The following is a 56901-nucleotide window of genomic DNA, read 5'->3' as shown; positions in this document are numbered from 1 at the left end:
CAGGCACAGGCCGTAGTCGGCGGCGAATGCCCACGTGCTCCAGGTCTTGGCGCCGTTGATGATCCATCGCCCGTCGCGGCGTTCGGCGCGGGTGATGACGCCCGCCAGATCCGATCCCCCGCTGGGTTCCGAGAGCAGCTGCACCAGCACCTCCTCGCCGCGTAGCGCGGCCGGGATGTGGGTGCGCTTTTGCTCCTCACTGCCCATATCGAGAATCGTGGCGCAGCAGATGGCGAAGGACGGGACGTTGAGCAGCAACGGGGTCTCGTAGCCGAGCGACTCGGCGTCAAAAGCCTTCTTGTATTCGTAGCCCAGCCCGAGGCCGCCATACTCGCGCGGGAAACAGATGCCGGCGAATCCGCCCTCCCACAGGAGCTTCTGCAACTCGCGGGCCCGGCGCCACGACGGCAGCTGATCTCGCTCCAGCGACGCCGCCTTGGCCGGATCGAGTCGTGGCATGTTCGCGGCGAGCCAGGCCCTGGCCCGGCTCCGGAATTCCTCGACCGACTCGGAAGTCACCGGTTGGCCTCTCATTCGACCATCGTCCTTGTGCTGGGCGACTGTACAGCAACGGATACGCGGGTGTACAGGCGCGCTAAGGGTGTCAGACCCCGTGTCCGGCGCCGGGTCGCCCGCAAGTAGTCTGCCGTCGACTCGTGCCCGAGGCGTGCGGTGAATTGTTCGGCTGGTCGTCGGCGCTCAACGGCCTGGCGATCAAGGAACCAACATGCCCAACGCACATCCCCTCGACGAGGCGGTCCGCCTCGACACGATCAGCGCGGACGTCAGGCGCGGTCGCACGCACGCGGAGTGGGCCAACATGGTCGGGCCGTTCGGCGGGATCACCGCCGCCGTCATGCTGGCCGCCGTCGAAGGACACCCCGACCGCATCGGGGAACCGCTTGCCCTGACCGTCAACTTCGCCGCACCGATCGCCGACGGCGACTTCGACATCGGGCTTCGGGCCGCGCGCACCAACCGCACGAACCAGCATTGGATCATCGAGCTCAGCCAGGACGGGGTGGTCAGGACCACGGCGACCGCGATCTTTGCGATCCGGCGCGAGAGCTGGGCCGACACGGAAGCGCAGCCGCCGAGCGCGCCGGCCCCTGAGCAGTTGTCCGCGGTCGATCCGGGCCTCGTTCGATGGACCGGCCTCTACGACACGCGGTACGTCGAGGGTGTGATGCCCGGCAAAGGCGAGGATCCCAGCCCCTCCTCGACCTCCACGCTGTGGGTGCGCGACGGCGCGCAACGCCCGGTCGACTACCCGGCCCTCGCGGCGCTGTGCGACATCTTCTACCCGCGGGTGTTCCTGCGTCGCGGCGGCTTCCTCCCGTCCGGGACGATCTCATTGACCACGTATTTTCACGCCGATCAGCAGCAACTCGCGGCCGTCGCGGGCGATTTCGTGCTGGCTACCGCCCACGCCAACCGCTTCGCAAACGGCTACTTCGACCAGAGCGCACAGGTGTGGACCCGGGCGGGCGGCCTGCTGGCCACCACACATCAGATCGTCTACTTCAAAGGCTGACAGGTTTACACTTCGCCAGGGAAACGTCACGCCAGGACGCTTACGGACAGAATCGAGCCGCAATGACAGAGAGCGCGGAAAGCCTGGTCGCCGACACACTGCCGGCGATCGAATCCATCAAGCAGCTCAAAGCCCGCTACTGCCGCTACCTGGACACCAAGGACTGGGCGGCCTGGCGAACGATCTTCGCCGACGACTTCGTCAGTGATACCTCCGAAGCGGGCGGCAAGGTGATCGCCGGCGCCGACGACTTCGTGGCCTTCACCCGCGGGGCCCTGGGCCGCCCCACGCAGGCCACCGCGCACCAGGTACACACCCCCGAAATCGAGCTCACGTCGGCAACGACGGCGCGTGGGATATGGGCGCTGCAAGACGTCGTGCGTTTCGGCCCCGGGGTTACCTTGGTCGGCTACGGCCACTACCACGAGACCTACGAAAACGTCGCCGGCCGATGGCTTATCAAGAGCTCCAAGCTCACTCGACTCCGCGAGGACATCGTGACGCCCCTGTTCTCGATCTACGTGTCCCCCCGAATCCGCACGGCGATCGGCAAAATCGCCGGCCGGCTGATGGATCGGTGACGCGTCGTGGCTGTCGACACCGTGCTGGTCACCGGCGCGTTCGGACAGGTCGGTAGGCGCTGCACGCAGCTCCTGCTCGAGCGGGGGCGCACCGTCGTGGCGATGGATCTGCGCAACGACAACACCGTGGCCGTCGAGAAAGCACTGTCCGCCGGAAATCACCCTGGGACGCTGATTCCCGCCTACACCGACCTACTGGACGCCGACGCGGTGCGCGATCTGGTCGGCGCCCACCGGCCCGGCGCGATCGTTCATCTGGCCGCCATCGTCTCCCCACCTTCGTATCGCAATCCCGGATTGGCCCGGCGCGTCAACGTCGGTGGCACCGAGCATCTCTTGGCGGCCTGCGCCGCACTCCCCCGCCCACCGTTGTTCCTCATGGCGTCCAGCGCCGCGGTGTACGGATCGCGAAACCCCTTCCGCCAGCCCGAGCGGATCACCCCGGACACCCCGGTGAACCCCGTCGATCAATACGGACAGGACAAAGTGCTTGCCGAGGCGGCGATCCGCGCCAGCGGCCTGCCCTACGCGCTCTACCGGCTCGCCGGCGTCATCTCGCCGGACACCCAGGCCAGCATCAATGGTGACTACCTCATCCTGATGCGGTCGATGCCGAGCGATAACCGCATCCATGCGGTGGATGCGCGTGACGTGGCACTGGCGTTCGCCAACGGTGTCGACCGCGAAGCCACCATTTCCGGCAAGGTGTTGCTCATCGGCGGCAACGACACGTACGTGCTCCATCAGCACGTCCTGCAGGACGACCTCATGACCGCGGCAGGCCTGGGCCCGCTCGGCCCCTCGGCCGGCCTGCCAGGCGACCCGGGCGACGACCGCGGCTGGAGTTTCACCGGTTGGTACGACACCACCGAAGCGCAGGCGCTGCTCGAGTTTCAGGAGCACGACTGGCAGCAGACCGTGGCCTGGCTCGCCGAGTCGCAGGGCCCCATGCGGAACGTGTTGCGGCTGCTTGGCCCGGTGTTGCGTCCGATCCTGCGCGCCGTCTTCATGGTGCAGCGCCGGCTGGAGGGACGCGGCCCGTACGCCGACCCATGGGGATTGATCGAAAAGAAGTACGGCACAGCGGCGTTGGCCAGCATCGACTAGCGCGAGGCAAACCAGACGGCGGCTTTGCGGATCGAGTCCTCGACGGGTTCGGGCGTCCAGCCCAGTTCGCAGGTGGCCTTGGAGTGGTCGAGCGGCGACATCAATTCGGCCATCCGGATTCCCGCGTAGGCGAACGGTAAGTCGCGGCCCAGCAGCCTTGCCGCCGCGTCGTTGACCCGCGCCCCGGCACGCAGCACCGACATCGGGATGCCGACGCGCGGTGCTCGTCTGCCGACGGCGGTGGCGGCGATTGCGTGCAGCTCCCGGACGCTCATGTACCTGTCGGAGACGATGTAGCGTTCGCCGTTGCGTCCGTGCTCGGCCGCGAGAAGCATTGCCCTGGCGGCGTCTTCGATGCCCACCACTTCGGCCGAATAATCGAAATAGAACGGAAAGCGACCCTTGGCGACCAAAGCAATCAGCGAACCGTGCGGGGTCGGTCCCCAATCCCCCGGTCCGTAGGTGGTGGAGATACACATCGCCACACCCGGCAGGCCTTTATCCCGTGCGTACGACAGCAGCAGATCTTCGCCTGCCACCCGCGCCTCGATGTATGCGCCGCCCTGGTCCCAGTTGTGCGGGTCCTGTTCGGTGACCGGTTTGTCGTCGCTGATCGCCAAAGCGCCTGTGGTGCTGGTGTATACGAACTTCTTCAGGTCGGCGCCCAGGGCCGCTTCCAGAACGTGGCGCAAGCCCTCGACGTTGGTGCGGAACAGCGGCGCCGGATCACGCAGCCACATGCGGGCGTCGACGACGCAGTAATAAACGACGTCGCAGCCCGCCATCGCGGCGCGGAGCGCGGCGTCGTCGAACACGTCGCCGTAGCAGCGCTCGACATCGAGATCATCGATACCGGCCGTGGAGCTGGTGCGGCGCAACATGACTCGCACGTCTTCGCCGGCCGCCACCAGCTGTCGGGTGACGTGTGATCCCAGGAATCCGCTGGCGCCGATTACCAGCTTCTTGTTGGCCACTAGCGGTCGATCCATGCCATTTGCGCCTCCGCATGGTGCCCTCCCACGGGTGGGGTGAGAAAATCGAGCCGCGCCAGTTGGTCCGGGGCCAGCTCTATCGCGTCGGCCCCCACATTTTCTTCCAGGCGGGCGACGCGTTTGGTGCCCGGGATCGGCACGATATCGGGGCCTTTGGCCAGCAGCCACGCCAACGCGACCTGGGCCGCCGTGGCGCCGATGTCAGCGCCGATGTCGCGCACTTCGTCCGCGCACCGTAGGTTGTGCTGGAAGTTCTCGTCGAAGAACCGCGGATTTGTCTTGCGATAGTCGGTGTCGGGAAGCTCGCGGGTGGAACGGACGGTACCGGTGAGGAAGCCGCGGCCCAGCGGCGAGTAGGCGACAAACCCGATCCCCAGCTCGCGCAGCAACGGCAGTATCTCCTGTTCCTGGTCGCGCGTCCACAGCGAATACTCCGATTGGACGGCCGTGAGGGGATGCACCGCGTGCGCGCGGCGGATGGTGTTTACGCCGACTTCGGAAAGACCGACGTGCCGGATCTTCCCGGCGGCGACCAGTTCGGCCAGTGCGGACATCGTGTCTTCGATCGGGGTCCGGCGGTCGAGGCGATGCTGGTAGTACAGATCGATGTGGTCGGTCCCCAGCCGCCGCAGCGAACCGTCCACGGCCAGACGGACATTGGCGGGGCTGCTGTCGAGCCCGTCACGGCCGGTATGCGAGATGAGACCGAATTTGGTCGCCACCACCACCTGATCACGGCGGCCCTTCAGGGCACGCGCCAGAAGTTCCTCGTTGACGTAGGGGCCGTAAACCTCGGCGGTGTCGATCAGGGTGACACCCAGGTCGATGGCGCGATGGACGGTGCGGATCGATTCGGCGTCGTCGCTGCCGGCGCCGGCATAGGCCACCGACATTCCCATCGCGCCCAGTCCAAGGCGGCCGACTTGCAGGTTGGCGAGGCGCGCTTGTTTCATGGAGTCATTGTGCGCCCAGCGGCTTCACGCGATGGGACGGGTACCGTGGCGCTGTGTCCCGCGTCGAGCTTCCCCCGATCTGATGGGCCGCGCAAACAGCCAGCGGCCGGCCCGCGATCTGGCAGTCGACTATTTCCGCGTATCCGGAGTGGTGTTGATCGTGCTGGGACACTGGCTGGCCGGGTCGGTGACCTACCACGAGGGGCAGTTCGGCCGGCAGAACCCGCTCGTCGACATGCCCTGGACCCAGTGGCTGACCTGGCCCTTCCAAGCGGTGCCGACGTTCTTCCTGGTCGCGGGTTACGCCGGTGCGGTGTCGTGGACGCATCGGCGCGAAACCGATGGAGTCTCGCGCCAGACCTGGTTGCAGCATCGGCTGGCCCGGGTGCTCGGGCCGACCGCGGCATACACGGCGTTGGTGTCGGTAGTCGTTGTTGCGTTGAGCTTTTGCGGCGTTGGCGGTTCGGTCCTCGAGTACGCCGGCTGGGCGGTAGCGATGCACCTGTGGTTCCTGGCCGTGTATCTGGTGGTGGTGTCGTTGACGCCGGTTGCGATTGCCGCACACCGCCGTTGGGGGCTGTGGGCGCCGGCGTCGCTCGTGTTCGCGGTTGCGGTCATCGATGCCGCCAGGCTCGGCGCTCACGTGCACTATCTCGACTGGGTGAACTACCTGTTGGGCTGGGGCGCGTTGTATCAGCTCGGGATCGCTTGGCGCGGTGGGCTGTTGACCGGCCGCAGACCCTGGCTGCTGGCCGCCGTCTCGGCGGCGGGGCTGGCGGTGTTGATTTGGCTGCGGGTCTATCCGATCAGCATGATCGGCGTCCCGGGCCAGACCATCGACAACACGACACCACCCACGGTGGCGCTGTTGGCCTTTGGCGGCGCGCAAGCGGGCATTGTGATGGCGCTTGCACCCACCCTCAACCGCGCGCTGCGCGCCGTCCGTGTCGAGCGGGCGCTGTCCATCGCCAACAACAACATCATGGCCCTCTACCTGTGGCACATGATTCCCGTCGTGATCGTGGCGATCATCGGGTATCCCACCGGACTCTTGCCGCAGCCCCCCGAAGGGAGCGCCGCCTGGTGGCTGGCCCGCCTGGAATGGGTGGCGATACTCAGCGTCGTGACCGCGGTCGAGATCGCGCTGTTGTGGTGGGCGCGAAGGGTTTTCGCGGCTCCCCTGCCACTGCTCGGTGTCCCACTCACTGAGCGTTGGGCCGAGCCGGTGATGCTCACCGGCGCCGCGATGGCGGCCTACGCCCTGGCCGTCGTCGCCGCAGCGGGCTTCGCTCCCGATGGGCGTTTCCCGTGGCTGATCGCGGTGGTTTTCGCCGCCGGGGCGCTCTGCGCGGCGTTGCGTCCCACGGCCCGCCCAGTGAACACGCTATGAAGAAGCCACCGGCCGAGCGACGATCACCGGCACCCGGGCCGAATGCAGCACCGCGTTGCTGACGGACCCCAACAGCATTCTGGTCAGCCCACCTCGTCCGTGACTGCCAACCACGACGAGCTGTGCACTTTCTGATTTGTCGATGAGGTGCCGCGCCGCCCGATCGCGGGCGATGAACCGGTGCACGGTGACGTCGGGATAGCGTTCTTGCCAGCCCGCCAGACTCTCCGACAGGCTGCGTTGCGCTTCACCTTCCACGACCGGCCAGTCGATTTCAAATACTTCGTCGATGGCGGCGTCGCTCCATGCGTGGATTGCCACCAGGTCGACCCCGCGACGCGACGCTTCATCGAACGCGATCTCCGTTGCCAGTTCGGAAGCCCGTGAGCCGTCGGTTCCCAGGACGACCGGAGCGTCCGGCGAATCCGGTAGCCCTTCGTCGCGGATAACCGCGACTGGACAATTCGCGTGACGGACGACGGTCGAGCTGACGGACCCGAGCAGACCCCGGGCCAGCAATCCGCGCCCGGAGCCGCCGATGACGATCATCTCCGCAGTATCGGACATCGTGAGCAGCGCCGATGCGGGCGTCGAGTACACCAGCTTTCTTCCGATGGGCACCGTGCGATCCGCCGGCATCGCCTCCTCGGCGACCTTCACCGCGTGCATGATCGCCTGTTTGCCTTCGTCTTCGAGATTGGTGACGAGGGATTCGGGGTACGGGACCGGCGGGAATGTCGCCGCGGGGGTGGACACCGCGTGGACGACGGTCAGCGAGATGCCCCTCATCGCCGCTTCCCGGGCCGCCCAGCGCGCGGCGACCGTTGATGCCGACGAGCCGTCGACCGCCACGACGACACCGAGTTGTTTGACGGGTCCGGGCATTTCGTTCTCCCTCACTCATCAACAACGCTACCCGAGGACGACCCGCCTGTCGTGAGGCTTAGGTTTCTCGATCGCCGGGCCGCAGTGCCGTCGCCGGCGCTTAGATCTGGCGGCGCTGCAGCCGCGCGATGATCCAGAACGGCAGCGCCACGAAGACCGTGCCGCCGATGAGGTTGCCGACGGTGGTGATGCCGATGTTGGTGAGCAACCCGTGCGCACCAAACCCCCAGCTGATCGCGCCTCGCGGTGCGGACGGGTGGAAGAGGTTGAGCAGCAAGGGAAGACCGAGAAAACCGACATTGGCTATCACGTGTTGGGTGCCGCCGATCACGAATGCGAACGGGCCGTAGAACGCGAATGTCATCCGGGCGACGTCGCTGCGGGCCTTGAAGAACATGCACATCGAGGTCTGCAGGAACCACGTGCACACCACGGCGAGCAGAAGGGCGGTCCAGAAGGGTTGGCCCGCCTTCAGCGTGCCGACGGTCGCCGCGCGGTCGGCAAAAGCGCCCAGGTAGGGGCCGCCGGCCGCGGCGCAGATGGTGACGAATACCAGTGCACCGACGATGTTGCCGATCAGTCCGACGGTCACCAGCAATGCGTAGTTGCCAACGCTCAGCGTGCGTTTGAGCACGGCAAGGAAGCCGGCGGCCATGTCCGCGGTGATCAGCGACATCCCCGACACCAGGATGAGGACGAAGGACATGCCGAACGCCAGGCCCATCAACAGGCTTGCCACCCCAGGGGTTTTGACGCCGGTACTGACCACCAGGGCCAGCAGCGCCCCGAACGCCACCATTACGCCGCCGACCAAGGAGCGCATCAAAAATGCCCACGGATGCGCGGCCTTCTCCACCGCCATGGCCGCTACCCGATCCACCATGGCGCCTACGGCCAGCGGCTCGAAGGGGTCCTCGCGGGCACCGTCGAGGGCGCCGCCGGTAGGCACCGCGGTCACCGGGTCCGCCACCGTTACCGAGTTCGGCAGCAGCTGCGCTTGAGCGTTGAGCGTCATCCGTGTTCGCCCTTCCGTAAGGTGTTGACCGCGTTGAGGACTCCAGAGATGTGGTCCTCGCCGAGCTCTTCGTCGTCGAAGACGTGGCCGAGCAGGATCTTGAGGTCGAGCATCTGTTGCAGATAGATCAGGCACGGGGGGCATTCGTCGAGGTGCTTGGCGACGATCGGGCCCCACTGCCGCGGGTCGGAGTCGACGAGGTCGTCGACCAGGCGGACGAAGTCGACGCAATCGATAGCAGGGACGGTGTTGTCGTGAACGGTCATCGTCGATACCGCTTTTCCAGTTCGTTTCGGAGTTTTCCCCGGGCGCGGTAAAGCAGTGCGCGCTGCGCCTCGTTGGACAGTTCGAGAAGCTCGGCCGCCTCGTCGGCCGATATGCCGACGATGTCGCGCAGGATGACCAGTTGGCGTTGCCGCTCGGGCAAGGCATCCAGCGCCGCCCGGACGTAGCTGACGAGTTCGCTTTGGACGGTGTGATCTTCCGGCAGAAAGCGGCGGGACGGCGGCACGCGCCAGTGTCCGGCATCGGGGTGGCCCTCGGGATGCATGCGGCCCGACAGCGGGTCTTCATCGGCGGCGGCCAGCACCTCGTGATGGCGGATTCGTGATTCGCGGCGCCGGTGCCGTGCGGTGGTGTGCTTGACAATCCCGAACAACCAGGTGCTCACCGAGGAGCGCCCCTGGAACGAATCCGACGATTGTAGCACTTGCACCCACGCCTCCTGCACGGCTTCTTCGGCCACCGCCGGCGAATCCACCATGGTCCGCGCGAAATTCACCATCGGGCGGTGATAGTCGCGCACCAGGCTGGCCAGCGGAACCCCGCCGACCAGGAGTTGCGATTGGGTGCCCTCCGGCGGCACCGCCACCGGAGTCACCATCGTCGACCCGTGCTCACGCGCATCGGGCCAACTCCCAGCGCAGTTGGCCTTCGGACGGCGACTGGACGGGGATGAACGCCGCCTCCCGGTAGCGCCGACTCACCGGCGTTCGGCTCGCATACCCCTTGCCGCCGGCGGTTCGGATCTCCAAATCAGCGCTGGCGCTGGCCAGTTCGGCCGCGGCGAGCCGCAGCGACAGCAGCTCCTTCTTGGTGGGCGTCCGGGGACCCCCGACGGCGGCGGCGACATGCGCCAGCGTCGCCTCGGCCTCGGTCAGCTTGTCCGCGACGCGGTCGACGTCGGCACCGAAGACCGAGTTGACGCCGCCGAGGCCCAGCCTTGCCTGCTCGAGCGCCGTCCTGGCCAGCCCCAGACACATCGCCGACTGCAGGACAAGGAAAGTCGGGCGGACCGCCTGCAGGAAGCCCTCGAAATCCCGCGACAGCACCTGACCGTCGGGGACGACTGCGCGGTCCAGGTTCAGATACGACGACGCCGTGCTCCCCATGGCCAGCAGATCGAAGTGCTCACCCAGGAGAACCCCGGGTGTGTCCAATGGCAAGGCGACGATCAATCTCTCGCCGGCATCGGTACGCACCGCCGTCACCATGGTCGAGTCCGGGTACAGGTTGCTGGCCCACCTGATCGGACCGGACACCCGATAGCCGCCGGCCACCGGTGTGGCGGTCAATTCCACGCTGCCGCAACCCGCTGCCTCCTTGAACGCCGCGGCCATGCCGGTGACTCCCAGCACGTTTCCCGACAGCAATGGACCGACGGCGGTCGCGCTGAACGGGGTTGCGGCGGTGAGTAAATACTCGACCGTCATGCGATGGGCCCACAGCGAGAACCCGGTGCTCATGCAGGTCCCGGAGATCAACCGGATCACCTCGGCCATCGTCGGGAGCCGGCCGTCGGCGTTGCCCGGGGCGCCCAGCCCGAGCAGGCCCGCCTCCCCCAACCCGGTGAAGCTGCGACGGGAATGGCCCTCGCCGCCGTCCAGCGCCGCGGCGTGGGCCCGAATGTCGTCCAACAGGCCGACATCCAGCCGGCCGGCCGCGGGATCCAGGGTCGCCGTCATTGCGCTACCTCCTGAGGCTGCTCGGCGGAGTGTTGCCACGCGTAATCGAGGAACTTGCCGTCGAATGTGACGACCACTCGGTCGCCCTGCGGGTGCGGACGGCGCCGCACGCTGAGCTGAAAGTTGATCGCGCTCATGATGCCGTCCCCGAATTCTTCATGGATGAGTTCTTTGATCGCCGGACCGTAGACGGCCAGCGCCTCGTGGAACCGGTAGATGGTGGGGTCTTTCGCTATGGTCGCATCGAATCCCCGGTGCGGCATCATTTGCAGTACGGCCACGGCCTCCTCGTCGAGGCCGAGGAGCGACGCCACTGCCCGGGCGTCGCCGGCCGAGAGCGGATGCTGCCCAAGCAGCGCCGCGACGGTCCACACCGGGTCCTTGCCGATGGTTTCGGCGATCTTTGCCCAGCTGAGTCCTTGTCTGGCGCGGGCCAGCCTGATGGCCGCGGCGAGGTCGGATTTGGTCAATGTATTTGCCATGCTTCGGGTTTGAGACACAATGCTTATCCGGTGCGCAGGGACGATTCGACGCTCACCGGGTTGCGAAACGTGTTCACGACCGGCGACCACGCGATGGCGTTGTCGTGGATCTCCTTGAGCGTGGCTTCGTCGGCATCGCCGGCCAGGCTCACTGTGCAGCGGACCGCGCTGAACCCGAGGCGCTTTCGTTGCGGGGTGTCCCCCACGCCCCACACCGCGGAGATGTCGATGTCGCCTTCCATCTCGACCTCGATTTTGGTGAGGGTCACACCACGGTGTGTGGCGTTGGCCAACAGTCCCACGGACACACATGAGCCCAGCGCGGCCAGGGCGGTCTCGGAGGGATTGGGCGCCGAGTCATCACCCAGCAGCGCGGGCGGCTCCCCCACCAGCATCGGCGCCAGGTCGCGGACATAGGTCATGTTGCGAAACCCCGTCTCACACACCGTCTTGGCTTTGAGCGTCTTCTTGCCGGTCTCGGGGTTGGCCTTGGCGTTACACGACAGCCGGTCAAGGCCTTCGGCGTCGATGACGAGCGCGTCGGTCATGTGTGTTTCTCCGTTTCTCGCTGATTCTGCGGTGTCACGGAGTTAGTGCGCGGCGGGCATCGATGTGTGACGGCGGGTGAGATTGCTTTACCGGCCCGTCACGAAACATCACATGGACGAAACGCGGCGCCGCTCAGCGGCCCCCGACGGGGCGACGATGTTTGCTCAGCCGAACAGGCCTTGGCCGATGTAGTGGCCCTCAGCGGGCGCGGGAGGGACGGCGAAGATTGCTGATCCGATGTGACGGATGTATTCGTTGAGCAGATCGTGGGCACCCAGGCGGTTCTGCAAGCGGATAAAATCTTGCGGATCGTTTTGATACGAGATGAACAGCAGGCCGGCATTGAGTTGGCCGTTGGCGTCGAGACCGTCGGTGTAGTTGTAGGACCGCCGGCGGATCATGATGCCGTCGTTGTTTTCGCGGGCGGCCAGCCCGACGTGCGACATCGGATCGATGAGCGGGTTGCCGTCGGCGCCTTTGGCGGCGAAGTCGGGCGTATCGAATTCGGCCTTTCCGCTCAGCGGCGCCCCTTCGTCCTTGGTGCGGCCGAAGATCCTCTGCTGATTGCCGATCCGGTCGACATCCCATGTCTCCAGCAGCATCCGGATCTTGCGGACCACCTGGTAGGTCCCGCCGTTCATCCAGGGCTGGTCGCTGTTGTCGACCCAGACGAATTTGTCGTACTCCGCGCCTGTGGCGATATTGCGGGTTCCGTCCTTGAATCCCAACAGGTTTCGCGGTGTGTGCTGGCCCGGCCCGGCTGAGGCGCGGCCGAATCCCAGCACCGCCCAGAACGGGGAGACGATGTTGCGGCCGAGCCGGGCCAAGTTGCGCACGGCGTGGTAGCAGACCTGGGGGTCGTCGGCGCACGCCTGCACGGACAGGTCGCCGCCGTGCAGGCGGGGATCGAGGTTGTCCCCGTTGAGCGGCGGCAAATCGGTGAACCCGGCGGGCCGGCGGGCGGCCAGACCGAACCGGTCGCCGAACAGCGCCGGCCCCAATCCGATGGTGACGGTGAGGCCGGCGGGGCTCAGCCCGTAGGCCTCTCCCGTGTCGGCGGGCGGCTGCACGTCGACCTGCGGCTGCACGGTGCCGACCGGCTTGCCCTGCTGCAGGATCGCGGCCGCGGCCGACCATCGCGCCAACAGGGTCTGCAGCTCGGTGCGGCCGGCGCCGGCGGCCAGGGAGAAGGACATGAACATGGCGTAACGCTGCGGCGGGGTGTCGATTCCGCCCTGATGCGCCTGACCGTAGAAGGGGTAACTGCGACGCAGGTCGACGGTGTCGTCGTCGTCGTCGCCGCGCTGTCCGGCCGCCATCGCGTGCCCGGCGAGGCCGCCCCCGACGGCACCGATGGCGGCGCCGCTGAGCCCGGCCAGCATGGCGCCACCGATCGCGCGCCGGCGCGATACCGCGGCCGAGTCCGGCTGCGCGCCAACGTTGTCCGGGCCGTTGCCGGCGAAGCCGGTCCTGTCGTCGGTCACGATCAGCCGCCCGCGACGACTTTTTGGGCGACGGTGGACATGCTCTGATGAAGCGGCTGGATGACCGCGGTCAGCTTCGGCGCGTCGCTGGCCTGCAACGCGGGGGTGTAGGTCCGGTAGCCACCCAGCGCGGTGGGGTCCCGGTACCCGTCCAGGACGGCGAGGACGCTCTGGAACTGCTGGTCGATCAGCTTGACGAGGTTGGCGTCGATCCGTTCCAGACCCGGCCGTAGCGACGCGTACGCCTGCTGGGCGCCTTCGACGTTGCCTGAAAAGTCCACCAGGTCAATGTGACTGAAGGCCTCTTCCTCGCCGGTGATCTTGGTGTTTTGGATCTCTTCGATCAGGTCGCTGGCACCGTTGGCCAAGTCCTCGGGCTTGTACGCCAGGGTGGTGAGGATGCCGTTCAATTTGCCGACATTGTTGACCAATTCGGTGCTGGACGCCTTGGTTGCCGGGGTGATCGCGCCGCCCTGCCAGAGATCACGCTCGATGGCGTGGAAGCCCTTCCACCCGACCTTGGCGTCGACCGGGGTGGACTCCCGCATATCGATCAGATAGTCGAGGTTGCCGGCATTGTCACCGACCGCGAAGCCCGGCAGCACGAAGCCCTCCACGGTGGATTCCGAACGCTCCCAGAACAACCGGGCTTTGGCGTAGGACACCTTCGCGGCGTCGAGGTTGCCCGACTGCACCGCGGCATCGAGGGACTTCACGCCGTCGTTGAGTTGCGCGATCTGGTTGACGATGTAGGCCGCGTAGTCCTTGGTGCCCTGGCTGAGGATGCTGGCCACGGTGCCCGTCGGTGTCGCCGGCGCGGTACCCGTCACCGTCAGGGTCTGGTATTCGGTGCTCGCCCCGGGGCAGTACAGCTGGTAGGCGCCGCCGTCTAGCGTGACGGTGAACGACACCGGGTCCAGGCCGGGTGCGAGGTTCTCCTTCTCGCCGACGATCCGCTGGTCCCTGAGCAATTCGACTTCGTTGATCCCGGGCGCATTCGTGTTGGCCACCGTGAAGGTCACCGGCCCGGCGGGCACGGCGTTGGTGTCCAGCGCGCAGCCGTCCTTGCCGCCGGTATTGGTCATGGTGACCTTGACCGCGTTGGTGCCGCCCGGCCTCGGTTGCGCCGCGGGAGCCGAGTTGGCACTCCGGTGGCTGCACCCGGTCGTAGCCAATAGCATGGCCGCGATCAAAGCCGTTGCGGCCAAACACGTCTCAGAGGACCGCCACCCGGGCCGCGCGGTGCGCTTCACCATCAATCGTTGTCCTCTCTCGGGTGGCCGGCGTGCCGTTGCCGCATCGAGGCTATAGCGCCGAGACCGCAGACCAGGGCGAAACCGCCAAGCACCAGTGGAAGCCAAACATTCCAGAGCTGGCGGTCCCCGCGATTGCGGCCGCGCGCGACGATCTCGGCCGCCGTCGAGTGGTCTTCGGCGCCGGAGGTGGACCAGTCCGTCGCCAGCCCGCCAAGACTGACGGTCTTGGCCCCGGCCAGCCCGCCGCCGGTCAAAATCGCCGTGCGGTTGCTCGTCGCTTGCGCACTCACCACGAAATCGCCCCGCGCGAGCACCGTATACACCGTGGTCGTTGACCATTGACCCTGAAACGGCCCCGGAGTGCGGCCCACCCCGAGTCCCACGGGCAGCCGGCCGCCCGTCATGCTCAGCAACTGCTCCAGCGTGACTTCCGGCGCACCGTCGGCCCCCGCGGCCTCGGAAGCCTGCCATACCTGTACGGGTAAGCCGTCCACGGTTTGATCGTCCGCCGGGACAAGCAGGATGTGTCGGACGGTCGAGGTACCCCGGGGAACCACGGTCAGCTCGCGGCCGTGCGGCCCGGTCGCCATCGACACCGCAGCGGTGTGGCCCGAGCGGTCGGTGACGGTGCGCGCCGGTACGTTCGGCGACGCGCGACCGGCGGGCGTCATGATCGCCAACCCGGCCGCGACGATGAGCAGCAGCGCCGAGGCGGCCGCCAGCAGCCGGCCCCGGGCGCGCGGCGCGGCGGCGAGCCGGGCCGGCCACAGGAACACGATGAGCACCGGCACGGCATACAGCAGCCAGCCCAGCACTTCGATCAGCCGCGGGTCGGCGGGGATGCCGAACACGCCCGCCGTCACCGCGCCCAGGACGGAGTTGCTCGGGATCCACCCGGACAGGTCGAGCACCTGCTGCTGGCCGATGCTCACCCAGCCCGCCTCGTGCGCGGTGCGCAACGCGCCCACCACCAGCCCGGCGGCGATCAGCACCAAAAACACCCCGGTCACCCGGAAGAACCGGCCGAGGTTGAGTCGCACACCACCGAAGTACAGGCCCACGCCGAGCCCGATCGCCGCCGCGATGCCCACGGCGCCGCCGAGCAGGGCGAACCACCGGTTGCCGTGCGACGTCTCGGCGGCGGCCAGCAAGAACACCGACGTCTCGAAGCCCTCTTTGAGGACGGCGAGAAACGCCATGGCGGCCAGGGCCAGCGCGCCGCCACGATTGATCGCCTGCCGGGCCCCGCGCTCGAGTTCGCCCTTGAGCTGCGCGGCGTTGCCGTTCATCCAGATGATCATCGACGTCACGAACACCACGGCGATGGCGTTGATGACGGTCTCCATCATCTCCTGCTGGACCTGCGGCAGGCTCGCGGCGAACAGGTCGAGACCGACACCCATCGCGACGCTGAGCAACACGGCCAGGGCCACGCCGGCGAACATCGGGCGGATCGTCTGGCCGTTGCGCTTGAGGAAGGCGCCGACGATGCTCACGATGAGCGAAGCCTCGAGGCCTTCGCGGAGGCCGATGAGGAACGTGCCTATGAATACGCCGAATACGCCCTGCATGCGCCCTATTTCTGTCCCGCCGATCGGGATTTCGGCTTAGCGTAGCCGACCTAGCGGTGCACCAATGGGCTGGTTGCTCTCTAGAATCACCCGGTGCGCTGCAGCAGGTAACAGTGCACTGCGAATCGGTTGCGGATCAACGCGATCGGTGTGTATCGGTGGGCAGACCTGTTGACAAATGCCATCTTTTCTTCTGCCGTCGACAGCAGCGTCCACTCGGGCGTGAACCTGCGCTGGATCTCCAGCTGATCGAGCCCGAGAAATCTGACCGGGCCACCGGGCGGGGCGGCGACAATCAACAGTCGCGCCCCGGGGGCAGCCGCCGCCGTGACCTCCTGGACGTAAAGATCGCGGTCGCTATCACTCATCCCGTGCAAACACCCGTTGTCCACAATCAACTGGAATTTCGCGTCGATCCCGGCTCGACTCAGGTGCGTGACGTCAGCCTGGACGAAATCGACCGCCACGCCAGCAGCACGAGCCTTGGCGCGGGCCCTTCCGAGTGCCTTCGGCACGAAGTCAACTCCGGTGACCCGCCATCCATGCTGGGCAAGGTAGATCGACGAGTCTCCGGTGCCGCATCCGACATCCAGTGCCCCTCCCGGTGGCGACGCGGGTAGGTCCGCGGTTCCCTCGATCAGCTCCCGTAGGCCGTTCGCCTCGGCATGACCGTCCCAAGGGGTAAAGCCGAGCCGATAAAAGACCCGAAACAAGGTGTGTCGAGAAGCCATACCCCACGGTATGCCTCGATCGACGCCGATCAAATGCGGCGCTCGACGCAGATCTCGACCTGACGTGAAGCGGCAACGGGCAAGAGCTTAACTACGTCGGCAGGCTCAGCACACCGGCTGCGTCACGAAGTCGATGAGTTCCTCGACCCGGCTGATCAGCGCCGGCTCCAGGTCGTTCCAGTCGCGCACCCGCGAACGGATATGCCGCCAGGCCCTGGCGATGTCGGCCTGATCGGCGTGGGGCAAGCGAAGCGCCTGGCACGCGCCGTGTTTCCAGTCCACCTGCCGCGGCACGTCCGGCCAGGCGGTCAGCCCCAGCCGCTGCGGCTTCACGGCCTGCCAGATGTCGACGTAGGGGTGACCGACGACGAGGGTGTCGGTACCGCCCGGGCCACGTCGCACCGCGTCGGCGATGCGGGCCTCCTTGGAACCGGTGACGAGGTGGTCGACGAGCACTCCGAGGCGTCGCCCCGGGCCGGGCGCGAACTCGGCGACGATGTCCACCAAATCGTCGACGCCGCCGAGTTGCTCGACGACGACACCTTCGATCTTCAAGTCCTCGCCCCACACCTGTGCGATGAGTTCGGCGTCGTGGCGGCCCTCGACATAGATTCGGCTGGCGCGGGCGACTCGCGCGCGGGCCCCCGGTACTGCGACCGAGCCCGACGCCGTCCTGGTCGGGGCCGCTGGCGACGCCCGCCGCGGGGCGGTGAGGATGACGGGTCGTCCTTCGAGCAAATACCCAGGGCCCAAAGGAAAGCCGCGCACGTGACCGCGCCGGTCTTCCAGGTCCACCCGGCCGTATTCGACTCGCACCACCGCGCCGACGTAGCCGGTTTCGACGTCCTCGACGACCAGGCCCAATTCGGCCGGGTGTTCGGTCGAGCGGGGCTTGCGCCGTCCCGCGGCCAGCACATCGGTTCCATAGCGATCCACCACGCGGCAATAGTAGAAAGCCTTGTGGCCAAACAGTGTTACGGCACGCCAGGATGGGGCGATGGTCGGCAAGATCACTCTCGGCGGCAGCGCGGGCGAACCGCAAAAAGCTGCGTTTAACTGTGTGGCGTTACCTGGCTGATGACATCGCCGATGGTACGTTGCTAGCCAAGGCAAGCACTGCCGCTCATGTGCAACTTGCGGCGGTTAGCGAGGTGGACGTATGGACTTGTCGCATTGGGTGACAAGCATTGTGGCGTTTGTGCGGGCCGGTTACCCCACCGGCATGCCGGCTCCCGGTCACGTGCCGCTGGTGGCGTTGACGCGCCGACGACTCTGCAGCCACGACATCACCGCCATTGCAAGCGATCTCATCGCGCGTCGCGTCTGGCCGATCAACCCCGTTGATATCGGGGTGGAGATCACCCGGATCACCAACCAATTGCCGACGCCGGATGACGTCGAGCGTGTCCGGCGTCGCGTCCATGTGATTCGCTGCTCGCGCGGGTAGCTGCGGCCGGCTTCGGCGCCGTCACGGTGATTTTGGCACCGGGCCGCCGCACGCGGCGAGATAGTCCGCGTAGTTCCAGGTCCGCAGAAACTGTTGGCCCGCTTGCAATCCTCGTTGGTAGAGGGCTTCACGCTGCTGCACGGTGATGTCGAAGTCGATCGGGCTGACTTCGTCGGCGGACACGAAGATGGTGCGCCGGACGGTGCAGGGATCGTCGATGTAGGCGTTGTCCTGGTTGCTCACCAGCGTCTCTATCGCGGCGAGCCCCAACGACACCGGACCGTGGACGGGATGCGTGGGCGGGATGCCCGGACGCGCGGACAGCCGGATACCGAATGTGGGCCACCGTGGTTGGGCATCAGGCCGGTCGAACAACTGGACCGGAAAGTCCGATAGCAATCCGCCGTCCACCCACGTCGCGCCGGCGACCCGAACGGGCTCGAACACGTATGGAATGGCCGACGACGCGTGCACCGCGCGCGCCACCGAAAAATCATCGGGGTCGATGCCATACGTGCTGAGGTCCCACGGGATCCGCACCAGCCGGCGCCGCGACAGGTCGCTGGCCGTCACCACGAGGGACCACGCGAACTGGTCGGGCTGTTCCCCCGTGCGCAGATCGCCGAACGTCCGGACGCCCAGATCACCGAGCAGCCCGGCGAGCAACTGTTCGAGGTAGGCGCCCCGATACACACCGTCCGACGTCAGCAAGGACAGCGCCCCGCCGATCAGCGGAACTCGTCCGATCAGATTGCGGTCGAGGAACTTCCGGTAATCGATGGCGCGCATGATGTCGGCCAACCGGCTGATCGGCTCACCGGCGACCTGCAGGGCGGCCACCAGTGAGGCGACGATGGCGCCCGCGCTGCTTCCCGCGACGCGGGGAAACCGGTACCCGGCCTGGTCGAGCGCATCCACCGCTCCCACCAGTCCGATCCCCCGGACACCGCCGCCTTCGCACACCAGGTCGGCACGCACGTCACTCACTACCACCACCCTAACCGCACGGAGCCGGGCTGTGCCTGCACGGCACGCCGAAACCCGGGAGCATGATCAACACAGTCGGCGACCGTCCGCGCCGAAGAAGTGCACGTGTCCCGGCTGCGGATGCAGGCGCACCCTGCTGCCTCTCGCCGGTGGATTGCGTCCGTCGGCGCGCGCCACGATCGGCGCCTCGATTACCTTGCCGGAGCCGGTGATTCGCCCGTACAGGTAGGCGTCCGCACCCAGCTCCTCCACCACGTCGACCTCCATCTCGACACCGAGGTCACCCAGCCCGAAATGTTCGGGACGGACCCCGACGACGACCTCGCCTGCGGCACTGGCGATCTCCCGTGGCACCGTGATGGGCCAATCACCCAGCGACACGGTGGAATCCACGATGGGCAGGGTGAACAGATTCATCGCCGGCGACCCGATGAAACCCGCCACGAAGACGTTGTCCGGGTTTCGGTAAAGCTCGCGGGGCGGGGCGAATTGCTGCAGCACGCCGTCGCACAGCACGGCGACGCGGTCACCCATCGTCATCGCCTCGACCTGATCGTGGGTGACATAGACGGTGGTCGTGCTGAGCCGCCGTTGCAATGCGGCGATCTGGTTGCGGGTTTGCACCCGCAGTTTGGCGTCCAGATTGGACAGCGGTTCGTCCATCAGGAACACCTGCGGCCGGCGCACGATCGCGCGGCCCATCGCCACTCGCTGGCGCTGTCCGCCGGACAGGTCTTTCGGCTTGCGATCGAGATACGGTTGCAGATCAAGCAATTTCGCCGCGTCCAACACCCGTTCACGGATCTGCGCCTTCGGGGTTTTGGCGATCTTCATGGCGAAGCCCATATTCTCGGCCACCGTCATGTGCGGGTAGAGCGCATAGTTCTGAAAGACCATTGCGACGTCCCGGTTCTTGGGATCGACCTTGGTGACGTCCCTGTCGCCGATCCGGATGCGCCCGGAGTCCACGGTTTCCAGCCCGGCCACCATCCGCAGCGAGGTGGTCTTGCCGCATCCGGAGGGCCCCACCAGCACGACGAACTCGCCGTCGCCGACAACGAGATCCAGGTTGTCCAGGGCCGGGCGATCCGCTCCGGGATAGTGCCGCGTCGCCTGCTCGAAGCTCACCGAGGCCATGATCACCCACCCATTCCCGTGACCGCGATGCCGCGGACGAACGAACGTTGCGCGAACGCGTAGATCACGACCAACGGCAACATGATGAGCAGCGAGGTTGCCATCAACACCGGCCACCGGGAAACGTACTCACCCTTCATTCGCACCAGCCCCAACGTCAGCGTGGCCAGGCTGTTGCGCTGAATCATCAACAGCGGCCACAGAAAATCGTTCCAGACGTTGACCCAGGTGAGCACCGCGAGCACCATCACCGCCGGCCTGGCGTGCGGCAGCAGGATGCGCCAATAGACCTGCCACGGCGAACAACCGTCGAGTATCGCCGCTTCCTCCAGGTCGGTGGGGAGGGTCCGGAAGAATTGCCGCATCAGGTACGTGCCGAACGCGCTACCGAAGAAGCCGGGCACGATCATCGCCCACGGGGTGTCGACCCATCCCAGGGTCCGCATGACGAGGAACTGCGGGATCACCGTCACCGTTAGCGGCACCATCAACGTCCCCAAATAAACCACGAACAGCGCATCGCGGCCGCGAAAGTCCAGTCGCGCGAAGGCGTATCCGGCCAGTGAGCAAAAGAAAACATGCCCCGCGGTGACACACCCCGCATACAGCACGGTGTTGAAGAACATCCGCCAGAACGGCAGCAACGCAAACACTTCGGTGTAGTTGGACCACTGCGGATGCGCCGGCAGCAGTGTGGGTTCGCTGACCTCGCCCTCGGTCTTGAGCGAACCCGACAGTGCCCACGCTATCGGGAACAGCGCGCACCAGGCGATGCCGAGCAGGGCCGCATAGACCATGCCGCCCCGCAATGCGGTGCGCCTGATGACACCCTCACTTAAGCCCACGCGAAGTCTCCAAAGAACGTCGATGGCTCACTTTCAACTGCACGACGGTCAGCACCAGCAGGACGGCGAACATCACCCACGCCAGCGCGGATGCGTACCCGAACTCGAGAAACGAAAACGCGTGCTGGAACAGCATGATGCCCAGGACGTAGGTCGCCGATTCGGGCCCGCCATTGGCACCGGTGAGGACGTAGACCAGGTCGAACGCCTGAAAGGCGTGGATGACCGAGATGATGACCACAAACGAGATCGACCCCCGGATCAGCGGCACCGTGATCGAGATGAATTGCCTTGTCTCGCTTGCTCCGTCGATGGTGGCGGCCTCGTACACCGTCCCCGGGACGCCCTGCATCGCGGCCAGCAAGACGACGGTGGCAAACGGCACGCTGCGCCATACGCTGACAATGCACAGCGAGACCATGGCCCAGTGGGGCTCGACCAACCATGGGACGGGACCGAGCCCAACCCAGCCGAGCATGATGTTCAGCAAGCCATTGTCGGTATTGAAAACGAACTGCCACACCACCGCCATGACCACCGATGAGATGGCCAATGGGAGGAAGACGATGGTCCGGAAAATACCGATGCCCCTGACTCTCTGGTTCAGCACACCGGCGACGGCCAGACTGATGACAACCGTGGGCACCACCGTCCCAAGGGTGAAGATCACCGTGTTGCGGATCGCGATGACGAACAGCGGATCCGAGGTGAAGAGCTCCCCGAAGTTCTTCAGCCCCACGAACTTCGGCGGTGTGAACACGTCCCAGCGCTGAAAGCTCATGTACAGCGAGAAGCCCAGCGGAAAGAGCATGAACACGGCGACCGCCACCAAGTTTGGGGCGACGAACAGCCGGCCGGCCCAGGCGTGCCGGCGCCACGGGCTCGGGTTTTCCGGGACCCTTCCGCTCGCCTTCCGCGCCGGGGCGGCCGCGCCACCTGAATGCGTCGCGGTCATGGACTGCGCAGCACTTCGTCGACGGAGCGGGACAGGCCGGCCAAGGACGTCGCCGGTTGGCGACCGCGCAGGATCGGGCCAAAGTTGCGGTCCATCAACGCGTTGACCTTCTCCCACACCGGAGTGATCGGCAGTCCTTCCGAGAACGCAGGGCCCTCGGTGAGCACACTGAGATTGCCGATCCGTCGATGGGCATTGGCGAATCCTTCCGATGTCAGAGCCGACCGCAGCACGGGAACGAACAGACAGGATTCACCGATCAACGCCTGCCCGACCGGGCCGGCCGCGAATTTCACGAATTCCCAGGCCTGTTCCTTGCGTGGACTGGTCGACGAGATGCCCAGCCCGGTGGCGCCGATGTCGGAACACGCCGCGCGTCGGTTTGCGCGCGCCGGGCCGACCGGCAACGGCGCGACATCGAAATCGAGGTCCTCGGCGCGGAGGTAGGTCTGGTAGCGCCAGTGCCCGCCCAGCGCGATCGCCGCCCGCCCCACCGCGAACAGGTTGGGGGTGGACATCGACTGCGTCTCCGAATCGTTCGGCGCGACCCTGTGCTCGTTGGCCAGGTCGGCGTAGAACTGCACCGCCTGCTGAAAGGCGTGGTCGTCGAAATTGAGGTGCGTCGGATTCACCCGCGGGTTGGACCACGGGACGCCGTTGTTCATCGCGAACAGCCCCGCCGAGTAGGTCGACACCCAGGTGTTGACGAACCCGTACTGCGCGGCCCGCCCGGATGCGTCGCGCTTGGTCAGCGCCCGTGCGGTGTCCAGGAATTCGGTGAAATCCCAAGGGCGTTGCCATGCGGTGGGCGGGGGCGGCACCCCGGCCTCGGCAAACAGCCGCTTGTTGTAGAACAGGTAGTTGCCCGACCATTGCTCGGGAAGCGCGAACTGCCCTCCGTTGAAGGCAAAGGTTTCGTACAGCGCCGGGATGCTGTCCGCCTTGAGCTGCTGGGCGAACGATTTGTCCCGCGCCAACAGGGGGTTCAGATCCAGCAGCACGCCGCGGTCGGCGAGTTCGGCGTAGGACAGTTCCCATGTCATCAGCACGTCGGGGCATTTGCCGCCGACACAGAACGTCGAAAGCTGTTGCATGACGCCCGGCCCGGACAACACCGCACGCACCTTGATGTCGGGATGGCGGCGCGCAAACTCGTCGACGATGCGCATCCTCGCCTCACGCTCGTCCGGGTTGGCCGCGAAGAAGAAGGTCAGCGCGTCGTCGTCGGGAGCGCAGCCGGCCGACCACGGTGCCAGCGCCACGGCGGACAGCGCGCCGGCGCCCCGCAGCAAGCTGCGCCGTCCGAACGGCTTGTCGAGCATGGCTCTCCCGGTCTAGCCGCGTTCCCGGCCGTTGGCCGGCTCTGTCTGACGTCCTTGGTACCCGACGAGGTTGTGATGTTCCTGGATCGGCCCGCGGGGCAGCGCCAGCGCCGCCCTGCGGATGCGCTCGGCATCGCCGGTGATGTCGATCGTGTGGATGCGATCGTCGGCTCCGATGCCGATCACCAGCAGGATCTGAGCGCGCCCACCGGCGACGATCACGATGCCCGGCGCACCGTCGATGAGCATGACGACCCCGGCGCGCGCCCGCCTGGCGAACCGGCGCGTCTCCTCGGCAACCTGCCTGGCGCCGCGCACCGTGGTGGGCACGTCCGTGGGGACCAGGGCGCGGTCGACCGTGCGCACGACGTCGGGAGCCAGCAGCTCGAGCAGTCCGGCGATGTCGCCACCGCGGGAGGCCGCCAGAAATGCCTCGACCACCTCTAGGTGGCCGGCCGTGCTGCGGGGTTCGGCGGCCGGGCCGTCGTGGAGCCGGCCGCGGGCCCGGCTGGCGAGTTTCTTCGCGGCATCCGGGGACCGGTGCAACAACGCGGCGATCGTCTCGAATGGCATGGCGAACACGTCGTGCAGCACGAAAGCGACGCGCTGTGCCGGTGAGAGCCGGTCGAGCACGACGAGCAGCGCGCTGCTCACCGACTCTGCCAGCAGCGCGTCCTCGTCGGCCGGCGCTGACGCCGCCCCTGCCAGCCGGTCCAGCTCGTCGGGCTCGGCGAGGGGTTGCTCGGCGCGGCGCTTGCGCGCCCGCAGCTGGTCCAGCGCCTCACGCGCGGTGATCGTCGTGAACCACCCGGAGAGGTTGTCGATGGCCCCGAAGTCCGCGCGGCTGGCCTTCAGCCAGGCGGACTGCACCGCGTCATCCGCGTCGGCCACCGAGCCCAGCAGCTGGAACGCGACCGATCGCAGGTGTCGCCGATCGGCGTCGAATCGCTGCGCGAGAGTCGCCAAATCCGTTGTTGCGCTCATGGGTCACCTTTTCTGCACGGGAATCGTCAAGGAGATGACCGCATCCACCGGACTTCCTGTTGCGAAGGAGACCAACACCATGACCTTACCGATTGTGCGCCGCGGCGCGCTGTGTAACCAGGCAATTCGCGGCGGAATTCGCTGCGCGACAAGGGATTGATCCACATGAACACCGCACTTGTCGTGATCGCGCTGTCGACCGCTACCGTCACCGCCGCAATCGCCATCGCCGACTTCGTCCCGGCTCGATTCGTGCTGGCGAACTCCGCCGAGGTCGGGGTGCCACGTTCGTGGTTACCGGCGTTGGGCGCGGTGAAGCTGGCGGGGGCCGCCGGGATCGTGGTCGGGCTGCTGGGCCCACGCGAATTGGGAATAGCCGCCGCCGCGGGCCTGGTCCTATTTTTCATCGGTGCGGTATTGACGCACGTGAAGGCGCGCGTCCTGTACAACATCGCGTTCCCCGGGACCTACTTGTGCCTGTCCGCAACGTCGCTGGCGCTGCTGGTCGCTCGCTGAACACGGACGGATCAGCCGGGAAAGTACCGGATCCGGTTGATTGCGTTGCCGCGCCAGGCCACGTCGGCGAACATGATGGCGCGCCCGTGGCCCGAGTTGATGGAGACCGCGACCGTCGGGCCGGCGCTGCTCATCTTGGTTGCGCCGGCCCCGTCCAGTTGTTCCACGAGTTCGGCCAGCTCGAGGGGGTCACGATCACCCAAAGTTATTGCAGCCCTTGATGACAGCGCCCGCGCCGCGGCGAACGTGTCTCCTTGCGCAGCGGCGGCGAGGAAACTCCGCACGAGCCGTTGGTGGCGGGCGCCCACCCGCCGGAATCCGGCCATGAATCCGGCGGTCCCCCGCCATCCCTGATTGGTCAGCAGTCCTTTCGACAGGTGCAGCGCGGGGCTCACCGCGCCCGGCCCGGTGCGCAGGAACTGCGCCATCATGGCGGGCAGCTCCCAATACGCCCGTAGTTCGCCGATTAGCCACTCGCCGTTGGCTTCTCGGAGGTCGTAGCGCAGGAATGCCGGAATGTACATGGTCACGGCCGGGCCCATGGCCACCTCGAGCTCGAGATCGCGCAGCACCGCCGTGCCGAAGACGATGTCGAGATCGCGGTGAAATTTGACGTCACGCGGGCCGATGAATGTGTCGTAAAAGCGCCCGATCTGCTCATGCCCCACGTGGGGCCGCGAACCCACCGGGTCCTCGACCCGGCCGTCGCCGGTGAACAACGCCACCCATCCGGCGCGATCGTGCGCGGCGGCCGCCTGCGGTGAGCGCTCCACCGCCGCGAGCAGACGTTCCCGGTCCAGTGGCACCACCATTACCGTCCCCCCACCAACTCGATGCCAACGGATTCCATCTCCGCCAGCGCCGCGGCGCCCGAATCCGCCGCCGCGGCCGCAGTCAGGTCCACCAGCACCCTGGTCGTCAGACCCGAACGTGCCGCGTCCTCCGCGGTCCGCCGGACGCAATGGTCGGTGGCAATGCCAACCACGTCGACGTCGTCAACCCCGCGCTGCCGCAACCACTCCAGGAGCGGCGTCCCGTTCTCGTCGGTACCTTCAAAGCCGCTGTAGCCCGCGGAGTAGGCGCCTTTGCGAAAGACGGCATCGATGCGCGCGGTGTCCAAGTCGGGGCGAAAATCCGCGCCCGCGCTCCCGGCGACGCAGTGCGGGGGCCAGGACGAGAAATAGTCCGGCCGGTCGGAGAAATGATCACCCGGGTCGACGTGGAAATCCTGGGTCGCCACCACGTAGCGATAGCCCGAATCGCCGGCCAGATAGGCATTGATGGCGGGCGCGACGGCGGCGCCGCCGGCCACCGGCACGGCGCCGCCCTCGCAGAAGTCGTTTTGCACGTCGACGATGATCAACGCTCGCACGGCCTCCACAGTATCCGGGTGCGCCGCGGCGCCGCCCTAGCTGCGCAAATCGACGCCACGGTTTGCTCGACAGGCAGTCGGGTAATACACGGGCCATGGTGATCAGGAGAATCGCGCGACCCCTGTTGTCAGTCGCATTCATCGGGCAAGGAGTCAATTCACTACTCAACCCCAAATCCGCGGCCCAGGCGGCGGCCCCGGCGGTGGACGGCTTGCAGGCGTTGCCGGATTCGGTGAGCGGCAACATTCCGAGCGACCCCGAGACGGTCGCCCAAATCACCGCGGCCGTCCAAATCGGTGGAGGCCTGCTGCTCGCCACCGGCAAGCTCCCCCGCATCGCGTCGGCCGCGCTGGCGGTGACGGTGTTACCGGCGAACCTCGGGGCGCACTCGTTCTGGAACGAAAGCGACCCGGCGGCCAAAGCCCAAAAGCGGCAGCAATTTCTGACCGACCTCAGCCTGTTGGGTGGACTGTTGATCGCCTCCGCCGACACAGCGGGCAAACCGTCACTGGGGTGGCGCGGGCGCCGGGCGGCCGAACGGCTCTCGGAGCGGGTCTCGTCGGCGTGGCCCGGATCCGACGATTCGGCCTTCGAAGGCGAGCTGTCGGAGCTGGGCGATCGGATCGCACACGGCCTGCACGTCGGGGCCGAACGCGGCCGCGAATTGGCCAGCACCGCGGCGGAGCGGGGTGCGCCCTACGCCGAAGCCGCGCTGGAACGCGGCCGCGAATTGGCCAGCACGGCAGCGCAACGCGGTGCGCCCTACGCCGAAACCGCGCTGGAACGCGGCCGCGAGCTGGCCAGCACCGCGGCCGAGCGCAGCAAGCCGCTGGCGAAGAAGGCCCGCAAGCGCGGTGAGGAATGGGCCGACGAGGCCGCCGACCGCGCAGCCTATCTGGCCGAGAAGGCGCGCAAACGCAGCGAAGAGCTGGCCGATGAGGCGGCCGATCGGGCCGCACCGCTGGCCAAGAAGGCACGCAAACGCAGCGAGAAGCTGGCCAAGAAGGCACGCAAGCGCAGCGAGAAGCTGGCCGACACGGCGAGGGCGCGCTCCGAGGAGCTCGCCGAGACCGCACGCAAGCGGGGCAGCCACTTGGCCGACACCGCGCGCGAGCGCGTCGGCGGGCAGGTCGAGACCGGCCGCCGCAAGCTGTCCTGGTAATTGCATCGCGCTGGTGCAGCTACTCCGTCCAGCGCTTCTGCAGGATCTCCGGAGCCCACGCGGGCCAGTCGGGGCGACCGATCGTCATGCCGCCGCTGAGGCGGGCGACGATGCGCGGCCCGCGCAGCCGGCTGTTGTCGTAGACGGTCGCGACGTCAGAGAGCGCGAGGGCTTGGGCGACCGGTGTCCACAAGCGGCGATGGCGCTCGCGAACCTTGGTTTCCGGCACGTCATGGCCGCCGGCCCGCACGCGGTGCCGGACACGTTCGACGGCAAGGTCTTCCGGGATGAGCATCGCGTGCAGGACGACGGTGAAGTCCGCGCGATGGGCGGTGTGGATGAGGTCCAGCTTCGACGGGTGGGAAAACACGGTCTCCGCGATGAACGACCGACCCAGGTCGATCAGCTTCGCGCGGGTGTCGGCGGCGACCTGCGCGGCCTCGTAGGCGCGCCCTGCCGCCTCCCCCGGCCAGCGCTGCCGTGCGATTTCGTCGGCGTTGACCACCGGGCTGCCGGGCAACAGCGGCGCCAGGGTGAACGCGATGAAGGTCGACTTGCCGGCGCCGTTCGGGCCGACCACCAGGTCAAGTCGCTCCATCGGGCCGCGCCGGGCGAACGCCGGGTCAGCGCCCGCGCGCCAACACCGCGGCGGAGCCGTCGGGCCGGTGCTCGACGACGTCGCCGTCCTCGTTGAGGGCGACCGTGGTGACGCCCTGCCCGGCCAGCGTCGCCCCGTAGTTGGCGTGCACCAGGCTTTCTTCGATGGCCGCCGAGATCTCGGCGTTGAACACCACGCCCTCCTCGACGGTGAGTTCGCCGGTCGCGAGGTGGCCCGCGAGCGCGGCCTCGACCCGCCGCCGCGAGGCGGTGTGCTGGCTGGACACCGCGCGCCCGACTCGCGCCCAGTGGTCGAGTTGCTGCTTGGCCGAACGGCTCTGGCGGGCGCCTTCTGCCGCGGCGCTGTCCATCAGGTCGGACGCCACCCGGGTGACGCGATCGAGAGCGTCGGCCATGCTTCCTCCGTCATGCAGCACACAGTTACGACTTGTAGCACAATGCTACACGGGCGCGTATGCCCTGCTAGCGGCGCCGCTTCAGAACGGCGTCGATGATCGCGTCGACATCGCCTCCGGCATCGACCGTCATGCCGTCCTCGTCGGGGCCGAGAACCTCCAGCGTGTCCAGTTGCGAGCGCAGCAGCGCGGCCGGCATGAAATGGTCGGTCCGGGCCGCCAGCCGGCGGGCGATCAGTTCCGCCGAACCGGACAGATGCAGGAACTCGACGGCCGGGCAGTGCGCGCGCAGCCGGTCGCGGTACTTCTTTTTCAGCGCCGAACAGCTCACCACCCCGCCGTCGCGGTGAGCCGCCAGCCATTCGCCGACCTTGTCCAGCCACGGATAGCGGTCGTCGTCATCGAGCGGGTGGCCGGCCGCCATCTTGGCGACGTTGGCGGCCGGGTGCAGGGTGTCGGCGTCGACGAACGGGACCCGCATGCGTCGCGCCAGCGCCGCACCGACGGTCGACTTGCCCGATCCGGAAACGCCCATCACCACGACGGGGGCCGATCCGCTCACCCGGTGTGTTCGCCGAGGTTGCGGTTCCATTCCAGCCAGCCGACGCCGTTGCGCCCGTCGGCGGTGGTGATCGTGGCCCACACGCGGGGGAACTGGCTGACCCGCCCGTCCGCGGCGACGAGCCGGACCGGCGCCTGGCCGCGGACGTCCACGTTGGCGGTGAGCTCCCCCGGGTTGAGCGTCAGCGTCGCATCCACTGGTAACCCGTTGCCGGCGAAGGACTCTCGTGAGTCGACGGTCTGTAGCTCGGTGACCCGGCCGTCGGCGCCCTGGGTGTAGCCGATGCTGAACGCCGGCGCGCCGGGAATGCGGATGTCGACGCCGTGCAGATGGGTGCCGTCGTCCAGGTGCAGCGCGCTCCAAATCCAATCCATGCTCCACCAGTCGCGCACACCCCAGGAATGATCGCGCTGGCCGGGCACCGCATCGAGGCGGTAGCTGGTGTCGCCGATCGTGACCGTTCCCGAGACGGTGCACGGAATCTCATACCGCGTCGTGACGCCGTACTTGTAGGGGGTGCCATCGGTGTCCCACACCAGGTTCATGGTCATCTCGACGGGCGTGCCGGACTCCCCGCGCAACAGCGCCGCCGGGTCGGAGTGCTCGTGACCCCGGGCGCGCACGTCGACGCGGTAGCTCTGCAACGGCGTGCCGGCGGAGTGGCCGAGTTCGAACTCGTCGCTTCGCACCGTCCACGGGTCCGGGGGCAGCGGAACCTGCGCGTCGACGGCGACGGTGGGTATGCCGGGGCCGCACAGCAGCACGTGTACCCATGCGGTCTGCTCGTTGGCCACCAGGCCGAGGCGGAACCAGCCCCCCAATCCCTGTGCGCTGTCGGCGAAGTCGGCGTACCAGCTCTCGCTCCACAGCGGTTCGGCGGTGGGATCGTGGGCGAGTTCATCCTCGGGCACCGGTTGCAACGGCTCGGCCGGCACCGCGGTCGGCAGCGTCGCCAGCGCGTCCGTGTCGAGGACGTGATCGCAGTGCCGGCGCAGCATCGTCATGAACATCTGGTCGCCACGGTCGGTGCGCTCCACCAGCATCGAGGAGACGATCGCCATCATCACGCCGAAAAAGCTCTGCCGGCGGACGCCGTCGGCGACGTCGGCCAGGGTCAGGGGCGCGTCGGGCCCCAGCGCCTCGTGGTATGCCCGCAGCAGCGCGTCGTAGTGCTCCCGGCGGTCCTCGGTGGGCAGCGCGCAGCCGAGGAAATAGGACAGGTCGGTCAGTGCGGGGCCCCAGGACACGGTCTGCCAGTCGACCACCGTCAGCGCGCGGTCGGCGCCCGCGGTACCGAACAACATGTTGTCCAACCGGTAGTCGCCGTGCACCAGGCCCTGGATCTCGGACGCCTGCGCCTCTTGGGCGAGGTAGCCGTCGAACGCGGCCACCAAGCGCTCGCACACCTCGCGGTGCTCCGGGGCGATCTGGTCGCCGTAGCGGTCGACGAATCCGGCGTACAGCGGGGCGATCATCGCCTGATTCAGCGGCGCCTCGCGGTTGAGCCACGGCGCTTCGGCCAGCGAGACGTCGCCGAGCAGCGGCCCGTGCAGCCGTCCGAGTTCGACGGCACCGAGGCGGGCCTGTTCGATTGTGGCGCCGGCGATTTCATCACCGACCACGGCCGGGCCGGCGTCGCCCAGCAGCAGGTCGAACACGCCCGCCGAGGTGTCGACCGCCGCGTGGTAGCACGGCGCGATCGGCCCGCCCAGCCGCGGCGCGATGTCGCCGTAGAAGCGGACCTCCCGCTCGTAGAGTCCCAGCGCCAGCCCGGTCTGTCGGCTCACCGGGTCGGTGGCCGCGACCTTGAGCACCACCGATTCGGGCCCGCGGTCGGCCTCGGCGTAGTTGAGCCGGATGCGGTAGCACTCGCTCATCTGCCCGGTGCCGATGCGCTCGACCGAGAAATCGGCGATGGGCCCGGTGCCGATCACCGCGGCCAACCACGAGGCGGTGAGGTCACTGGGGGTTTCGATGACTTGCTCGGTCTCGGCGTGCATGAGGGTCAGCGTGCCAGGTCAATGCGCGAGTGAGAAGCCGTCCCAGGCCATCCGGCGTTGCGGGTGGGGATCGAACTCGACCCGGGATTTCCGGTCGAAGACCATCACGGCGCGATCGGCGGAGTTGTACGCGGGCCAGTCCTCGCCCGGGACGCCGGTGCGGCTGAAGGCGCGCCAACGCCGTTGCACCTGGTTGCTGACCCGCAGCGCGGCCCGCCGGTCGGCCGCCGCGGTCAACAGCGCGCCGAATCTGGTGCGGTAGACGTCGAAGACCGCCAGCAACTCGGTGGCATGGGTGGCGCCGAAACCCGACCAGCGCAGCGTGCGCGGGGCGTAGTCATACCGGTAGAGGTAGGTCGGCGCGTGCGTGCCGTGGGCCTCGGCGATCTGCCAGGCCGCCGAGCCGAACGCGAAATCACCGCCGAGCTGGATGCATGCCGCACGTTCGGGGTAGTCCGGGTACGCGGCGGTAATGCGTTGGCGGATAGCGGGTTCCGCCTCGGCCAGCAGCTCTTCGACCATCGATTCGTTGGTCGGCAGCATCGCCAGGAACCGGGTGAACAGCCGACCCTCTTCGGCGTTGGTGCCGACAATGAGGGGCACCGGATGCGCCTCACCGCGCCGCATCGCCTCGACGGGATCCATCGGCAGCATGTCATCCCCGACAACCGGACCAATCGGGAAGGCGCCCAGCCTGTTCTGCATGCCCTCGTCGATCAATGCGTGCTGGGTGCGCACCAGTTGGGCCGCGGACGCCCGCATCAGCGCGTCGGCGGCATCCTGCTTGCGCACGCCCAGCAGACCGACGAAGCGGTTCGCGAACTCGGCGGCAACCTCTTTCGACCGCACCAGACCCGAGGCGGGACTCTCCGAGATCGCCCGAGCGAACAGGCCTTCGGCGGAGGGCACCGCCAGCAGGGAGGCGGTGATACACGCGCCCGCGCTCTCGCCGAAAATCGTCACGTTGTCCGGGTCACCGCCGAATCCGGCGATGTTGTCGCGCACCCACTGCAACGCCAGCACCAGGTCGCGCAGGTACAGGTTGCTGTCAATGGTGATCTCGGGCGTCGACAGCGACGAGAAGTCCACGCATCCCAGCGCGCCCAGCCGGTAGTTCACCGACACGTACACGCACCCCCGGCGTGCCAGCGGGGCCCCGTCGTAGAGCGGTGTCGCCGAGCTGCCCAGGAAGTACCCGCCGCCGTGGATGAAGACCATCACCGGTAGCGGCCCCTCGGCGGCTTCGGGTGCCACGACGTTGAGGGTGAGGCAGTCCTCGCTCATCGGTTGATAGCGGCCTCCCAAACCCGACAGGCCGAGCAGGGTGTAACGACGCTGCTGGGGCGCGCAATTCGCGAAGCCATGGCAGTGCCGCACCCCCGACCACGGCGCCGCCGGCTGCGGCGCCCGGAAGCGCAGGTTTCCCACCGGTGGACGGGCATACGGGATCGACCGCCACCGATTGACCCCGTCGCGGGTGAAGCCCTCGACGGTGCCGGTGGCCGTGCGTGCGCGGACAGTCCGGTGATGCATAACCCGACGGTAACCGACATGACGGCGTTAACGCGCGCGCAGCGCCTTAATTGGCCGGCGCGGCGGTTAGCCTGACTGCATGCGGATAGCTGCGATGATCGCCGCGTCGTTACTGGTCGCCGGGTGCTCACACACCACGGGCGGCCACTCGGAGTCGACGCCTAGCACCACCCCGACATCCGCGGGGGCCGCCGCCGGCCCGTCGGAAAGCAAGACGCCGGGAGCGGCCGCGGCGCCGGCCGCCGGCGCCGCGGTCTCCGACGTCATCGCGTGGATAGAGGCGGCCCACCCCGCCGATCCGGCTCGCTATCACACGGCCACCCGCGACGGTGTGGCCACACCCCTGGGCGGCGACATCGCCCTGGCGGGAGCGGGCGGCAAAGTCTCCTGCATGACGGATGCCCCACACACCGGCGGCGCGCTGAATTGCCTGGTGAACCTGACCGCTCCGGCGCCGGCGCCCGCGACCGCCTATGGCGAATGGCAGGGCGGTTGGGTCACTTTCGACGGGGTGCGCCTGCAGGTGGGAGCCGCACGGGCCGACCCCGGTCCGTTCGTCAACGGCAACGGACCGGAACTGCCGAGTGGGGATTCGCTGTCGTTCGGTGACTATCGGTGCCGCGCCGACCAGGCGGGCCTGTATTGCGTGAACTACGCGCATCAGTCGGCGGCGCGTCTGGCGCCCGCCGGCATTCAGCCCTTCGGCTGCCTGAAGTCGGTGCCACCGCCCGACGGGGTCGGCGCGGCGTTCAGCTGCTGAGGCTTTCGCTGCCCAGCGTCGACTTGTTGCGTGAAATTCGCGCCAACAACTCCACGCTGGGCGGTGGTGGTGTGCGACGCGGTGGTGGTGATCACCAGGTGACCGGGAGCTCCTTCATGCCGTAGATGTCGGCGTCCTTGAAACGCAACTCCTCCGGCGGGACCGCCAGTTTCAGCCCGGGCAGCCGCCGCGCGAGGGTGGCGAACGCGACCTGCATCTCGACTCGTGCCAGGTTGGCCCCGATGCACTGGTGCACGCCGTAGCCGAAACCCAAGTGCCCGCGCGTGTTTCGATCGATGTCGAAGCTCTCTGGATCGTCGACGAATTCGGTGTCCCAGTTCCCGGCGGGCAGGTTCATCATCACGAACTCCCCCGCCCTGATCAATTGGCCGCCGATCACGAGATCTTCGGTCGCCACGCGGTCGACCTGGCTGTGCACGATGCTCAGATAGCGCATCAGCTCTTCGACGGTGTTCGCAATGAGGGCGGGATCGTCGGTGTGGCCCAATCGCGCGAAGGCGTTCGGATGCTGTAGCAGCGCAACCGTTCCCAGCGAGATCATGTTGGCGGTGGTCTCGTGGCCGGCCTGCATCATGATCACACTGTTCATCGCCGCCGTCGCGTGGTCGAGTTGGCCCGTCGCGACGTACTCGGTGATCATGCGGCTGATCAGATCGTCGCCGGGTTCGCGCTCCTTGCGTTGCACCAAATCCTGGATGTAGGCGTACATTGCCCCGAAGGCCTGCCCCTTTTCCGCCTCGGACGTCTTCTGGTCGAGCCCGGCGGTGGTGTTGCGCTGGAAGAGCTCGAGGTCTTCGGGCGGCACTCCCAGCAACAGCGCGATTACCAATGATGGCACCGGCAAGGCGAATTCACGCACCAGATCTGCAGGGGGCCCCACGGCGATCATCTCGTCGAGAAAGTGGTCGACCGTCTCCTGGATCTGCGGCCGCATCGATTCGCAACGCCTGAAGGTGAAATTGCCGGTCATCATCCGTCGGATCCGATGATGTTCGGGATCGTCGGTGCGCGCGAACATCACCACGACCTTGTTGTCGGCGTCCGTGGGCATGATGGCGTCCGGAATGGTCTTCGCGGACAGCCGCGGATCAACCAGCGCCGCCCTGATGTCGGAGTAGCGGCTCACCACCCAGACCGGATTGCCGTGGAACATCGCCTGTCGTAAACCGGGCTCTTCCCGCCAACTCGCGAACTCTACCGGCGTTGCGAGCGGGCACCGCGCGGGACGCGGTATCGGCAGTGCCGGCAGATCCGCATCGGAGCAGGAGTCGGACGTCTCGAAAGATATTGACATAAGCCGCGTTTCCCATTAAATGTCAGTTATCTGCCAGTTGTAGAGCGTAAAGCGACGGCTGTCGGTAGTCAACCGTCAGTTACGCTGTCACAATGACCGCGGTGGAAGACCGGCCGTTGCGGGCGGACGCGGCGCGCAACGTCGAGCGCATACTGCGCGCGGCGCGCGAGGTTTACGGCGAGTTGGGCCCGGACGCTCCGGTGGAGGCGGTCGCCCGCCGCGCCGGCGTCGGCGAACGAACCCTCTACCGCCGGTTCCCCGGCAAGGCGGACCTCGTCCTGGCGGCGCTGGAACAGAGCATCGCCGAGGATCTCACCCCGGTGATCGACCGCGCCCGCCGCGCAAAGGATCCGCTACGCGGCCTGACCCAACTGATCGAAGCGGCGATCGCGCTCGGCGCCCGCGAACACAGCCTGCTGGCCGCCGCACGCCGGGCCGGGTCCCTCACGTCCGACATCTCGGTGCCGCTCAACGCCGCGCTCGCCGAGCTTGCCCGCGAAGGCCAGCGGCTCGGCAGGATCCGCGCGGATCTGGTCAGCGACGACCTGCCTCGCCTGATAGCGATGCTCTTCAGCGTGCTCTCGACGATGGATTCGCACAGCGACGGCTGGCGACGCTACGTCGCCCTTGTTGTCGACGCGATATCGGTCGATGAGCGACGGCCATTGCCCCCGGCGGCCGAACTGCGCTACACGCTGCAGCCGGACGGCTGGCCACTCTGAAAGACCGCCCGATCAATTAGCCGGCAGGCCCGCCTTGACCGCAGCGTCCTGTTTGCGAGCGAGATCAAGCAGGATGTCGGCCGGCGTGGGATTGCCTATGACACAGTCGGATTCCAGGTCGACCATGGCCCTGCCCTCGACGAATACCGCCTCGGAGATCTCCATCGGGTTGGCCGGGTCGCTGCTCTGCCCGATCACCATGAACCCGTTGGAGCCGACATCGATGGGCTGCTGCTGCCCGTTGACCTTTTTGCCGACGACGTCCCGCATATTCGCCGCCGTCTGGTCGGCCGTCGCCGCATCGGGAAAGACGGCGACCGTGTCGACGATGGTGCGCTTGCCGTCGGGGTTCTTGAAGACCTGCCCGACGCCGACGATGCCGCCCGGATTCTGACTGGGCGGCCCGTCAGCGGTGGCGCGGGGGCCGACGTCGGCGGGCTTGATAAGCAACGAGCTGTAGTCCGCCGGCGCCCCCGGTGACAGCGACGGGCTCGACGACATGGCCGAACTCGATGACGACGTCGAGCCCGATGGCGCCGTCGAACTCTTGTCCTCGCCGCAGCCCGCCGTTGCAGCGCTGAGCAGCACCGCGGTGGCCGCCAGACCGACCGCGGACGTCCGGACGTTGGTCATGAGCCCTCCTTGTTGCGGTCAGCTATTTGTATCCCTTACCCCGGCGCGACGCAGCACGAACACGCAAACTTTGTGGGCCGCCGGGCAAATCCGCATCGGGCGAGTTTCGCTTCAGTTGATGGTCACGCCCGCGTCGACCTTGAACTGCAGACCCGTCACGTATCTGGACTCGTCCGAGAGCAGGAACAGGACCGCGCTGCTCACGTCGGCGGGTTCGACGGCGGGCGTGGGCATCGCGTTGACGAAGATGGGGATCAGATCGGACCGCTGCTCGCCCAGGAGAGGCCCGAACGATGCGGGGACCATTCCGGTGGGGACGCCCGTGGGAAGCACGGTGTTGACGCGCACGTTCTGTGCCGCGAGTTCGTTCGCCAAGGCCAGGGTCAAGCCGACGACGCCGTGTTTGGCCGCCGTGTAGGGCGTCTGCAGCGGAAAGCCCTTGAGGGCGCCGGCCGAGCTGATGTTGACCAGGCTGCCTCCGCCCTGCTCGAGCAGGTGCGGTATCGCGGCCGCGCAGGTGTTCCACACCCCGATCAGGTTGACGTCTACCACCGTGCGCCACTGATCGGCAGTCGTCTTGTCCCACGGCGCCACCGTCAACACGCCGGCGTTGGCGACCGCGCCGTCCAGGCCGCCCAGTGCCGCGACGCCGTCGTCGACCGCCTCGCGCAATTGTTCGTCGTTACGGACATCCACGACGTAGCTCATACAGCGACGGCCGAGTTTGCGCACCATCTCTGTCGTTTCGTCAAGCTCCTGCCTTGTGGCCAAGGGGTATTCGATCTGCGGCAACGATTCGCAGATGTCCAGCATGATGAGGTCCGCGCCTTCCTCGGCGAGCCGCAACGCATGGCCGCGGCCCATACCGCGGGCGGCGCCGGTGATCAGAATGCGTTTACCGGCGACGCGTCCTGGAGCCGGGGTGGTCAGTTCAGTGCTCGTTCCACATCAACCCGCGCATCGTCGCCGAGAGCGGGATGCCTTCGACACCGATCAGCCCCGGGGGCGCGTTGCACACCCAGTCGATCGCGTTGACCGCCCGGCCCGCCGTCGAAATGCAGCCTGCGTCAGTGGAATCCAGCACCGGATGGGAGACGTGGGTATTGATTTCCACGCGCGGTTCGCCCTCCACGACGACGCGGTGCACCCCGGTGTGGCCCTCGGGCGGGAACTCCCAGTCGGGCGCGGCGGCCGGCGTGAGCCTGGTGACATGCTCGAGGGTGATGACCGGTTCACCGTCGCGCACGCCCTCGGTGGCGAACCGGACCGCGGCCATCTGCCCCGGCTCCACCGTCATCATCGTGCACTCGATGCGTTCTGGCGTATACCACGGTTCGCAGCGCTGGCGCACGTCGTCGAGCTTGATGTCGAGATGGTCGGCCAGACTGCGGACCTGACCTCCCCACATCGCCACGATCACCCCGGGCAGAAACATCATCGGTGAATCGTCGTCCGGCGTGGTTCCGAATCCCATTGCCGCACCTGTGAACTCGGCATCGTCGTAGTTGCCGTAGTCGAAGATCTCCTGCACGGTGATCGACGAGATCCGCGTGGTCAGGCTGGCCGCCGAATGCACCAGCGTATCGCCGGAGAAGCCGGGATCGATGCCGTTGACGTAGAGCGAGGCGTTCCCGGCAGCGCACGCGCGCTCCAACGGCTCTCGCAACCAGTCGTCGGCATGGCGGGGCGTCACCAGCCAGACCATCGACGTGCCAACGACGTTGATGCCCGCCGCGAGGAACTGGGCCATCTGTTCGATGGCTTCCATGGGCCGCGTCTCACCCTGCGAGGTGTAGACCACGCAATCGGCGCCAAGATTGAGCAGCGCGTCGATATCGTCGGTCGCGATGATGCCGGTCGGCTCGTCCAGCCCGCAGAGCTGCGCCGCGTCCTTGCCGATCTTGTCGGCGCTGGCGGCGTGCACGCCGACCAGTTCCAGATCCGGTCGGCCGATGATGGCCCGCAACGAATGCCGGCCCACGTTTCCGGTGGAGAACTGTATGACTCTGCGCACTTACCCTCATCCTTCCGACCGTGGGCGATGACCCATCATGACGCGTTGAATCGCGGTCCAGGTCAGTAATCGGGGATTGGCAGCGGCGAGTTGTTCGAGTCGATGCCGCCATCGACGTGGAAGATCGCGTTGGTCGCGTAGCAGTCGCGCGTGCACAGGTAGACCGTCAGCCGTCCGAGATCCTCGACGTCACCGAGCCGATGCAGCGGCGTGGCCTCCTGCATTTTCTCGAGCGACCCGGGCATCAAGTCCAGGCTGCCCCGTAGACCATCGGTGGCGAACGAACCCAACGCAATCGCGTTGACGCGGATCTTCGGCGCGAGTTCCTGTGCCATGGCGCGGGTGAGCGCCTCGAGACCGCCCTTCGCGACGCAGTAGGCCGTCAAGGCACGGATGCCGAACCGGGCAGACCCAGACGAGATGTTGACGATGGATCCGCGCCCCGCCCCGAGCATGTGCGGAGCGACGAGTTGACTCATGATGAACGCGGATGTCACACACCAGTCGAAGGTGTGCCGGAAGTCTTCGTCGGTGATGTCCAAAAACCGCGCATAGGTGGAGCCGCCGACATTGTTGACGAGAATGTCGATGCGCCCGAACCGCTCCATGGCCGTGTTCACGACGCGCTCTCCGTCGGCACGACTCATCGCGTCCGCCACGAGCGCCAACCCCTTGCCGCCGGAGGCCTCGATACCCTCGATCGTGCCAACGATATCCGCCTCGGTGCGTGCGGTCCCGACAACGGTGGCGCCGGCCTCCGCCAAGACCCGGGCAATGCCCGCCCCGACACCCTTCCCGGCGCCCGTCACGATCGCGACCTGCCCATCAAGCTGGAACTGTTCCAACGCCATGCCGAGCTCCTTCGATCGCGCGTGGTGTGCGCCGTTCAATCTAGGAACCAAGCTGACTAAAGTCAACGAATCTGCGCAATCGACGTCGGTAACGCCGCCGATTATCTGAGAATGATCAAGTTATGCAAGCCTTTCTGGTGCGGACACGGCATAATGAGCCGTTGAGCCCCGCAACTCTCGCACGAGTCGGGTCAACCGTGAGGAAAGAAATGGCTGTGACGGATCGGCTGTCGGCACGAGAAGCAAAGCGCCTGCAGACGAGGGAGCGATTGATGGGCGCCGCGATCGCGGAGTTCGCCCGCGCCGGCATGGCCGAGGCCGATGTCAGTGCCATCGTGGCCGCCGCAGGAGTCGCGCACGGGACCTTCTTCTTCCACTTCCCCACCAAGGAGCACGTGCTGCTGGAGCTCGAGCGCCGCGAAGAGGATCGCATAGCGAAGCAGTTCGCCCAATTCCTGAAGTCCAAGCACGACCTTGCTTCCGCTTTGAATGAGGCGGTCCGCCTGGTGGTCGGGCTGGAACGTCGGCTGGGCGATCGGCTCTTCAATGACTTTCTCGCGCTGCACTTCTCCCAAACCCGCCCGCAGACCGAGGACGGCCGAGATCACCCGTTGATCGTCTTGGTGGCTCAGGAAATCGCGCTGGCGCAGGAACGCGGTGAGACCGATCGGCACGTCAATCCGATGAACAGCGCGGTGTTCTTCTTGCTGGGCCTCTACGCCCTGTTGATCACCACCAACCATTGGCCGACCGGCCACACCCTGCTGGAAGACTTCGTCGCGAGGACGTTGCGAAGTTTGAAACCCTGAGCGTCCCTGACGCCCACGCCGTCCACTTGTGATGCTGGCGGGCGACGGTGCCCTTCTTGATCACGCCCTTGAAGCCCGGCATGTCGCTGGTCTCCCCTCCCTCGAAGGGGATGTCGCGCGTGGCAGTCCCGAGTTCTACCTCGGTCGTGTATTTCTCGACTGTTTTGCCCATTCCCTCCACAACCATGGCCATCGACTGCGCGAACAAGGGCCATGCCTGCCCCAACAGATTGGGGCCATCCTCGAACCCGGCCGGATCGCTTCCCATTCCCATCTCATACAGGTACTTGAGGGTGTCCCGCCCGAAATTCACCACCTCGTAGATGTGAATAGTGTCGATCTGACTGACGATTCGGGCCAACGTCAGGACGAGCAGGTCTCCAGCGAACCCCGGGTTTACACCGCCGGCATGAAACGACGTCCCACCCTCGTGGCACGCGGCATCGATCTTGTCGATGTCCGCCTGGCTGTGCTCAGTCCGATACCACCACGCCCCACCCGACGCGACGACATTCTTGCCACCGCGCAGTAAACGACACACTTCATCGGGGTCAGACCATAACGGCGCGTAGAACACGCAATCGGCATCGAGTGCCTCGATGGCATCCTTGTCGGTGGTCGCCCGCACACCGGTCGGCGGCTTGCCGCAGAGCTCACCGGCGTCCTTGCCGACCTTCTCCGGACGATTGCACAGGACTCCGACCAGTTCATAGGCCGGGTTGTGCACAAAATGACGCAGCGCGATCGTCCCGACATTGCCGACGCCCCATTGGATTACGCGATATTTCTTCTCGGCCGGCGATTTGAGCGTCATCGCTACTCCTTTGCATGGCCAGAACGCCTGAGCGCTCGATGAGCGTAGGCTTCGGCCGAAGGGCGTGTCAACGATTACCAGCTGACTTTCGTCAGTACTAGCAGGCGGCCGCCACGCCGCGGGCAGCGGCGCCCACCACGCCTATTAGCCCTGCGGCACTCGGTAACTGCCAGAATACGGGCGGACTCCACCGAGACATCACGGTTGACCCCGTCCGCCACTTCTGCTGACTGTAGTCAGCCTGTTATAGTGCACTCGCCGATCCAATCAGTGTCGATGGCGGGGAGGGTTCGTGAATTTGCCGAAGCTGCATCAGCGCGATTCCGGGATAGGTGCAGCCACCCGATCGCCCGGCTCCGCCCCGCCTGGCCTGGCCATCGACGAGCACATGGAGCGCTCACAGCTCGCGCAGCGCCGGGCCGACAAATGGCTCATCTCCGGCAGTCTGCTGATCGGCACCGCAGCCCTTGGCATCTTCGGCCTGCCGCTGTTCTTGTGGGGCGTGCGGTTACTGCGCCGCGCACAACGCGACGGCCTCTCGGTGCGGCCGATGCTCGTCACCCTGCTCGGCTACCTCGTCATCATCGACGCCGCCATCAACACCGTCGGCTGGGCCCTTGATCTGGTGGCGAACCACACCATTCTGGCCCGCGTCCTGCTCAACGGCTGGGGCAACATGTTCGACGCCGGCTACTTCTGGCACTACAACGAGTTGTGGGTCGGTGGCGCGGCGGGCCCCGGCGAGAAGGCCCTGGAGGTCGGCCTCATCCTGACCGTTTTCACCATGCGGATCGCCGCGGCCATCGGCTTTCTGCAGATGAAACGATGGGGCCACCAATGGATGGTCATCACCTGCTGGATGGGCGTGGTCATCTGGATCACCTACGTGTTCAACATGACGATGTTCGCCGACGTGCGCTTCGCGGGCGTCGTGCTGCCGGTCGTCGGCTGGTGGCTCTACGACATCTTCTACATCACCCCGTTCCTCGCCATCCCCTATCTGCACACCGTCAACCGCGAACTCTTCTCCGACTGAAATGCCGTACGCGCCTTCGGTTCACGAGAGTTCTCGACACCTCAGCACGCATCACCTGACCACGTCACCGAGGAGGTCACATCGTGGGTTATGTCTGGGAAATTCTTCGTTACGTCGCCGCGTGGGGCGGTACCGGACTGATCATCTGGTTCTGGTACTGGCTGTTCTCCAACATCGGCACGTTCTGAACCGGGGTTCGGGGAGCGCGGGATTGGGCCGATGACTGAGCATTCCGACGGCCACGCGATGGCGCTGGAACGCAGTTGCGCGGTGACGGCGGTCGCGCTGAGCGAGCAGCGCCGCGAAGGCGTGCGGCTCGTCACCGGCGAGCGGCGGGGCTTTGGGTTGAACGCGGGGCTCACGTTCGTCCATGTCCCCTACCCCGCCGCCCCCGGCTGGACCCGCAGAACCCTGACCTGCGGCGTGGCCCTGCAATGCTCGCCATCGAAGGAACGCGTCACCGAATTTCGGCTGAACGAGCTGTCCGCACGCGAACTGCGCGCGCTCACGCTGGTCGAAGGCGGCGTCGCGCTCGGCTGGATCGCGTCGCGGTGGCCCGGCCTGCTTCCCGAGGTCCAACGGCTGCTCCCCGACGTCCACCCCGAAGCCGCGGACATGGACGGCGCCCAGATGCTCGATAGGGCAATCGGATTGGCGGCCACCGGCCGGGAGTTGGCGGTCCCACCGCTGTTGGGTGCCTTGCCGCTGGCCTACACGGCCCCGCAGGGATTGACCGATAGGTTGCGGCGCAGCTTCGGGCGGATGCCGTGGACCACCACGCAGAAGCGTCTTCCGCGGCCATACTCGGTTCCGGTCGGCGGTGACGGGGGCGTCCGCAACCCGAACCTGCCTCCGCCGAGCCGGCCGCAGGACAACGATCTCGACGTCACACCCCAACACCGGCCCGGGATTCCCTATCCCGAGTGGAACATGTGGACACAGCGATTCATGCACGACCACGTCGCTGTCGTCGAGCACGCCGACGGCCGGCGCCTGCGCCGTCCGGTGCCGGTGGCCGTCGACGTCCGCAAGTGGTTCGAAGAACACACCCATCGTGCAATGACCAGCCGCCTCGAAGACGGCTCGGACCTCGACGTCGACCAATACGTGAACCACTACATCGACCTGACGACGGGCGAGGCCAAGGAGCCGAGGGTGTTCCGCGACCTGCTGCCCAGCAGCCGCGACGTCACCACCGCACTGCTGCTCGACGGCAGCTCGTCGCTAGGCGTGCACGGGGGCCGCGTCTTCCAGCTCGAATTGGCCTGTGCCGACGCACTTTCGCGTGCCATGACGCTGGCGCGCGAACGCCATGGCGTTTTCGTGTTCACCGGCAACACCCGGCACCGGGTCGAAGTGCGGTGCCTGAAGGACTTCGAAGACCGCCGGTTCGTGCCGCCCAGCGGGCTGGGTCTGTCCACCCGCGGCTACACCAGACTCGGCGCGCCACTGCGCCATTTGACTAGCCGCCTCCTGGCCCAGGCCTCCGAGCGGCGCCTGCTGATCATCATCGGGGACGGGCTGATCTCCGATGAAGGCTATGAGGGCCGTTACGCCTGGGCCGATGCCGCGCACGCCGTCGAGGAGGCCAGCGAGGCCGGGGTGTCGATGTATTACGTGGGTGTCGGGCCGACCCGGGTCGACCCCCTTCCGGAGGTGTTCGGGCCGCGGCGGTCGCAACGGATCCGGCGCATCGAGGAATTACCGCGGGTGTTGGCCCATGTCCATCGCGAACTGGTCGCAGCGTGAATGCCGACGGATTAAGGAAGAGATGACCACCGACACATATTTCGCCAACGGCAACGAGATTCAGCTGTTCGAACAGGCCTTTCAGCGGCGTCTGCCGGTGATGCTGACCGGCCCAACCGGGTGCGGCAAAACCCGGTTCGTCGAACACATGGGCTCGCTGCTGCAGCGACCGGTGGTCACGATCAGTTGCCACGACGACCTCACCAGCTCCGACCTCGTCGGCCGCTTCATGGTGACCGGCGGCGACGTCGTCTGGACCGACGGCCCGCTCACCCGGGCCGTCAAAGCCGGCGCGATCTGCTACCTCGACGAAGTCGTCGAGGCCCGCCACGACTCCTTGGCGATCCTGCATTCCCTGACCGATCACCGACGGTCGTTGTACCTGGACCGCGCCGGCGAGGTGGTGAAAGCCCCCGAAGAGTTCATGCTGGTGTGTTCGTACAACCCGGCCTATCGCAGCTCACTCAAGGAGCTCAAACCCTCGTTCCGCCAACGGTTCGTCACGCTGGCGATGCATTATCTGCCGCCGGAGCGCGAGGCCGACGTGATCGTCGCCGAATCCGGAATCCCGTTGGCAACCGCCCGCCGGCTCGTCGAGTGTGCGGTCGCGATCCGCACCGCCGACGAGGCCTTTCACTTCGAGCCGCCGTCGACCAGGGTGTTGGTCACCGCCGCCCAGCTGATCGCCGCCGGCGCAACCGAATTGGACGCCGCCGACGCGTGCATACTCGCGCCACTGAGCACCGATGGCGCGGTCACCGACGGTCTGCGTGAAGTGGCGGCAGCCAGCCTGGCCACCTCGAACAGTTCGCCCTAGGGAAAGGAGCAACCGGCATGGACCGACAGGAGGAGAAGCGCAAAAGGGCGCTCATCATCTTCCAGATCTTCATCTACGGCTATCTGCTGGCGATGTTCGGAGTCCAGCTCTACATGTCGTTCGCGCGGGGCTGGTGGGATCTGTGAATGTACCGCTGCTGAAACGAAATTCGGGAGACGCGCCGGACCATGCCGACGCGTCGCGCAGCCTCGAGGACCACCACGACGAATCACGCCAGGCTCAGCGCCACGCCGACAAGTGGATGATCGTCGGCGCCGCCCTGATGGGCATGTGGGCGCCGGGCCTGATCGGATTTCCCATCTTCATGCGCGGGGTGTGGCTGCAGCGCCAGGCGCTGCGCGCCGGGCTGTCCGTTCGGCCCATGATCGTGACCCTCATCGGCTATCTGGTCCTCATCGACGGAATGCTCAACAGTCTGGGGTGGGCTCTTGACCTGGTCGCCAACCACACGCTGATCAACCGGGTGCTGATGGTCGGGTGGGGCAACATGTTCGACGCCGGCTACTTCTGGCATTACAACGAGCTGTGGATCGGGGGCGCTGCGGGCCCGGGCGAAAAGGCCTATGTGGCAGGCCTGATCCTCACCGTCTTCTCGATGCGGGTGGCCGCGGCGATCGGGTTTTTGCAGATGAAGCGCTGGGGCCATCAGTGGATGGTCGTCACCTGCTGGATGGGCGTGGTGATCTGGTCCGCCTACGTCTTCAACATGACCATGTTCGCCGACGTGCGCTACGCCGGTGTCGTGTTCCCGGTCATCGGCTGGTGGCTCTACGACATCTTCTACATCACCCCGTTCCTCGCCATCCCGTACCTGCACACCGTCAATCGCGAAATCTTCTCCGACTAAAAGGAGCAGTGCCATGACTAGTCCTTCCGCACCGTCCACCACCGAAGACAAGGACCCGGCCACCGATCTCGAGCCGGGGACGACGCCGTACTACGCGCGCATGCACACCTGGATCAAGCGCGCCGTGCTGGTGTGCCTGGTGGCCTTGGTGATCGAGGGCGCCTTCACGCTGCCGTTCATGGCGGTCTACTACGGCTACCCGACGCTGAGCCTCACCCAGATCTGCAGTGAGCTGCTGAAGATCCGGTACTCCAACGACACCCTGGAGTGCAAGTACCCCTACCCGCCGTTCGGACCCCCGGAGGGCGCCGAGGGCAAGGCCACCGCGCAGGACGTCTGGGGCATCCAGCCGATACCGAAGTACCACCGGCTGGGGTTCCGCGAGCTCGTCAGGATTCACGACGAACGGCTCGCCCGCCAAGCGCAGGCGGCGACGCACCCGTGACCTATCGGGTCGTTCAGTGGACGACCGGTAACGTCGGCAAGAGTTCGGTGCGGGCGATCGCCGCCAACCCGACGCTGGAGCTTGTCGGATGCTATGCCTGGTCGCCGGAGAAGGCCGGGCGTGATGTCGGCGAACTGTGCGGGATCGAGCCGCTTGATGTGAAGGCCACCAACGATATTGAGGCGCTGCTCGCGCTCAAGCCGGACTGTGTGGTCTACAACCCGATGTTCCCCGACGCCGACGAGCTGGTCCGCATCCTGGGTGCGGGCATCAACGTGGTGGGCACCGCCGGGTTCATCACCGGGCATTTCCTCGGTGCGGGGCGTGATCGCATCGCGCGGGCCTGCCAAGAGGGCGGATCGAGCATTTTCGGCAGCGGCATCAACCCCGGCTTCGTCCAGCTGTTCGCCATCGTATCGGCGGGACTCTCTGAGCGGGTGGACAAGGTGTCGGTGCTGGAGTCCTTTGATACCACGATCTACAACTCGCCGGCGACCGAAATCCCCATGGGCTTCGGCTATCCCATCGACCATCCGGACCTACTGGCGGTCACCGAGAAAGGATCCGGGATCTTCCGCGACGGCGTGTTGCTGCTCGCCGACGCCCTCGGCGTCGAGCTCGACGAGGTCCGTTGTGAAGCCGAGTACGCCCAAACCGCCGAGGATCTGCACCTGCCCGGAGACTGGATCATCGCGACGGGCTGCGTGGCGGGCATCCACGTTCGCTGGAAAGGGATTACGGCCGGCCGAGAGGTCATCGAAATCGGCGGGCAATGGCGCAAGGGGCAAGCGCTGGAACCGGATTGGCCGCTGGACATGGGCTACACCGTCGAGGTGCTGGGCCGCCCGACGATCAAGACCACGCTGAGCTTCCTGCCACCGCCGGACTTCGAGGGCACGACCTTGGACGACTACATCATGTTGGGGCTCACCATCACCGCCGTGCCCGCGATCACCGCGATACCCGCCGTCGTCGCCGCACCTCCTGGCATCGTCACCTACAACGACCTCCCCCTGCTACTTCCCCGCGGAGTCCTGACAACATGACGACAACACAAGAACCCTCGCTCCATCACGTCGTGTTTGCCGTGGCACCGGAACGCCATGAGGCCGTGACCCACATGTTCAGCGATCTGGGGTTCGTCTTCGAGCCGCTGCAGCTGGCCGAGCTCGGCCTGGACATTCACCTCGACTGGAATCGGGGCATCGAGCTGATCAGCCCGATCCCGGGGTCGACCGGGGAGGTCGCCGTTTCGGTGACCGAGTTCCTCGAACGCCACGGAGACGGCGTGTTCACCGTGGTCATCGGAGTCCCGGAAGCTTCCAGGGCCGACGCCGTCGCCGAGCGCTACGGCGCGACAACGCGTTTCCGGCAACGCATGGAGGGCGAAGGCACCTTTCTCGACGAAAACGACGTGTCGATCCTGGGACTGCCACTGACATTCTTGGCGACCAACATTCCGTGATAGGAGGCGCCATGGCCGAGGCTCGTGACTCGAACGGAATTCCCGGTCTCGACTTGGACGATCTGATGAACGTCGTCGTGGCCGAATGGTCAAGGCGGATAGCCCATTTCGAGATGCCACCGGGATACCGGCCCGAGATCACGTGGCCGTCCCCAACCTGCTCCCCGCCGCGATTGCCGCTGCGGATCCTCACCACGGACAGGTCATGACCGAGCTTCGGTTCGACGGGAGGGTCGCGATCGTCACCGGGGCCGGCGGCCAGGAGCCCAGCCTCGGGCGCTCGCACGCCAAGCTGCTCGCCCGGCGAGGAGCCAAGGTCGTCGTCAACGACCTCGGCGTGGGACCCGACGGCCGAAACGTCTTGCGGGCCAACGCGGAGCAGGTGGCCGATGAGATCTGCGCGGCCGGTGGCGAGGCGGTCGCCGATCTGCACAGCGTCGCCGACGAGGACGGCGCGCGCCGGGTCGTCCAGACGGCGCTGGACGTGTGGGGCCGCGTCGACATCCTGGTGAATAATGCCGGAGTCTGCTTCATGGCGCACTTCGACGAAATCTCTGACGCCGACATTCGCAACGTCATCGACGTGCACCTGATGGGGACAGTGTGGATGTGCCGGGCGGCCTGGCCCCACATGCGCGACGCCGGTTACGGCCGCATTGTGAACACCACCTCCGGGGCGATGTTCGGACTGGAAAATCTTTCCATCTACGGTGCGGCCAAGGGCGGAATCTTCGGGCTGACACGCGGTCTCGCCGTCGAAGGGGCGCATCTCGGCATCAAGGTCAATGCGTTGGGGCCGGCCGCCAACACCACCGCCGTGCGGCATTTCAACAACCCGTCCGCCTTCACCAGGCTGATGGAGGATCACTTTCCGACCGGCCTGGTGTCACCCGCGGTGGCGTTCCTGGTTCACGAGAGTTGTCCGGTATCCGGAGCCAACCTCGAGGCGGGCGGGGGAAACGTGGGCATCCGGGTGTTCGGTCAGACGACGGGCATATATGACGCCGATCTCACCATCGAGAAGGTACGGGACAACTTCGCGGCGATAACTGACACGTCCACGGCCAGGTTGATGCCGGATTTGCCCGACTCCGGTGAGCTGGCCCCGGGAGAGGCCATTTCGGCGCCGATCGAGGTGCTACCAAAGCGCTACCAACCCAGCTGATTTCGGTCCAAGGAGACACCATGACCGTCGACACCGCAGCACCCAGCGTCTTCGACGCCGGCCTCCCCACGCTGCACTACGACATCACCGACACCGTGCACCAGGTCGCCCCGCAGATCCGCGAGGCGCGCAAGCGATCTCCGATCGCCCGCGGGCCGTTGGGACCCGAGGTGCTCGGCTACGAACTCGCCCGAGGGATACTTCGCGATCCCCGATTCGTCTTCCCACCCGGCATGCACATGACGGCTCGCGGGATAACCTCCGGCCCTCTCTACGACCGGGTGCTGGGCACCATCCTCGGCATGGAAGGCGAGGAACATCGGCGCCTGCGCGGTCTGGTGTCCAAGGCCTTCACGCCGCGGGCGTCAGCGCGCATGGAAGACACCATCGACACGGTGATCAACGAGTTGATCGATCAGGTCGCCGAGGCCGGCCGCTGCGACTTCGTCACCGACATCGCCCGGCCCTACCCAATCCCGATCATCTGCGCGTTATTAGGCGCACCACCCGAGGACTGGGAGCAGTTTTCGCTATGGGCGGAGGACATTTTCAAGATCGTGCGGTTCGACTCCGACCTGGCGAACGAGCAGCACATCGTGATGCGGGCGTGGGATGAATTCGACGCCTACATCGACGACATGATCGCCGAACGCCGGAGCCGGTTGACCGACGACTTGATCTCCGAATTGATCCGCGCGCAGGACGACGGCGATCGGCTGAGCAACGCGGAGATGCGCATGCTGGCGTTCAGCATCCTGTCCGCCGGCACCGACACCACCCGCAATCAGCTCGCCGCGTGCATGCACGCGCTGTGCGATCACCCCGAGCAGCTGGCGATGCTGCGCGACAACCCCAACCTCGCGATGCCGGCCGTCGAGGAATGCATGCGCCATTCGCCGGCGGTCTGTACCACCCTGCGCACCGTCCTCGACGACGTCGCATTCGCCGACTACACCTTTCCGGCCGGCACCTTCATCTCAGTGAATACCTTTGCCGCCAACTGTGATCCGGAGGTCTATCCGCACCCGGCCCGGTTCGACATCACCCGCGAGGACCCGCCGCCCATTCTGACGTTCGGCGGCGGTGCCCACTATTGCCTGGGCGCGAACCTCGCCCGAACGGAACTCGCCGGGGCGCTCAAAGTCCTCGCGCGGCGCATGACCAACCCGCGCCGCGTGGCGACGGCACAGTGGAAACCGATGCTGGGGTTGAGCGGGCCGGTCGGTCTGGAGATGGAGTTCGACTAGCTCAGCGCGTCGTCCACGGCGAGCTCCAGGACGTGGATTTCGCCCGTCGCGCCGTCGACCTCGACCAGGGCGCCCGGCGGCAACGACTTGGTCGCCCCCTGAACGTCCACCACACAGGGGAATCCGAATTCGCGGGCCACCACCGCGGCGTGCGACATCGGGCCGCCCAGTTCGGTCACGACGGCGGCGGCGTAACAGAACGCCGCGGTGTAGCCGACGTCGGTGACCTCTGCCACCAGGATCTCGCCGGGCTGCAGGTCGTCGATGGTGTCGGGGCGCACGATGCGCACCCGCCCGCGAACCCGCCCGCCGCACACTCCGACCCCGCGCAGGGTGTCCCCGCCCGCCAGCGCGGGCGACGAGTTCGACGTTGGCTGCCAGCTTCCGCTGAACACCGTCGGCGGAGCCACCGCCACCAGCCGGCGTTGTTCCTCCCGGCGCCGGGCCACCAGGCCCCCGACATCTGCCGGTAGTGAATCGAGCTCGTCGACAAGCAGATAGAAGACGTCGTCGGCGGCGCCGAAGACGCCGGCCCCGACCGACCTACGCCCGTACTCGCGCAGCAGCGTGCGCAGCACCCAGTTCGCCCGCACCACTTTGTCGCGGCGGACTTCGCGGTCCCGCAGCTGCTGGGTGGCCAGCGCCGCAACAGGCTTGGCCCGCAACGGAATCCGAGCGCGCTGCGGCTCCGGCGCGGCCGTCGCGCTCATCGCCCTGGTCACCATCCGGACCAGCAGCTCGGGGTCGTCGGCGTAGCTGGTTGACAGCATCTCGAGCTCGGCCGGGCCGCGGTGACCGATCAACGCCAGCTCGGCGAGCAGCGCGGCGTGGAATTCCGGCGCCTCGACGGCCAGCTTGTCCAGGCGGTCGCCCGGTTCCGCCAGCAGCGCCGTCACTTTGGGGTCGCGCTGCGCGGCGGCCACCAACCGCTGCATCGCCTCGACCGAACGCGCGCTGACCAATTCCGGGCCGGCGGGCGCGGCGGTGTCGCGCCCACACAGACCGCGCAGCAACACGTTGAACGCCGCACACAACAGGAACGAGCCGGCCGCCAGCACCCAGCCGTGCACCACTTGGTCCCGTGCCAACGAGATCAGGCTCAGCAATCGACGATCGTCGAGCCGAGTGAGATCGCCGTCGGTCAAGCGCTCCAGGCGGTCGACATCGGCGACGAATTCGCGGGTGTCCAGGGGTGCGCCGGCGGACAGCCCGATCAGGTTGACGCCGAATACCCCGATGTTGCGGACGGTGCGCAGTCGCTTTCGGATTCTGCTGGTGTCGGCGTGCGGCCGCTGCTCACCGAAGATCGGCAGCGCCGCCATGCTGGGGCCGAAGAACCCGCTGTTGCTCACAACCGTCGTCGGCTTCACGAAAGGCACCGTTTCGGCCATGAAGTGCGCGGTCGTGATGGCGCCGTAAAGCCGGTGGGCGAACACCGCGACCATGCGCATGGCGATTTCGCGCTGGATCAGCCCCCCGGGCCGTAGCCGCTCGGCGACGCAGACGGCGCTGGCCCGCAGTCCGCGAACCGTGGCCGACGCCGAGGCCGGCGAGAACGGGCCGGGGAGGGCCTCCGACAAGTTCGTGGCCAGAAAGGTGGGAAAGCGGGGGTCGATCGGCGTGTCGAACTCGCCGTTATCTCCCGCTGCGCCCGCCAAATTGGGTTTCACGCCGTCGTTGCTCGGCGCGTCGACCGAAGGTAGGTCCTGGATGTTGGCCAGCCGCCACGGCAGCGACACCACCCGCTTGCCCACGGTGACCCGGCCGCGCACCGCCAGCGCGAAATCCTCGATACACTCGCCGGATTCCCACGCCGGGCGGAATCCCCACTCGTCGCGCAACCGCGAGATGTCCATGAGTGGAGCGGCCTGCGCCAGTTCCAGCTCAGCCGGCGCGAATCCCAACCGGACGACCGGGCGGCCCACCGCGGAGGCGATCTGGCGGAATGTCACCTCTCCGGGGGCGGCGAGATTGACCGGGCCGCTGTCAATTCCGTTTTCCACGATCGCCCGGTTGAACAGCCGAAGCGCGTCGTCGAGGTGCACGACCTGCATGCGGCGATCGCTTGAGCGGGCGGGAAACACCGGCAGCGCCAAGATCCGGCGCGCCCAGTTGTCGACGCTTCGGCCGAGGATCAGCGCGGAGCGGATCGCGACCCATTCCCCGCCCGATTCCGCGAGCATGCGTTCGACCCGGGCATTGCACTGGCCGTCAACGGTGGCCGGAGCCAAGGCGTCGCGTTCGGTCTTCGGCGCATCTCCCCCGCCGTAAACGTGCGCCGTGGACGCGAAAACGATTCGCCTGGCCCCGGTCTCGGCCATTGCGCCGAGGACGTTGCGGGTGCCGTCGATGTTGACCTGGTGGGCGATCCGTTCGTCGGGCCCCGGCGTGTTCGCCCACGCGCAATGCGCGATGACATCCGCGCCGGTCAGGGCCCGCTGGACCGCTGCCGCATCACGAACGTCGGCGTCCACGAAATCAGCTGCGCTCGGCCAGCTTTCGGGGCGGTGGCGGGCGATGCCGACGACGTCGTGGCCCTGGGTGAGCAGCCGCGCGGCCAGACCGCGGCCGAGCGCCCCGCTGGCCCCGGTGACAGCAATTCTCACTGAATGCCTTTGGTGGTCATGGTGGCTAGTCGTCGTCGTCCAACAGTGCCGCGTTGACCAGATCGTCGAGGTCCATGTCGGCGATGTCCTTCTCCGTGGTCACCGGCGCCGCGGACGGCCCGCCACCACTCGATTCGTCGGCCAGCGCCAGCAGCAGCTCCAGCACGCCGGCCTGCCGGAGGCGCTTGACCGGAATGGACCCGACGACACGCTGGATCTCGGCTTCGCCCGGCGCCGCGGCCGCCGCGGTGTGTTCCGACGCCCCGAGGAGTTCTCGGTGCATGTAGCCAGCCAGCGCCGCGGAATTCGGGTAGTCGAAGATGAGCGTCGGTGAAAGCGGCAGTCCGGTCGCGGCTTTGAGCCGGTTGCGCATCTCGACTGCGGTCAGGGAGTCGAAGCCGAGCTCCTGGAACGCCCGGTCCGGGTGGATCGCCTCCGGGCTGGAGCTGCCGAGCACGGTGGCGATGTGGGAACGCACCAAATCCAGCAGGATCGCCTGCTGCTCGTCCTCGGGTAGCCCTTCGAGGCGTTGCAGCAGGGCGGATTTCGACTTGGCGGCGGCCAGCGAGTCGTCGACCTGACGCCGGGTCGGGGCGTTGATCAGGTCGACGAACATCGGCGGCAATGTGCCCGAGTCGAACTTGACGCGCAGCGCCGCGAGGTCGATGTGGGCGGGCAGCATGAACGGCTCGTCGACGATGAGCGCGGTGTCCATCAGCTCCAGCGCCTGGTCCGAGGACATCGCGACGATCCCGTCCCGGCCAAATCGGGCGAGATCGGCGGCGCCCAGCCCGCCGGTCATGGCGCTGGCCTGATCCCACAGCCCCCAGCCCAGCGAGATCGCCGGCAGCCCGTGAGCGCGTCGATGCGCGGCCAACCCGTCCAGGAACGAGTTGCCGGCGGCGTAATTGGCCTGACCCGAGGCGCCCGCCAGCCCGGCGATCGACGAAAACATCACGAACGCCGACACATCCAGGTCGCGGGTCAACTCGTGCAAGTTCCACGCCGCATCCACCTTGGACCGCAGCACGGCATTCATCCGCTCGGGACTCAGCGACGTCACCACCGCGTCGTCCAACACGCCGGCGGCATGGATCACGCCGGTCAGCGGGCGCTGCATCGGGATGTCGGCGATCACCTTGGCCAATGCCTCGCGGTCGGCGGCATCGCAGGCCACCGTCTCCGCGTGCGCGCCGGCCGCGCTCAGCTCGGCCACCAGCTCGGCCGCACCCGGCGCGTCAAGGCCGCGACGGCTGACCAACACGACGTTGCGCGCGCCGTGGCGGGTCACGACGTGTCGCGCGACCGCCGAACCGGCCATCCCGGTGGCGCCGGTGATCAACACCGTGCCCGACGTCCACGCGTCGGGCATGGTCATGACAACCTTGCCGACATGGCGGGCCTGGCTCAGGTAGCGCAGCGCGGCGGGCGCGCGGCGCACGTCGAATCTGGTCACCGGCAGCGGCCTCAGCACGTCCTCGGCGAACATGGCGGCCAGCTCGTCGAGCATCTGCGCAATGCGGTCCGGTCCGGCTTCGAAGAGGTCGAAAGCGCGGTAGCGCACACCGGTGTGGTCCCGGGCGACGACCTGGGGATCGCGGATGTCGGTCTTGCCCATCTCCAAGAACACCCCGCCGGGCGCGACCAGGCGCAGGGAAGCGTCCACGAAATCGCCGGACAGCGAGTCGAGCACGATGTCCATCCCGCGCCCGCCGGTGACGGCCCGGAACTTGTCCTCGAACTCGAGGCTGCGCGAATCACCGATGTGATCGTCGTCAAAACCCATGGCCCGCAAGGTGTCCCACTTGCCGCGGCTGGCGGTCGCGAACACCTCCAGTCCGATCTGGCGGGCCAGCTGGACCGCGGCCATTCCCACCCCGCCGGCGGCGGCGTGCACCAGCACCCGCTGACCGGGCTGGGCGGCGGCCAGGTCCACCAGGGCGTAACGCGCCGTGGCGAACACCACCGAAGCCGTCGCGGCGGCGGTGTGTGACCATCCCGCCGGCACCTTGACGAGCAGTCGCTCGTCGGTCTTGGCGATCGTCCCGGTGCCGTCCGGGAAAAGCCCCATGACGCGGTCGCCTACCGCGAAACGCCCATTCTGCGAGCCGGTTTCGGTGATCACGCCGGCGGCCTCGATGCCCATGATCGCGTCCGGATCAGGATACAGGCCCAACGCGATCATGACGTCACGGAAGTTGGCGGCGATGGCCGACAGCGCCACCCGCACCTGGCCGGGCCCCAAGGGCGCGTCGGCGTCGGGAATCCGCTCTATCCGCAGGTTTTCGATCGTGCCGTAGCTGCTCATGCCCAGCCGCCACGGCCCCTCCTCGGGCGGCGTCAGCAGGCTGCCGACCGCCCGGCTGCCGAGCACCCGTGCGGTGTAGACCATCCCGTTGCGCAGCAACGCCTGCGGCTCGCCGACCGCCAACACGGAGGCGATCGCGTCGGAATCCAGTGGCGCATCGGTGTCGACGAGCACTATCCGGCCGGGGTGTTCGGTCTGCGCCGACCGCACCAGGCCCCACACCGCCGCGCCGGCCAAATCGGTGACGTCCTCACCCGGCAGCGTCATCGCGCCCCGGGTCGCCACCACCAGCGTTGCGGCGGCGTCGCGAGACAGCCAGGACTGCAGCACCGGCAGCACGGCCCGCGTCGCCGCGTACACCTCGGTGATCACGTCGCCGGAGACCGGCTGCGATTCGAACAGCACCACCGATCGCTCGGCCCCGTCGTCACCCGATTCGACGGAATCCGGTGCCCCCCAGGGACTGACCGACACCGATGGCACCGTCGATGCCGGCTGGGCGGACCAGATCAGCTCGAAGAGCCGATCCGGCCCCGAATTCGACACCGCGGCCAGGAGCTGCTGATCGGTCACCGGACGCGCCACCATCGATGCCACCGAGAGCACCGGCAGCCCCAAGCCATCGGCCAGTTCGATCGACACCGCCGAGGGGCTGACCGGCATGATCCGCGCGCGCACCGCCGCCGCCCCCGCGGCGTGCAACGACACCTGCTGCCAGGAGAACGGCACCAGTATCGAGCCCTGCGCGAGCTCGTCATCCTCGGACGCCAAGATCACCGCGTGCAACGCCGCGTCGAGCATCACCGGGTGGACCCCGAACCCGGTCACCGACACCCCGGCGTCGGCGGGCAAGTTCACTTCGGCGAAGATTTCGTCGCCACGACGCCACATCGACGTCAAGCCACGGAACGCGGGGCCGTACCCGTAACCACGCTCGGCCAGTTGCTCATACCCGTCGCCGACATCCAACGAGACCGCACCCACGGGCGGCCACACGGACAGATCCGCGCTCGGTTGCACCGATCCCGCGCGCAAAACGCCTTCGGCGTGCAACGACCAACCCGATCCCCCGTCGGTCCGCGAGAACACCGACACCGCACGCGCGCCTGAATCGTCCGGGCCGCCGACCACGACCTGAACCGCAACCGAACCGCCGGCCGGCAACACCAGCGGCGCCGCCAGATTCAACTCGTCGACGATTCCGCAGCCCACCTCGTCGCCGGCGCGGATGGCCAACTCGACGAATCCCGCTCCCGGGAACAGCACGACACCGCCGACGGCGTGATCGGCCAGCCAGCCTTGCGTGCCCGGGGACAACCGGCCGGTCAACACCACCCCGCCCGAAGCCGGCAGTTCGACCACGGCGCCCAGCAGGGCATGTTCGCCGGGGGCCAGGCCCAAGCCCGCAGCGTCCGCCGGGGCGTCGTCGCGCAAGAGCCAAAAGCGCCGGCGGTCAAAGGCATACGTGGGCAAGTCGACGAGGTTCGCCGTGCCGATTGCTGCGCGCCAGTCCACCGCCATCCCCGCGACGAACCCGTGCGCGACGGCGTTGACCAGGGCCACCGGCTCCGGCCGGTCCTTGCGCAGTGCGGACATCGTCGTCACCGGGTTGTCGGCCAGTGTTTCTTCGATCGACGCCGTCAGGCCGCTGCTCGGCCCGACCTCGAGGAATCGGTTGCCGCCGGCCGAATGGGCGAAACGCACACTGTCGGCGAATCGCACCGCCTCGCGGACGTGCCGCTTCCAGTACGCCGCCGTTCCGAAGTCATCGGCGGCGAGATCGCCGGTCACGTTGGAGATGATCGGGATGGTCGGCGTGCCGATGGTCAGGCCCGTGGCCACGGTACCGAATTCGTCGATCATGGCGTCCATCAACGGGGAGTGGAACGCATGCGAGACAGCGAGTTGGTGGACGCGCCGACCGTCGGCGCGGAGCCGGTCCGCGATCGCGGTCACCGCGTCTTCAGTTCCCGAAATCACCACGGAGGCAGGCCCGTTGACGGCCGCGATGCCCGCCTCAGGAACCAGCAGCGGCCGTACCTCGTCTTCGGTGGCCTGCACGGCGACCATCGCCCCGCCCGCAGGCAGCGCCTGCATGAATCGACCCCGGGCGGCCACGAGGACGGCGGCGTTCTTCAGCGACAGAACACCGGCGGCGTGCGCGGCGGACAGCTCGCCGATCGAGTGGCCCATCACGAAGTCAGGGTGTATGCCCCAGGATTCGAGCAGCCGGAACAACGCGACTTCGACCGCGAACAGCGCCGGCTGGGCGAATTCGGTGGTATTCAACAGACTTTCGTCGTTGCCCCACATGACGTCGCGCAGGGGACGCAGAAGGTGCTGATCCAGTTCGGCCAGGACCGCGTCGAAGGCCTCGGCGAAAATCGGGTACGCGCCGTGCAATCCCCTACCCATGCCGAGCAGCTGGGAGCCCTGGCCGGGAAAGACGAAGACGGTCTTGCCGCCGGGCGTTGCCGTGCCGCGAATGATCGAGGGCGCCAGCTCGTCTGCGGCCAACTCGTCCAGCCCGGCCAGCAGGCGGTCGCGGTCGTCGCCGACGATGACGGCACGCTGTTCGAACCTCGATCGGCCCGCCAGCGTCCAGCCCACATCGGCGACGTCGAGATCCGGGTGGGCGCGCAGATGGGTCGCCAGCCGGGCGGCCTGAGACCTCAATGCCGACGGCGATTTCGCCGACACCATCCACGGCAGGACGGACACCTCGGGGCGCTCGGTCACCTGAACGGGGCTCGGGGGGGTCTCAGATGGGACGGCCTCGATGATCACGTGCGCGTTGGTGCCGCTGATACCGAACGACGACACCCCGGCCCGACGCGGACGCTCCGCCCGCCAGGGCCGAGCCTCGCTCAGCAACGACACCAACCCCGCCGACCAATCCACATGCGGGCTCGGCTCATCGACATGCAACGTCGCCGGCAACATCTCA

Annotated in this window: 55 protein-coding genes and 2 pseudogenes (1 of these 57 only partly in view); 21 read left to right on the top strand and 36 right to left on the bottom strand. The window is 67.1% G+C overall.

The features are described from left to right. A protein-coding gene (locus JF781_RS18715; protein WP_225326774.1) for an acyl-CoA dehydrogenase family protein crosses the window boundary here: on the bottom strand, window positions 1-519 show its 5' portion. It extends 729 nt beyond the left edge of the window; 519 of the gene's 1248 nt are visible here — the first part of the coding sequence; its start codon is at window positions 517-519; its stop codon lies beyond the left edge, outside the window. 208 nt (window positions 520-727) lie between these two features. On the opposite strand from JF781_RS18715, the gene JF781_RS18710 reads away from it, so the two are divergent. The 3 genes from JF781_RS18710 to JF781_RS18700 all read left to right on the top strand — a co-directional run bounded on the left by JF781_RS18710 (window position 728) and on the right by JF781_RS18700 (window position 3222). Further along, entirely contained in the window at window positions 728-1534 is an 807-nt protein-coding gene (locus JF781_RS18710) for an acyl-CoA thioesterase II (protein ID WP_225326775.1), read from the top strand. 62 nt (window positions 1535-1596) lie between these two features. After that, the gene (locus JF781_RS18705; protein WP_225326776.1) at window positions 1597-2115 is read left to right on the top strand and encodes a nuclear transport factor 2 family protein; all 519 of its coding nucleotides are present in this window, start codon (window positions 1597-1599) and stop codon (window positions 2113-2115) included. 6 nt (window positions 2116-2121) lie between these two features. After that, window positions 2122-3222, top strand: a complete 1101-nt coding sequence (locus JF781_RS18700; protein ID WP_225326777.1) for an NAD(P)-dependent oxidoreductase — start codon at window positions 2122-2124, stop codon at window positions 3220-3222. Here the strand turns inward: JF781_RS18700 and JF781_RS18695 are convergent. Both JF781_RS18695 and JF781_RS18690 read right to left on the bottom strand, forming a co-directional pair. Continuing rightward, the gene (locus tag JF781_RS18695; protein ID WP_225326893.1) at window positions 3219-4196 is read right to left on the bottom strand and encodes an NAD-dependent epimerase/dehydratase family protein; all 978 of its coding nucleotides are present in this window, start codon (window positions 4194-4196) and stop codon (window positions 3219-3221) included. The two genes, JF781_RS18700 and JF781_RS18695, sit on opposite strands and share 4 nt — an antisense overlap. Next, window positions 4196-5167 (bottom strand): aldo/keto reductase, encoded by a 972-nt coding sequence (locus JF781_RS18690; protein ID WP_225326778.1) that lies wholly within the window; start codon window positions 5165-5167, stop codon window positions 4196-4198. Before JF781_RS18690 ends, JF781_RS18695 begins: the two co-directional genes overlap by 1 nt. Before the next feature lie 82 nt (window positions 5168-5249). Between JF781_RS18690 and JF781_RS18685 the strand changes: the two genes are divergently transcribed. Beyond that, window positions 5250-6557 (top strand): acyltransferase, encoded by a 1308-nt coding sequence (locus JF781_RS18685; RefSeq protein ID WP_225326779.1) that lies wholly within the window; start codon window positions 5250-5252, stop codon window positions 6555-6557. Here JF781_RS18685 and JF781_RS18680 read toward each other — a convergent pair. From JF781_RS18680 to JF781_RS18625, 12 genes are all read right to left on the bottom strand, one after another. Further along, window positions 6552-7442, bottom strand: coding sequence for a universal stress protein (locus tag JF781_RS18680; protein WP_225326780.1), 891 nt, complete (start codon window positions 7440-7442; stop codon window positions 6552-6554). The two genes, JF781_RS18685 and JF781_RS18680, sit on opposite strands and share 6 nt — an antisense overlap. 100 nt (window positions 7443-7542) lie before the next feature. Further along, window positions 7543-8457 carry a formate/nitrite transporter family protein gene (locus JF781_RS18675; RefSeq protein ID WP_225326781.1) on the bottom strand — a complete coding sequence of 305 codons (915 nt, stop codon included), beginning with the start codon at window positions 8455-8457 and terminating at the stop codon, window positions 7543-7545. Then, window positions 8454-8723, bottom strand: coding sequence for a hypothetical protein (locus JF781_RS18670; RefSeq protein ID WP_225326782.1), 270 nt, complete (start codon window positions 8721-8723; stop codon window positions 8454-8456). Before JF781_RS18670 ends, JF781_RS18675 begins: the two co-directional genes overlap by 4 nt. Next, window positions 8720-9340: an RNA polymerase sigma factor gene (locus tag JF781_RS18665; RefSeq protein WP_225326783.1), complete on the bottom strand. Its 621-nt coding sequence runs from the start codon at window positions 9338-9340 to the stop codon at window positions 8720-8722. Before JF781_RS18665 ends, JF781_RS18670 begins: the two co-directional genes overlap by 4 nt. A 13-nt stretch (window positions 9341-9353) precedes the next feature. Continuing rightward, the gene (locus JF781_RS18660; RefSeq protein WP_225326784.1) at window positions 9354-10421 is read right to left on the bottom strand and encodes an acyl-CoA dehydrogenase family protein; all 1068 of its coding nucleotides are present in this window, start codon (window positions 10419-10421) and stop codon (window positions 9354-9356) included. Then, window positions 10418-10903, bottom strand: coding sequence for a cyanase (gene cynS / locus JF781_RS18655; RefSeq protein WP_225326785.1), 486 nt, complete (start codon window positions 10901-10903; stop codon window positions 10418-10420). Before cynS ends, JF781_RS18660 begins: the two co-directional genes overlap by 4 nt. 23 nt (window positions 10904-10926) lie before the next feature. Continuing rightward, entirely contained in the window at window positions 10927-11451 is a 525-nt protein-coding gene (locus tag JF781_RS18650) for an OsmC family protein (RefSeq protein ID WP_225326786.1), read from the bottom strand. 165 nt (window positions 11452-11616) lie between these two features. After that, window positions 11617-12936 (bottom strand): iron uptake transporter deferrochelatase/peroxidase subunit, encoded by a 1320-nt coding sequence (gene efeB / locus JF781_RS18645; RefSeq protein ID WP_225326787.1) that lies wholly within the window; start codon window positions 12934-12936, stop codon window positions 11617-11619. A gap of 2 nt (window positions 12937-12938) precedes the next feature. Continuing rightward, window positions 12939-14117, bottom strand: a complete 1179-nt coding sequence (efeO, locus tag JF781_RS18640) for an iron uptake system protein EfeO (protein WP_374109718.1) — start codon at window positions 14115-14117, stop codon at window positions 12939-12941. Window positions 14118-14191: 74 nt separating this feature from the next. Continuing rightward, window positions 14192-15763: an iron uptake transporter permease EfeU gene (gene efeU, locus JF781_RS18635; protein ID WP_225326789.1), complete on the bottom strand. Its 1572-nt coding sequence runs from the start codon at window positions 15761-15763 to the stop codon at window positions 14192-14194. 86 nt (window positions 15764-15849) lie between these two features. Next, complete coding sequence (locus JF781_RS18630) at window positions 15850-16494, bottom strand: class I SAM-dependent methyltransferase (protein ID WP_225326894.1); 645 nt, start codon at window positions 16492-16494, stop codon at window positions 15850-15852. 105 nt (window positions 16495-16599) lie between these two features. Further along, the gene (locus JF781_RS18625; RefSeq protein WP_225326790.1) at window positions 16600-17433 is read right to left on the bottom strand and encodes a DUF3097 domain-containing protein; all 834 of its coding nucleotides are present in this window, start codon (window positions 17431-17433) and stop codon (window positions 16600-16602) included. Window positions 17434-17653: 220 nt separating this feature from the next. Here JF781_RS18625 and JF781_RS18620 point away from each other — a divergent pair, with 220 nt between their 5' ends. Further along, window positions 17654-17941, top strand: a complete 288-nt coding sequence (locus JF781_RS18620) for a DUF3349 domain-containing protein (RefSeq protein ID WP_225326791.1) — start codon at window positions 17654-17656, stop codon at window positions 17939-17941. Between the two features lie 21 nt (window positions 17942-17962). On the opposite strand, the gene JF781_RS18615 is transcribed toward JF781_RS18620, so the two are convergent. The 6 genes and pseudogenes from JF781_RS18615 to JF781_RS18590 form a co-directional block, all read right to left on the bottom strand. Beyond that, complete coding sequence (locus JF781_RS18615) at window positions 17963-18928, bottom strand: patatin-like phospholipase family protein (RefSeq protein WP_374109717.1); 966 nt, start codon at window positions 18926-18928, stop codon at window positions 17963-17965. 66 nt (window positions 18929-18994) lie between these two features. Continuing rightward, the gene (locus tag JF781_RS18610; RefSeq protein WP_225326793.1) at window positions 18995-20065 is read right to left on the bottom strand and encodes an ABC transporter ATP-binding protein; all 1071 of its coding nucleotides are present in this window, start codon (window positions 20063-20065) and stop codon (window positions 18995-18997) included. Between the two features lie 2 nt (window positions 20066-20067). Next, window positions 20068-20862 carry a carbohydrate ABC transporter permease gene (locus JF781_RS18605; RefSeq protein ID WP_255642061.1) on the bottom strand — a complete coding sequence of 265 codons (795 nt, stop codon included), beginning with the start codon at window positions 20860-20862 and terminating at the stop codon, window positions 20068-20070. Window positions 20863-20896: 34 nt separating this feature from the next. Beyond that, window positions 20897-21846, bottom strand: a pseudogene (locus tag JF781_RS18600) (carbohydrate ABC transporter permease). A gap of 15 nt (window positions 21847-21861) precedes the next feature. After that, entirely contained in the window at window positions 21862-23187 is a 1326-nt protein-coding gene (locus JF781_RS18595; protein ID WP_225326796.1) for a sugar ABC transporter substrate-binding protein, read from the bottom strand. Window positions 23188-23199: 12 nt separating this feature from the next. After that, window positions 23200-24171, bottom strand: a complete 972-nt coding sequence (locus tag JF781_RS18590; protein WP_225326797.1) for a sigma-70 family RNA polymerase sigma factor — start codon at window positions 24169-24171, stop codon at window positions 23200-23202. A 165-nt stretch (window positions 24172-24336) separates the two neighbouring features. On the opposite strand from JF781_RS18590, the gene JF781_RS18585 reads away from it, so the two are divergent. Next, complete coding sequence (locus JF781_RS18585) at window positions 24337-24687, top strand: DoxX family protein (protein ID WP_225326798.1); 351 nt, start codon at window positions 24337-24339, stop codon at window positions 24685-24687. An 11-nt stretch (window positions 24688-24698) separates the two neighbouring features. Here JF781_RS18585 and JF781_RS18580 read toward each other — a convergent pair whose 3' ends face one another. Beyond that, on the bottom strand, window positions 24699-25499 hold the full coding sequence (locus JF781_RS18580; protein ID WP_225326799.1) for a nuclear transport factor 2 family protein: 801 nt from the start codon (window positions 25497-25499) through the stop codon (window positions 24699-24701). Continuing rightward, complete coding sequence (gene pncA / locus JF781_RS18575; protein ID WP_225326800.1) at window positions 25499-26059, bottom strand: pyrazinamidase PncA; 561 nt, start codon at window positions 26057-26059, stop codon at window positions 25499-25501. The genes JF781_RS18580 and pncA overlap by 1 nt, the downstream gene beginning before the upstream one ends. Window positions 26060-26154: 95 nt before the next feature. Between pncA and JF781_RS18570 the strand changes: the two genes are divergently transcribed. Further along, window positions 26155-27222, top strand: a complete 1068-nt coding sequence (locus tag JF781_RS18570) for a DoxX family protein (protein ID WP_225326801.1) — start codon at window positions 26155-26157, stop codon at window positions 27220-27222. 19 nt (window positions 27223-27241) lie between these two features. Here the strand turns inward: JF781_RS18570 and JF781_RS18565 are convergent, their stop codons facing one another. The 5 genes from JF781_RS18565 to JF781_RS18545 all read right to left on the bottom strand — a co-directional run bounded on the left by JF781_RS18565 (window position 27242) and on the right by JF781_RS18545 (window position 32330). Continuing rightward, complete coding sequence (locus JF781_RS18565) at window positions 27242-27820, bottom strand: AAA family ATPase (protein ID WP_225326802.1); 579 nt, start codon at window positions 27818-27820, stop codon at window positions 27242-27244. 25 nt (window positions 27821-27845) lie between these two features. Continuing rightward, window positions 27846-28235 (bottom strand): ParD-like family protein, encoded by a 390-nt coding sequence (locus JF781_RS18560; protein ID WP_225326803.1) that lies wholly within the window; start codon window positions 28233-28235, stop codon window positions 27846-27848. A 67-nt stretch (window positions 28236-28302) separates the two neighbouring features. Continuing rightward, on the bottom strand, window positions 28303-28797 hold the full coding sequence (locus tag JF781_RS18555) for a gluconokinase (protein WP_225326804.1): 495 nt from the start codon (window positions 28795-28797) through the stop codon (window positions 28303-28305). After that, window positions 28794-30797 carry an ecdysteroid 22-kinase family protein gene (locus JF781_RS18550; RefSeq protein WP_225326805.1) on the bottom strand — a complete coding sequence of 668 codons (2004 nt, stop codon included), beginning with the start codon at window positions 30795-30797 and terminating at the stop codon, window positions 28794-28796. Before JF781_RS18550 ends, JF781_RS18555 begins: the two co-directional genes overlap by 4 nt. An 18-nt stretch (window positions 30798-30815) precedes the next feature. Beyond that, window positions 30816-32330 carry a carboxylesterase/lipase family protein gene (locus tag JF781_RS18545; RefSeq protein WP_225326806.1) on the bottom strand — a complete coding sequence of 505 codons (1515 nt, stop codon included), beginning with the start codon at window positions 32328-32330 and terminating at the stop codon, window positions 30816-30818. Between the two features lie 79 nt (window positions 32331-32409). Here JF781_RS18545 and JF781_RS18540 point away from each other — a divergent pair, with 79 nt between their 5' ends. Next, complete coding sequence (locus JF781_RS18540; protein WP_225326807.1) at window positions 32410-33090, top strand: hypothetical protein; 681 nt, start codon at window positions 32410-32412, stop codon at window positions 33088-33090. Window positions 33091-33181: 91 nt separating this feature from the next. Here JF781_RS18540 and JF781_RS18535 read toward each other — a convergent pair whose 3' ends face one another. Next, entirely contained in the window at window positions 33182-34405 is a 1224-nt protein-coding gene (locus tag JF781_RS18535) for a cytochrome P450 (protein WP_225326808.1), read from the bottom strand. 92 nt (window positions 34406-34497) lie between these two features. Between JF781_RS18535 and JF781_RS18530 the strand changes: the two genes are divergently transcribed. Beyond that, on the top strand, window positions 34498-35127 hold the full coding sequence (locus JF781_RS18530) for a TetR/AcrR family transcriptional regulator (RefSeq protein WP_225326809.1): 630 nt from the start codon (window positions 34498-34500) through the stop codon (window positions 35125-35127). Window positions 35128-35139: 12 nt separating this feature from the next. Here JF781_RS18530 and JF781_RS18525 read toward each other — a convergent pair whose 3' ends face one another. The 4 genes from JF781_RS18525 to JF781_RS18510 all read right to left on the bottom strand — a co-directional run bounded on the left by JF781_RS18525 (window position 35140) and on the right by JF781_RS18510 (window position 38625). Further along, on the bottom strand, window positions 35140-35760 hold the full coding sequence (locus JF781_RS18525; RefSeq protein WP_225326810.1) for a hypothetical protein: 621 nt from the start codon (window positions 35758-35760) through the stop codon (window positions 35140-35142). Window positions 35761-35871: 111 nt separating this feature from the next. Further along, a complete protein-coding gene (locus tag JF781_RS18520) occupies window positions 35872-36690 on the bottom strand; it encodes a mycofactocin-coupled SDR family oxidoreductase (protein ID WP_225326895.1) in 819 nt (272 codons plus the stop codon). 1 nt (window position 36691) lies between these two features. Then, window positions 36692-37774 (bottom strand): dihydrodipicolinate reductase, encoded by a 1083-nt coding sequence (locus JF781_RS18515; protein ID WP_225326811.1) that lies wholly within the window; start codon window positions 37772-37774, stop codon window positions 36692-36694. 62 nt (window positions 37775-37836) lie between these two features. Continuing rightward, complete coding sequence (locus tag JF781_RS18510; RefSeq protein ID WP_225326812.1) at window positions 37837-38625, bottom strand: SDR family NAD(P)-dependent oxidoreductase; 789 nt, start codon at window positions 38623-38625, stop codon at window positions 37837-37839. A 209-nt stretch (window positions 38626-38834) separates the two neighbouring features. Here JF781_RS18510 and JF781_RS18505 point away from each other — a divergent pair, with 209 nt between their 5' ends. Beyond that, on the top strand, window positions 38835-39434 hold the full coding sequence (locus tag JF781_RS18505) for a TetR/AcrR family transcriptional regulator (RefSeq protein ID WP_225326896.1): 600 nt from the start codon (window positions 38835-38837) through the stop codon (window positions 39432-39434). A gap of 4 nt (window positions 39435-39438) precedes the next feature. On the opposite strand, the pseudogene JF781_RS18500 reads toward JF781_RS18505, so the two are convergent. Further along, a pseudogene (locus tag JF781_RS18500) lies at window positions 39439-40248 on the bottom strand (dihydrodipicolinate reductase); the annotation flags it as partial. A 388-nt stretch (window positions 40249-40636) separates the two neighbouring features. On the opposite strand from JF781_RS18500, the gene JF781_RS18495 reads away from it, so the two are divergent. From JF781_RS18495 to JF781_RS18450, 11 genes are all read left to right on the top strand, one after another. Continuing rightward, on the top strand, window positions 40637-41284 hold the full coding sequence (locus tag JF781_RS18495; protein WP_095532428.1) for a hypothetical protein: 648 nt from the start codon (window positions 40637-40639) through the stop codon (window positions 41282-41284). Between the two features lie 219 nt (window positions 41285-41503). Next, entirely contained in the window at window positions 41504-43033 is a 1530-nt protein-coding gene (locus JF781_RS18490) for a nitric oxide reductase activation protein NorD (protein WP_225326814.1), read from the top strand. A gap of 22 nt (window positions 43034-43055) precedes the next feature. Next, window positions 43056-43850, top strand: a complete 795-nt coding sequence (locus tag JF781_RS18485; RefSeq protein ID WP_225326815.1) for a CbbQ/NirQ/NorQ/GpvN family protein — start codon at window positions 43056-43058, stop codon at window positions 43848-43850. Window positions 43851-43867: 17 nt separating this feature from the next. Continuing rightward, on the top strand, window positions 43868-43996 hold the full coding sequence (locus tag JF781_RS28455) for a hypothetical protein (protein WP_007770904.1): 129 nt from the start codon (window positions 43868-43870) through the stop codon (window positions 43994-43996). After that, window positions 43993-44718, top strand: a complete 726-nt coding sequence (locus tag JF781_RS18480; RefSeq protein WP_225326816.1) for a hypothetical protein — start codon at window positions 43993-43995, stop codon at window positions 44716-44718. The genes JF781_RS28455 and JF781_RS18480 overlap by 4 nt, the downstream gene beginning before the upstream one ends. 13 nt (window positions 44719-44731) lie before the next feature. Then, window positions 44732-45163, top strand: coding sequence for a hypothetical protein (locus JF781_RS18475; RefSeq protein ID WP_225326817.1), 432 nt, complete (start codon window positions 44732-44734; stop codon window positions 45161-45163). Further along, entirely contained in the window at window positions 45160-46209 is a 1050-nt protein-coding gene (locus JF781_RS18470; protein WP_225326818.1) for a dihydrodipicolinate reductase, read from the top strand. Before JF781_RS18475 ends, JF781_RS18470 begins: the two co-directional genes overlap by 4 nt. Continuing rightward, on the top strand, window positions 46206-46628 hold the full coding sequence (locus JF781_RS18465) for a VOC family protein (protein WP_225326819.1): 423 nt from the start codon (window positions 46206-46208) through the stop codon (window positions 46626-46628). The genes JF781_RS18470 and JF781_RS18465 overlap by 4 nt, the downstream gene beginning before the upstream one ends. Before the next feature lie 11 nt (window positions 46629-46639). Beyond that, a complete protein-coding gene (locus tag JF781_RS18460) occupies window positions 46640-46837 on the top strand; it encodes a hypothetical protein (RefSeq protein WP_225326820.1) in 198 nt (65 codons plus the stop codon). Further along, window positions 46834-47793 carry an SDR family NAD(P)-dependent oxidoreductase gene (locus JF781_RS18455; protein WP_225326821.1) on the top strand — a complete coding sequence of 320 codons (960 nt, stop codon included), beginning with the start codon at window positions 46834-46836 and terminating at the stop codon, window positions 47791-47793. Before JF781_RS18460 ends, JF781_RS18455 begins: the two co-directional genes overlap by 4 nt. Before the next feature lie 20 nt (window positions 47794-47813). Beyond that, window positions 47814-49040: a cytochrome P450 gene (locus JF781_RS18450; RefSeq protein ID WP_225326822.1), complete on the top strand. Its 1227-nt coding sequence runs from the start codon at window positions 47814-47816 to the stop codon at window positions 49038-49040. Here the strand turns inward: JF781_RS18450 and JF781_RS18445 are convergent. Then, the gene (locus JF781_RS18445) at window positions 49037-51646 is read right to left on the bottom strand and encodes a sugar epimerase family protein (protein WP_225326823.1); all 2610 of its coding nucleotides are present in this window, start codon (window positions 51644-51646) and stop codon (window positions 49037-49039) included. The genes JF781_RS18450 and JF781_RS18445 overlap by 4 nt on opposite strands. A 25-nt stretch (window positions 51647-51671) precedes the next feature. Then, the coding region (locus JF781_RS18440) for a type I polyketide synthase (RefSeq protein ID WP_225341289.1) at window positions 51672-56901 on the bottom strand (5230 nt) is incomplete at its 5' end.

This window comes from Mycobacterium sp. WUMAC-067, from assembly GCF_020217485.1.
Taxonomy (GTDB): Bacteria; Actinomycetota; Actinomycetes; order Mycobacteriales; family Mycobacteriaceae; genus Mycobacterium.
The sequence above is the reverse complement of the archived record's forward strand: the minus strand, read 5'-3'. Positions and strand labels throughout refer to the sequence as shown.

What these genes read in the sequence shown, in the direction of transcription:
- JF781_RS18580 (WP_225326799.1), bottom strand. Translation starts at nt 25,499, where the DNA reads ATGGTGGTGCCACTGGACCGGGAACGTCTGCTCGCGGCGGTGGAGCGC.
- JF781_RS18595 (WP_225326796.1), bottom strand. Translation starts at nt 23,187, where the DNA reads ATGCTCGACAAGCCGTTCGGACGGCGCAGCTTGCTGCGGGGCGCCGGC.
- JF781_RS18490 (WP_225326814.1), top strand. Translation starts at nt 41,504, where the DNA reads ATGACTGAGCATTCCGACGGCCACGCGATGGCGCTGGAACGCAGTTGC.
- JF781_RS18565 (WP_225326802.1), bottom strand. Translation starts at nt 27,820, where the DNA reads ATGGAGCGACTTGACCTGGTGGTCGGCCCGAACGGCGCCGGCAAGTCG.
- JF781_RS18545 (WP_225326806.1), bottom strand. Translation starts at nt 32,330, where the DNA reads ATGCATCACCGGACTGTCCGCGCACGCACGGCCACCGGCACCGTCGAG.
- JF781_RS18660 (WP_225326784.1), bottom strand. Translation starts at nt 10,421, where the DNA reads ATGACGGCGACCCTGGATCCCGCGGCCGGCCGGCTGGATGTCGGCCTG.
- JF781_RS18590 (WP_225326797.1), bottom strand. Translation starts at nt 24,171, where the DNA reads ATGAGCGCAACAACGGATTTGGCGACTCTCGCGCAGCGATTCGACGCC.
- JF781_RS18485 (WP_225326815.1), top strand. Translation starts at nt 43,056, where the DNA reads ATGACCACCGACACATATTTCGCCAACGGCAACGAGATTCAGCTGTTC.
- JF781_RS28455 (WP_007770904.1), top strand. Translation starts at nt 43,868, where the DNA reads ATGGACCGACAGGAGGAGAAGCGCAAAAGGGCGCTCATCATCTTCCAG.
- JF781_RS18540 (WP_225326807.1), top strand. Translation starts at nt 32,410, where the DNA reads ATGCGGATAGCTGCGATGATCGCCGCGTCGTTACTGGTCGCCGGGTGC.
- JF781_RS18650 (WP_225326786.1), bottom strand. Translation starts at nt 11,451, where the DNA reads ATGACCGACGCGCTCGTCATCGACGCCGAAGGCCTTGACCGGCTGTCG.
- JF781_RS18535 (WP_225326808.1), bottom strand. Translation starts at nt 34,405, where the DNA reads ATGTCAATATCTTTCGAGACGTCCGACTCCTGCTCCGATGCGGATCTG.
- JF781_RS18570 (WP_225326801.1), top strand. Translation starts at nt 26,155, where the DNA reads ATGGTGATCAGGAGAATCGCGCGACCCCTGTTGTCAGTCGCATTCATC.
- JF781_RS18680 (WP_225326780.1), bottom strand. Translation starts at nt 7,442, where the DNA reads ATGCCCGGACCCGTCAAACAACTCGGTGTCGTCGTGGCGGTCGACGGC.
- JF781_RS18550 (WP_225326805.1), bottom strand. Translation starts at nt 30,797, where the DNA reads ATGCACGCCGAGACCGAGCAAGTCATCGAAACCCCCAGTGACCTCACC.
- JF781_RS18460 (WP_225326820.1), top strand. Translation starts at nt 46,640, where the DNA reads ATGGCCGAGGCTCGTGACTCGAACGGAATTCCCGGTCTCGACTTGGAC.
- JF781_RS18560 (WP_225326803.1), bottom strand. Translation starts at nt 28,235, where the DNA reads ATGGCCGACGCTCTCGATCGCGTCACCCGGGTGGCGTCCGACCTGATG.
- JF781_RS18530 (WP_225326809.1), top strand. Translation starts at nt 34,498, where the DNA reads ATGACCGCGGTGGAAGACCGGCCGTTGCGGGCGGACGCGGCGCGCAAC.
- JF781_RS18465 (WP_225326819.1), top strand. Translation starts at nt 46,206, where the DNA reads ATGACGACAACACAAGAACCCTCGCTCCATCACGTCGTGTTTGCCGTG.
- JF781_RS18510 (WP_225326812.1), bottom strand. Translation starts at nt 38,625, where the DNA reads ATGGCGTTGGAACAGTTCCAGCTTGATGGGCAGGTCGCGATCGTGACG.
- JF781_RS18685 (WP_225326779.1), top strand. Translation starts at nt 5,250, where the DNA reads ATGGGCCGCGCAAACAGCCAGCGGCCGGCCCGCGATCTGGCAGTCGAC.
- efeO (WP_374109718.1), bottom strand. Translation starts at nt 14,117, where the DNA reads ATGCTATTGGCTACGACCGGGTGCAGCCACCGGAGTGCCAACTCGGCT.
- JF781_RS18610 (WP_225326793.1), bottom strand. Translation starts at nt 20,065, where the DNA reads ATGGCCTCGGTGAGCTTCGAGCAGGCGACGCGGCACTATCCCGGAGCG.
- JF781_RS18710 (WP_225326775.1), top strand. Translation starts at nt 728, where the DNA reads ATGCCCAACGCACATCCCCTCGACGAGGCGGTCCGCCTCGACACGATC.
- JF781_RS18585 (WP_225326798.1), top strand. Translation starts at nt 24,337, where the DNA reads ATGAACACCGCACTTGTCGTGATCGCGCTGTCGACCGCTACCGTCACC.
- JF781_RS18705 (WP_225326776.1), top strand. Translation starts at nt 1,597, where the DNA reads ATGACAGAGAGCGCGGAAAGCCTGGTCGCCGACACACTGCCGGCGATC.
- JF781_RS18505 (WP_225326896.1), top strand. Translation starts at nt 38,835, where the DNA reads ATGGCTGTGACGGATCGGCTGTCGGCACGAGAAGCAAAGCGCCTGCAG.
- JF781_RS18455 (WP_225326821.1), top strand. Translation starts at nt 46,834, where the DNA reads ATGACCGAGCTTCGGTTCGACGGGAGGGTCGCGATCGTCACCGGGGCC.
- JF781_RS18675 (WP_225326781.1), bottom strand. Translation starts at nt 8,457, where the DNA reads ATGACGCTCAACGCTCAAGCGCAGCTGCTGCCGAACTCGGTAACGGTG.
- JF781_RS18670 (WP_225326782.1), bottom strand. Translation starts at nt 8,723, where the DNA reads ATGACCGTTCACGACAACACCGTCCCTGCTATCGATTGCGTCGACTTC.
- JF781_RS18665 (WP_225326783.1), bottom strand. Translation starts at nt 9,340, where the DNA reads ATGGTGACTCCGGTGGCGGTGCCGCCGGAGGGCACCCAATCGCAACTC.
- JF781_RS18630 (WP_225326894.1), bottom strand. Translation starts at nt 16,494, where the DNA reads ATGGCTTCTCGACACACCTTGTTTCGGGTCTTTTATCGGCTCGGCTTT.
- JF781_RS18690 (WP_225326778.1), bottom strand. Translation starts at nt 5,167, where the DNA reads ATGAAACAAGCGCGCCTCGCCAACCTGCAAGTCGGCCGCCTTGGACTG.
- JF781_RS18450 (WP_225326822.1), top strand. Translation starts at nt 47,814, where the DNA reads ATGACCGTCGACACCGCAGCACCCAGCGTCTTCGACGCCGGCCTCCCC.
- efeU (WP_225326789.1), bottom strand. Translation starts at nt 15,763, where the DNA reads ATGCAGGGCGTATTCGGCGTATTCATAGGCACGTTCCTCATCGGCCTC.
- JF781_RS18475 (WP_225326817.1), top strand. Translation starts at nt 44,732, where the DNA reads ATGACTAGTCCTTCCGCACCGTCCACCACCGAAGACAAGGACCCGGCC.
- JF781_RS18620 (WP_225326791.1), top strand. Translation starts at nt 17,654, where the DNA reads ATGGACTTGTCGCATTGGGTGACAAGCATTGTGGCGTTTGTGCGGGCC.
- JF781_RS18525 (WP_225326810.1), bottom strand. Translation starts at nt 35,760, where the DNA reads ATGACCAACGTCCGGACGTCCGCGGTCGGTCTGGCGGCCACCGCGGTG.
- JF781_RS18605 (WP_255642061.1), bottom strand. Translation starts at nt 20,862, where the DNA reads ATGGTCTATGCGGCCCTGCTCGGCATCGCCTGGTGCGCGCTGTTCCCG.
- JF781_RS18495 (WP_095532428.1), top strand. Translation starts at nt 40,637, where the DNA reads ATGGAGCGCTCACAGCTCGCGCAGCGCCGGGCCGACAAATGGCTCATC.
- cynS (WP_225326785.1), bottom strand. Translation starts at nt 10,903, where the DNA reads ATGGCAAATACATTGACCAAATCCGACCTCGCCGCGGCCATCAGGCTG.